Raw genomic sequence first — 57,671 nt, 5'->3', positions numbered from 1 at the left:
AGCTGAAAACATCTTTATCCAGCTAGCGTATTTAATATTTTACTGATTATCCCTATAGATTTAAGTGAATTTATAGGATAACAGTTAGCAGATTTTAAAATAAAAAAATATATGTACATATTTTCCAGTAGGGGTTAAACTATATTCAGAATATTTTAATCTTTCAATCAAATCACCGTTTCATATCTTTATCTATAAGAAAAATAGGGGGCATGTGTAATGAAAAAGAAGAAACTAGCTGGTATTATTCTTTCATTATCATTAGGTATGGGTGTTTTGGCCGGCTGCGGTGGAGAGAAATCAGGCGGCGGAGAAAAAGGAGATACGATTAAAATTGGAGCCAACCTTGAGTTAACTGGCGGTGGGGCATCCTATGGTCAATCCATTGTGGAAGGGATGGATCTGGCACTTGAAGAAATAAACAAAGAAGGTGTCGGTGGCAAAAAACTGAAAATAGTAAAATATGATAACAAGTCAGATGCAGCAGAAGCAACGACCGGAGCAATCAAGCTTGCCAGCCAGGATAAGGTGGATGTCATGATTGGTGCGGCGACAAGTACAAATACATTGGCGCAGGTCCAGGTTGCCAATGATAACAAAGTTCCATTAATTACACCTACAGGGACGAACGAAACGATTACTTCGAAGGATGGCAAGGTTAATGAATATGTTTTTAGAACGTGTTTCATTGATCCGTTCCAGGGAACAGTTGCAGCGAATTTTGCTCAGCAGGAATTAGATGCAAAAACAGCTGCTATCTATATTGATAGCTCCAGTGACTATTCCAAGGGGCTAGCTGCAGCATTTAAAGATGCATTTACAAAAGCAGGCGGTCAAATTGTAGCAGAAGAAGCATTCCTGCAAAAAGATACCGATTTCCAATCAACATTGACAAGAATCAAAAAAGCAAATCCGGACTTTGTTTTTGTTCCAGCATTCTATGAAGAAGTTGGATTAATTTTAAAACAAGCACGTGAGTCAGGAATTGAAGTTCCAGTTATGGGAGGAGACGGTTGGGATTCTCCTAAGTTACTAGAAATTGCCGGTAAGGAAGCACTGAATAATACCTTTATCACGAACCATTATTCTGCTGGAGATCCGGACAAAAAAATCCAGGATTTTGTATCGGCATTTAAAAAGAAATATAAAGATAAATCACCGGACGCCTTTGCAGCACTTGGTTATGACACAGCCTACTTCATTGCAGATTCGATAAAACGCGCAGGAGATGACGCAACACCGGAAAAAATTAAAGATGCACTTGCTGAAACAAAAGATTTACAGCTTGTATCGGGGAATTTAACGATGGATAAAAATCATAATCCGGTTAAATCTGCGGCCATTTTAAAATATGAAAATGGTAAGCAAGTTTTTGAAACAAAGGTAAATCCATAAGAATGAGGAATAGGAAGCTTTGTTAAAAAGCTTCCTATTTTTGAAATAATGACCGAGGGGAGTCTTAGGTTATGGAATTTATTCAGCAACTTGTAAATGGGATATCACTTGGCAGTATTTACGCGTTAATAGCGCTCGGTTATACGATGGTGTATGGAATTGTAAAATTGATTAATTTTGCACATGGCGATGTATTTATGGTTGGAGCCTTCATCGGCTTTTATGCGATTACGTTTATGGAATTATCTTTTTTTCCCGCACTGCTTCTTGCCATGGTTGCCTGTGCTATCTTTGGAGTTTTGATTGAACGGATTGCGTACAAGCCTCTGCGTAATGCGACTCGTATTGCGGCACTCATTACGGCCATTGGGGTTTCCTTATTAATCGAAAACGGGATGATCCAAATCAGGGGAGCGCAGCCTGAAGCATATCCAAATAATGTTCTGCCAGCAGATTCAATAGATATCTTTGGTGTTACGATAAAAAGTCAATCGCTGATGATTTTGGGTGTTTCACTCTTCTTGATGATCGTTCTGCAATTTGTTGTTCATAAAACTAAAATTGGCCGGGCGATGCGTGCAGTTTCATTTGATGCAGATGCTGCTAAATTAATGGGAATCAGCGTAAACAATACAATTTCTGCTACGTTCGCAATCGGATCAGCACTTGCGGGAGCAGCGGGTGTTATATTTGGGACCTACTATACAAAAATAGAGCCATTAATGGGAGTAATGCCGGGACTTAAGGCTTTCGTCGCCGCGGTCCTTGGAGGGATTGGCATTATTCCAGGTGCCATGGTAGGCGGTCTGTTGCTTGGTGTAGTAGAGGGGTTGGTAAGTGCCTCCGGTTTATCCTTATGGAGGGATGCAGCTGCATTTGTTGTCCTCATCTTGATATTAATTTTTATGCCGCAGGGCTTGTTCGGAAAAAACAGAAGAGAAAAAGTGTAAGGGAGACATGGCGATGGCAATTCTTAAGAAGGTTAAAGGTTTTTGGCTCTCTATTTTACTCTCATTCGTCTTGTTTATCGTGGTACAGGTTCTTATTTCAGGCGGATATTTAAATGCTTTTAATACTAATCTTATTGTGACAATTGGAATTAATATTATTCTGGCAGTTAGTTTGCATCTAATTATTGGAATTACGGGCCAGTTCTCGATTGGACATGCTGGCTTTCTGGCAATTGGGGCATATGCTTCTGCTGTCATGTCTATGATGCTAGAGGTCTCATTCTTATCTGCCTTATTAATGGGAGGGATTGCAGCGGCCTTGGTAGGCATGCTTATCGGGATCCCGAGCTTGCGTTTAAAGGGAGATTATTTGGCGATTGCCACTCTTGGGTTTGGAGAAATAGTTCGTATTGTTTTTCTTAATATGGACTCCGTTGGTGGGGCAAGAGGGATGATGGTCACGCAAATGACAACCTGGCCTTGGGTTTTTGCCTGCTTACTAGTGACCATTATCGTCATTCGGAATTTCACTAATTCTACTCACGGTCGTGCTTGTATATCTGTGAGGGAAGATGAAACAGCAGCTGATTCCATGGGTATTAACACAACCTATTATAAGGTGGCTGCCTTTGTCATTGGTGCCTTTTTTGCTGGGATTGCCGGTGGGTTATATGCTCATAACTTTTATATTATTAATCCGTCAACCTTTGGTTTCCTTCGGTCGTTTGATATTTTAATATTCGTCGTGCTTGGGGGATTGGGCAGTATGTCAGGTTCTGTGATTGCAGCAATTCTCCTTACATTAATTTCTTCCTTCCTATCAGATTATTCTGATACGCGGATGATTCTTTACAGTATTATCCTAATTGTGACAATGCTGTACAGACCGCAGGGATTGATGGGTACAAAAGAAATTACCTCATTTTTCAAAAGGAAGACAAAAGGAGGCATGAAGGATGCAAACCACCAAACCACTGCTTAAGGTTGACCAAATTGGAATTCATTTCGGAGGGTTAAAGGCTGTAGCAGATGTATCTATGGAGCTGTATCCCGGTGAACTGTGCGGCTTAATAGGACCGAATGGAGCAGGGAAAACCACCTTTTTCAACCTTTTAACTGGTGTGTACGTACCATCAGAAGGAACCATTCATTTAAACGACGATAAGCTTAACAAATTACCGCCTTATAAAATTACAAGAAAGGGAATTAGCAGGACATTCCAAAATATTCGCTTGTTTGGAGATTTATCTGTCATAGATAATGTCAAAGTTGCTTATCATTCACAGGCTAAACATTCTATGCTCAGTTCAATTATACGAATGCCTAATCATTTTTCGGGAGAATTGGAAATGGACCAAAAGGCTGTAGATTTCCTGAAAATATTTAATCTGGATTCTTATCGTGATGAAAAGGCCAAGAATCTTCCATATGGAATGCAACGCAGACTTGAAATAGCCAGAGCCCTAGCAACGGGTCCGCGGTTACTGCTGCTGGATGAACCGGCAGCGGGTATGAATCCGAAGGAAACAAGTCAGCTGATGGAGTTAATCAGCTTAATACGTGAAAAATTTGATTTAACTGTACTTTTGATTGAGCATGATATGCAGCTTGTGATGGGGGTATGTGAACGTATTTATGTACTTGATCATGGACAATTAATCGCACACGGTACACCGGATGAAGTCCGCAATAATCCTAAGGTTATAGAGGCTTATCTTGGCGAGGAGGTTTCCTGATGCTGAAGGTTGAAGATATTAACGTTTACTATGGAAATATTCAGGCATTAAAAGGTGTCTCTTTTCATATTGACGAAGGGGAAATTGTTACCTTAATCGGTGCAAATGGGGCTGGAAAAAGTACACTACTTAAAACTGTTTCAGGTTTACTTAAACCGAAGCAGGGTCAAATCATGTATCAGGGTAAATCCATAGGTGGAAAAGCAGCTCAAGTGATTGTAAAGCAGGGAATCTCACATGTACCAGAAGGACGGCGGGTTTTTGCCAATATGACAGTGGAAGAAAATTTACAGCTTGGTGCTTATTTACGTAGGGATCGAGCTGGGATTAAAGAGGATATGGAGAAGGTATTTGATCTTTTTCCAAGGATGAACGAACGTCTTAAACAGCCGGCAGGAACATTGTCAGGTGGAGAACAACAAATGCTCGCAATGGGAAGGGCATTAATGGCTAAGCCCAAATTGCTTTTACTCGATGAACCTTCCATGGGATTGGCTCCACTACTGGTTAAAACAATTTTCCGCATAATTGAAGAAATAAATAATGCGGGAACAACTATTCTTTTAGTTGAACAAAATGCTAATTTGGCACTATCGATTGCCAACCGTGCCTATGTAGTGGAGACCGGCAAAATCGTCCTCTCGGGTTCGGCAGATGAGTTAACCTCAAGTGAAAAAGTAAAGATGGCCTATCTTGGCGGACATTAAAGGTGAATCACTCCTCTGTAAACTTTTACAGGGGAGTTTTAGTTTTGTGTGGGTTACAGGAACGAGAGGATTGGATTAATTAGCCTAACATGTTATCGATCGGGTTACTCGTTAAGCAATTGAGTCAGGCTTCATCCTAATAATTAATCAGATAATTGTAAAAAAATACACATCTATTCCACATTGTGAACAGGAATGTAATCTGTTATATTAGAATAACAATTAGATAGTACCTTATCATTCCGATGGGGTAGAGGCGCAGGATTCAAGAGTAAGCTATGTGAGGATGACAACAGAGAGCATAGCCGAAAGGGGAAACTGCCGAAGCAAGTTGATTAGTCAGAAATGAATTTGCTGGGGTTGTTTTAAATAAAAGCAACACTGTCATTATAAGAGGTTCTTATAATGAGGAGCTACAGGTCGTGATGGAGAAAGAAAAGCTGATACAGGGCTGCGGTAGATATTTCTCTATTGCAGCCCTTCTTTATTTTCTTTTGCATAAAAGGTAAGAGCGCAAGGGTCAGCACTCACGACGAGTTCCCCTTATTTATTTGGAGGAGGAAAAAAGGAATGGAGTCGACAGTTTATACGCTTATTCCCCCACTATTGGCAATTCTAATGGTGGCTATAACAAGGAAGGTTTTGCTTTCACTTGGTGTGGGGATTGTAGCATCAGCTTTAATGCTTGCTGATTTTAATATTGGTGAGACATGTGTCCTTATATGGGAAGCAGTAAAAGGAATCTTTATATCAGATGGATCACTCAATGTATCCAATATATATATTATTTTATTTTTGCTCATCCTTGGCATCATTACGGCTTTCATTTCAATTTCCGGTGGGAGCCGTGCTTTTGGTGAATGGGCGATGAAGCATGTTAAAACAAGAGTTGGGGCTCAGCTGGTAGCTGCCTTGCTTGGAATACTCATCTTTATTGATGATTATTTTAATGCTCTGGCGGTTGGTCAAGTATCACGTCCGATTACAGATAGACATCAAATACCGAGAGCGAAGCTTGCCTATTTGATTGATTCTACCTCAGCTCCCATCTGTGTAATCATGCCAGTATCCAGTTGGGGGGCTTATATTATTGCACTGATTGGAGGAATTTTCATCACTCATGGGGTGACAGAATACAGTTCCTTATCAGCGTTCATTCAAATGATTCCAATGAATTTTTATGCGATTGCGGCGTTGGCAATGGTGTTCATTGTGATCTATCGAAATTGGAATATTGGTTCGATGAAAGTACATGAGGATAGAGCGGTAAAAGAAGGTATTCTTTATAATCCATCCAAGACAGTTCCAGGTGAATTAAAAGAAGATTTACCGAGAAGTACAACTGGAAGGGTTGGAGATTTGGTAATCCCCATTGTAACTCTTATTGTAGGTACAGTGGCTGCGATGCTTTGGACAGGTTATCAGGCAGTTTCTGGACATGCAACACTTCTCACCATTTTTGAAAATACTAATGTCACTAAATCATTGGTTCTGGGTGGTACAATCGGAATTATTGTAACGTTTATTATGTTTTTACGACAAGTTTTTATTTTGCATGGAATTTCTTTAAAGGTTTTCACAGTAGGAGTAAAACACGGAATCGGCTCCATGCTGCCAGCGGTTTATATTTTATTATTTGCCTGGACAATCGTTGATTTAATCGGCAGGCTTGGAACGGGCCAGTATTTGGCTGGACTTGTACAGGATTTAAACTTAAATGTATCCTTTCTGCCATTACTTTTATTTTTAATAGCCGGATTGATGACATTTGCTACGGGTACCTCATGGGGATCATTTGGTATACTGCTCCCGATTGCAGGAGAAATCACGGCAGCAACAGATATTTCGATGATATTGCCGGCAATGGCGGCTGTATTGGCTGGTGCGGTATTTGGTGACCATTGCTCACCGATTTCTGATACAACCATTCTTTCTTCTACTGGTGCCTGTGCGAATCATATTGATCACGTGATGACGCAAATCCCATATGCTTTAATCAGTGCGGGTATAGCTATGGTAGGGTATATTGTCCTTGGATTTACAGGAAGTACGCCGATGGGATTGATCACGGTCGTTATCTTGCTGGCATCTTTTGTATGGGTATCTAAGCCCAAAAAGCAGGAGCAATTAGAAAACAGTATTATTCATTAATAGATAGGATGGCTGGATACCGGCCATCCTTTTCTTTTTGTCTCTTTAACTAATAATGTGATGTTTGAACCATAAAATGCTCTACTTAAATTTTTGTTGAAAAGGGTTAAAATTGTATTTCTCCTGTTATAAGACCTATATAAATAATTGCAATAAAAATGGCTAATATGGAAAGGGATATTTTATAAAATAAAGAAATAGATTTCAGACGTTTTTTTAACTTATCAGAAAGATGTAAAGTAAGGATTAGTATAGAAATTCCAATTATTATTGCTAGTAAATCCGTGTAAGTAAATGGCTTACTAATATAACTGTCTAAATAAAAATTAGTCAGGATAATCATGCCAATTAGTAGACATTGTATACCTAAATATTTAATAAGGTTCATTTCTATACTCTCTTCTTTGTAAAAAATTAGCTAAGATAAAAAATTGAAAAAGCTCCCATGATAATTGTGGGTTTCCCCCTTTCACTATCATGTAAAGAATTGATTTATTTTATCCGCACAAATTTCCTAATAGTAGTAATGATTATTCCGCATATCAAGGCAACGGCGATGAAGGTAATTAGAAAAAACAAAGGAGAACCAACTGTTCCAAAAGCCACTTCACTTTGTAGCATTTTTACATTTTCCCATTCATCTTTAATATCGGGTTTATAAGTCTTTATAGTTATATAGCCTACGATTAGGGATCCACCAATATAGATTATATGAATCACAAATGAAACAACCAATGATTGAATAATAGTTTTCATTTAAACACACCCTTAAGCACCTTGTATTTCCATTATAATCCATGTTGGTTATTTCAGTAAATAGGACATGTATAAAGTCTGGATAGAGTCTGAAAAACCCATCTGAAGTGTTTAATACATGAATAAAACGGATAAATATTATTATATTTATATAATAATTTACTATTCGGAGAGTTTTATAACTTTTAGGATAAATTTTATCAGGAGGGTGAGGAATCGTGAGAAGCAGTATTCCATTTAGGTCATTGGTATCTATTATCATGCCAAGCTATAATTCAAAGGTTTTTATTCGTCAAACCATAGAATCAGTTAAAAAACAAACCTATGAAAACTGGGAATTAATTATTGTTGATGATGCTTCGACTGACAATAGCAAGGATATGATAAAAGAGTATCTAATGGATGATTCCAGAATTAAATTAATTACCCTGCAGGAAAATGTCGGTCCGGGCAAAGCCAGAAACATGGCTATTCAGGCAGCCAAAGGACATTATATTGCCTTTCTAAACAGCAAAGATTTATGGGCACCGAATAAATTGGAAAAGCAGCTTGAATTCATGGAAGCGCATAACTTGGCATTTAGTTACACTGATTATCAGTTTATTGATGAGGAGAACCAAGCATATGAACCTGTTATTGAGATGCCGGTTCATCTTACATATCAAGATTTGTTAAGAGATACAACAGCTATTGGCTGCTCGACTGTCATGATTGATAAATATAAGGTTGGGAAAATTCAATTAGTACATAACCGAGATATTCCTGAAGACTTCGCCCTTTGGCTTTCTATATTGAAAAGAGGATTTAAAGCGAAGAGACTAAAAAATGTCTATGTTTATCTTAGAAAAAGCAATGATGTTTTGGAAAAAAACAATTACCAAACGGCATCAAGAATCTGGTCGTTATATCGCCAAGTAGAGAAATTAGGTGTTTTTGAATCTGCTTTCTGTTTTGTAAATTATGCAAAACACGAGGCGAAAAGAAATCGAAGCTTAAAAGAATAAGGGAAAAGTGACGCCTACTAAATAAGGGCGTCACTTTTTAAGTAAATAAAAAAATGCGATTTTTGTCGAAAAAAGGTTGAAATCAGGTGAACTTTCTGCTAGTATAATATTTATCTTCTTTGCGGGTGTAGTTTAGTGGTAAAACCTCAGCCTTCCAAGCTGATGATGAGGGTTCGATTCCCTTCACCCGCTCTTGAATTGTTAACAACGCAGTGTTTCGTAACTTAGGAGTACGAAGCATTGCGTTTTTTATATTTTGATAGTATTGCATTCTTGGCTCAGTAGATGGATGGCAGATTCCCCTCCATGGACTTGAATGAACATCTTGGATATCGCGCCCATCATTTGCTGTGCTTGTTCAATGGTGATTTCGGGATAAAAATAAATGATATGCAGTGCATCTGAAGTATGGTCATCCACACTTGTGCGTACAGAATCAACATACGGGCTACCAAAAGGGCCTATTTGATCAAAAGAACCTATAATACCCTCCGATTTATTTACACGGCCATTTAATCCCTCATAGGTATCCTCAGCAACACCAATTCGAAATTCTACATCACCTTTCACAGCTGATAAATCATATATTCCTAATGGACAAGTATATTGCAGGGAGAAAAAATTATTGAGAGCAATCGCTGAGTTGCCTGACGGCGTGTATGCTTCTTTTTTGACGCGTCTAAGTAAGGATTCTACTGAGGGACGGTAACGAGATGGATCACTTCCAGTTTGTTTAAATACTTTCCTCCATGATACAATCCCTTCGTATGCATTCAAGGATTTACTCTCTAGTTCAGTATGTAAATGTTCAATATAGAGCTGAAGGCGTCCTACTAGCATCGGGGGAATGGCATCAGCAACAATTCCTTGATAGCGGATAATACCGATTTTTACATCGCCGGCCTTTGCGAATAGCTGGCGATCTACATGAATTTGCATAAATTTACACCTCCAAAATGATTGGATATAGTTTACCATACATATAAAAGTTATTCATTTTCCAGAGAAAGGAGAGGCTAAGATGGATTTTCAAATACTCAAAGATGAGCTTATCGAATATAGCAAGACAATAGGGATTGATCAAATTGGATTTACATCAGCTGATCCTTTCCAGGTTTTAAAGAAACGACTGATTGATCAACAGAACCTCAATTTTGCATCGGGTTTTGAAGAGCCAGATTTAGATAAGAGGACTAATCCAAGAAGGCTAATGCCAGAAGCACAATCTATTATAGCTATTGCTGTAGCTTATCCATCTAAACTCAAAGATGCACCTAAAAGTAAAGTGGGGGATAGACGTGGCATTTTTAGCCGCTCTTCTTGGGGGCAAGATTATCACTATGTGGTGAAAGATCGCCTGAAGAAGCTTGAAGCTTTTATTTTAGAGCGCATGCCGAATTCCTATTTATCCTCTATGGTAGATACAGGTGAGCTGGTTGATCGGGCCGTAGCAGAGCGGGCTGGTATAGGCTGGAGCGGCAAAAATTGTTCGATTTTAAACGAAGAATTTGGTTCATATATGTACCTTGGCGAAATGATTACAAGCATTCCATTTCCTCCGGATACTCCAATGGAGGATTTGTGCGGAACATGTACAAAATGTTTGGATGCCTGTCCAACCGGTGCGTTGGTTCAAGGAGGACAGATTAATGCAAAGAGATGTATATCCTTTCTGACTCAAACGAAGGATATGATTCCTTATGAATTCAGAGATAAAATGGGTAACAGAGTATATGGATGTGATTCCTGTCAGACATCATGTCCTTATAATCGCCGTATAGATTTTCATAATCACCCTGAATGTGAGTCTGATCCTGAGTTGGCAAAACCTCAGCTGGTCTCCCTTTTAAGCTTGAGCAACAGCCAGTTTAAAGAGAAGTTTGGCAGTGTTTCAGGTTCTTGGCGTGGGAAGATGCCCATTCAAAGAAATGCGATTATCGCATTGGCACATTTTAAGGATTCAGAAAGTGTTGCTTCAATTAAAGAATTGCTGCAAAAGGATCCTAGGCCTGTTATCAGAGGTACAGCAGCATGGGCGCTTGGAAAAATAGGTACCGAGGAAGCAATGGCTGTATTAAAGGATTGTTTAAAAGAAGAGACCGAACAGATGGTAGTGGCTGAAATAAATAATGCCTTAGAACGTCTTATGTTACCGGAGTAGCTTTTTACTCCGGTTTTTTGTATGTATTTTAGTCATTCATCATACTTTTTAGAGAAGGAGTGGATGAATGGATGAAAGAGAAACTGCAAAAACTGGTCGAGGAGAGGATACAAAAACTCAAAGAGAATACATCCTCAAATAAGACAGATAATATGGAAACCTTATTGAAGAAGCAGGAAGGCATGCGTAAACGCAATGGAGAAATAGTGAAGGTCATGGCAAAAGGGCATGTGAAAAAAATCAAGGAGCGGGAAGATGTCGTCGATGCTATATATGAGACTCATTGGAAGCTTGTAATGAAGCAAGGGACACAATTTTACATGGAAGAACATGTGGAGCTTCGTAAAGCTTCCTTTAAAGAAACTAAACTCTTGATAGATCAGAAATTAAATGTTAAGCCTCAAATAATGGAACAAGACCTCCTGAGGAGTTTAGATCTTACTTCCTCGCGTGCCAAGATTGCCTATAATCGGTTAAAGGCGGTTCAATACGCCGAGAGATGGTGGAATTCCTTTAATCCCACCTATCCACAATTCACCGATGATTGTACGAATTTTATATCTCAATGTTTATATGCCGGTGGTATACCGATGTGGGGTAAACCTAATCGTTCAAAGGGGTGGTGGATAGAAGGAAAAAGCAATTGGAGCTTTAGTTGGACAGTGGCACATGCTTTTATGCTCATGTTAAAGGCAGCTTCTTGGACGAAGGAAGTAAAGAATCCTTCCCAATTAATGATTGGAGATATTATTTGTTATGATTTTGAAGGGGATGGCAGGTTTAATCATAATACGATTGTGACCGGAAAGGATGAATATGGCTACCCTTTGGTGAATGCTCATACAACGAACAGCCGTATGAGATACTGGAATTATGAAGATTCTACTGCCTATACGCCTAATATCCAATATAAATATTTTCATATAATAACGAATTAGGTCTTCCATTTTTGGAAAAAGAGAAATAGTGTTATAATGAAGGCTGCTTATACTAACCAGAGGTGAGGAAAAGTGTCTTTACATATTGTTTTATACCAACCATTAATCCCGGCAAATACGGGGAATATTGCCCGTACATGTGCAGCTACAGATACAACCCTGCATTTAATCCGTCCTTTGGGCTTTTCCACTGACGATAAAGCTTTAAAGCGTGCCGGCCTTGATTATTGGGAGCATGTAACTATTATTTATTATGATTCAATTGAAGATTTTTTTGAAAAGAACAGTGGTGGGGAGTTCTTTTATATCACAAAATTCGCGAAGAATTATCATAGTGATATCTCATATGAAGATACCAATAAAGATTACTACTTTATCTTCGGCCGAGAAACGACAGGTCTGCCAAAGCATTTATTAGAGGAACATCCTGAAAGAGGATTGCGTTTACCTATGAATGATACTCATGTTCGTTCGCTTAATTTATCGAATACAGCAGCAATTGTTATCTATGAAGCTTTACGCCAACAAAATTATATTCATTTGACATAACTTCTCTTTCTAGAGAAGTTTTTGTTTTATAAAGAGTTAAACAAAATTTTAGATAACACTTCTATAATTTGTTATATTTGTACTACGTTATAAAGGAGCTGAGTCCAGTGAATGAAACGATTAACCTATTAAATAATCACCGATCGATTCGTAAATTTAAAGAAAAATCTCTCTCAAGGGAGCAGGTTGAAACAATTATAAGTGCAGCCCAGTCTGCATCCACATCGAGTTTTGTTCAAGCTTATTCAATCATTGGGGTCAGTGATCAAAGTAAGAAGACACAATTAGCGGAGCTGGCAGGTGGACAATCGTATGTTGAACACAATGGATATTTTCTAATGTTTTGCGCCGATTATCATCGCCATAAGTTGGCTGCTGATATGGAAGGTATGAATATGGATCACAATCTGGAAAGCATGGAAACATTCATGATTGCGTTAATTGATACAGCCTTGGCTGCACAAAATGCTGCTATTGCAGCTGAGTCTATGGATCTTGGTATTTGTTACATCGGTGGTATACGGAACAATATCGAAAAGGTATCTGAGCTTTTAAAATTGCCTGATCGTGTTATTCCACTCTTTGGAATGGCTATTGGCTATCCAGATCATGAATCTGATCTTAAACCGCGCTTACCGCTGAAAGCAGTCTTTCATGAGAATGAATACGAGGACAAGCAAGCAGAACTCGAAGAATACAACGAAATTATCTCTGCTTACTATAATGAGCGTACAAACGGATTGAGAAAAGATAGATGGACAGAGCAAGTCGTTGGTATGTTAACTAGTAAACAACGTGAATTTATGATGGATTTTGTTAAATCTAAACACTTTGCGCTCAAATAAATAAAAACACAAAATACCCCTCACTTTTATCTCAAAGTGAAGGGTATTTTGTGTTTTGTTGCTATGGGACGTGATTAGTTTAGTCTTTGTTCCTTAATGCAGTCGTTTCAGCTTTTTAGTTAATCTAGCTTCGACGGCTAGAAGCTCAGGACATAAGCATGGTCTCTGCAGGAGGAAGAACACCTCCTTCCGAGCCCCTGTCTTATGCTCCTCGCGGGCCTACACGATGTAGGTCATGAAGACGTTGCCACAGGACGTGGCGTATTTAGTCTTCGTTCCTTAATATAGCCGTCTTAGCTTTTTAGTTAATCTAGCTTCAACTCCTAGTCCCTCGAGTCATAAGGATAGCCACTGCGGGAGGGAAAACCGCCTCCCTACGTGCCTATCCTTATGCTTGTCAGGCCTGACCAGTCGTCTCAGCTTTTTAGTTAATCTAGCTTCAGGGCCTAGCCGCTCGAGACATAAGTGTGGCTGCTACGGGAGATAAAAGCGCTCTCCCTACGCACCTCATCTTATGCTTGTCGCGGCTGATCAAGGCCCTTCAGCTTTTTAGTTAGTTTTATCATTGTAGCCGCCGGTGAAGATGGCTGCGAGGAATGCTAGGGATACGGCAATAATAATGGCAAGTTTCATTGGATGATCCTCCTTGTATGAATGCTTTGGAAAAAGTATACCATATAAGTTAATTTTTTCTCCACTAAGAATATTTTAGAAAATTATAAAATGGTAATTCATTATGGATTCTTAAGGGGCTTACACATGTTTGCCTATATACGTGCATACAGTATTAGTAGCAGCTGAATCACAGCTAGGGGAGGATTAATACTGAATGGATATCATTAAAAAAATAGAACAATTTAGAGAAGAAGAGGAAAAGCTGAAGTGGGAAGGGACATTCGGTGATTATTTGCAATTATTAAAGAAAACACCCTTAGTAGCTCAATCAGCTCATTCCAGGGTTTACAACATGATTAAGGATGCAGGTGTAGAAATTGTTGATGGGAAGAAAAAATACAGCTTTTTTAAAGATGAATTATTTGGCCTCGAGGAGTCACTTGAGCGCCTTGTAGAGGAATATTTTCATCCAGCTGCTAAACGATTAGATGTGCGAAAACGTATTTTGCTACTAATGGGGCCTGTGAGTGGTGGTAAATCGACCTTAGTAACGCTTTTGAAACGCGGATTAGAACGATATTCACGGACGGATCGGGGAGCGATTTATGCGATAAAGGGTTGCCCGATGCATGAAGATCCATTGCATTTAATACCGGCACATTTACGTAATGATTTCTTTGAGGAGTATGGAATCAGGATTGAAGGTAATCTTTCACCTCTAAATTTGATGAGGTTGGAACAGGAATATGGTGGCCGTATTGAAGATATGCTGGTAGAAAGGATATTCCTCTCAGAAGATAAGCGGATTGGAGTAGGGACATTTAGTCCATCTGATCCGAAATCACAGGACATTGCAGATTTAACTGGAAGCATCGACTTTTCTACGATTGCTACGTATGGGTCTGAGTCCGATCCGCGCGCCTATCGATTTGATGGTGAATTAAACAAAGCGAACCGCGGGATGATGGAATTCCAGGAGATGCTGAAGTGTGATGAAAAATTCCTGTGGCACCTGCTTTCTTTGACTCAGGAGGGTAATTTTAAAGCTGGCCGATTTGCGTTGATTAGTGCCGATGAATTAATTATAGCGCACACGAATGAAACGGAATATCGCTCCTTTATTTCCAATAAAAAGAATGAAGCCCTGCATTCTAGGATTATCGTAATGCCAGTCCCTTATAACCTGAAAGTATCCGAGGAAGAAAAAATCTATGAAAAAATGATTCATGACAGTGATGTATCGAATGTTCATATTGCTCCGCATACTTTAAGGGTTGCAGCCATGTTTACTACTCTTAGCAGATTAAAAGATCCAAAAAAAGGCGATATTGATCTTGTTAAGAAAATGAGGCTATATGATGGAGAAAACGTGGAAGGCTTTAATTCTGCAGATGTAGAAGAATTGAAGAAGGAACATTCGGATGAAGGGATGGGCGGCATCGATCCGCGTTATGTCATTAACCGAATATCTTCAACTATTATTAGAAAAGAAACACCTTCCATTAATGCACTGGATGTATTGCGTTCCCTAAAAGAAGGATTGGATCAGCATGCTTCAATTACAGCCGAGTTGAAAGAACGGTATATGAATTATATCTCACTTGCACGAAAAGAATATGATGATATCGCGAAGAAGGAAGTACAGAAGGCATTCGTTTATTCCTATGAGGAATCAGCCAAAACCTTGATGAATAATTATTTGGATAATGTGGAGGCATTCTGCAATAAGTCAAAACTTCGTGATGTCCTAACAGGTGAGGAAATCAATCCTGATGAAAAATTAATGCGATCTATTGAAGAGCAAATCGGAATTTCTGAGAATGCTAAGAAAGCGTTTAGGGAAGAAATCTTAATTCGAATTTCTGCATATGCCCGTAAAGGAAAGCGATTCGATTATAATTCTCATGACCGTTTACGGGAAGCAATACAGAAGAAACTGTTCGCTGACTTGAAGGATGTCGTTAAAATTACAACCTCCTCTAAAACTCCAGATGAAAGTCAATTGAAGAAAGTAAACGAGGTAGTTGCCAGATTAATAGATGAACATGGATATAATTCTACCTCGGCAAATGAGCTTCTGCGTTATGTAGGCAGCTTGTTGAACAGATAAGTATTGACGAAGGAGAGCTATCTTACATGTCGAGGTATTCGACTTGTAGATAGTTCTTTTTAGGTTGCTTTCTGAAGATTAATGAGGGCACCTATCTTAGGTTAGCTGAAATATCGGGGGTATCGGCTGGATAAAAGACTAGTTTGGCCGGATTATGAGGAGAATCGGCTGGAAAAGGCTAAGATTGGCCGGATACAAAGTTAAAACGGCTGAACGAAGGCTCAGTCTAAGTATTCTCTATGGCTTTAAAATGGGAAAAAATGTTTATTGGGTTGATAGGATGGGAATAGGTCTTATGAGGTGATAGTGATGAAAAAAGACGAAAAGGCAGATACAATCGCTGAAAGTCTTGCTGAAAATGGCTCGATGGCACCGGATCTTGAAGAAATGAAGAACCTTGGAAAACAGATGGAGCACCTAAGGACAAATAAAGAATTATCCAAAGAATATAATAAGCAGCCTGATCCTGTTCAACATGAGGAAGAAGAGGCAGAAAATAAATAAATAGTAGTAGTTTTACAAAACGCTTGGTAAATGGCATCTCCCATTGTATGTTCTGTTTGACAGTAGGGGAGATCACTAAGCGTTTTTTCTTTTGAATAGATATATTGCTTAACACCAAATCGTTGATCAGTACATAAAGGTGAAGGGATTCTGGATACCTGGTCAATTTTTTAAGAAAAATTGCTCTCTGCGTTCAGCTTCTAAAATCCATATTTAGCAATTCTCCACCAAATAGTACTTTCACTCTTATAACTCCTCTCAATAGTTTTATCTTAACCTTAAACTCCAATCTATATTACTTTTATTAATACTTATCCTAAACTATTTTCAGTAATAAGGCTGGTTATAGATTCTATAATTCAAATGACAAGGGATAAGCAAAACTTTGTCTTATTTTAAGAATATTTTGGCAATAAATTGCAGTTTAAGCATAGGATAGAGTAATCAAACATTAAATTCTAAAAAAGACTATTTAACATCTAGAGTATTATGATAAATGTGTTATAGGAGGGGAAAAAACGATGTCGGATAAGAACAATAGCCATCAGTTCGCCATTTCAAAGGAAGATTGGGCCCTCCATCGAAAAGGTTTTGATGATCAGCAAAGACATCAGGAGAAAGTACAGGAAGCGATACGTAATAATCTACCTGATCTAATAACAGAGGAAAGCATTATTATGTCCAATGGAAAGAATGTTGTAAAAATCCCGATACGCTCTCTTGATGAATATAAGATTCGTTATAATTATGATAAAAACAAGCATGTTGGTCAGGGAGATGGAGATTCCCAGGTTGGAGATGTAGTAGCAAGAGATGGAAGTGGACAAAAGGCGCCAGGAAAAGGAGGAGAAGCTGGAGATCAGGCAGGAGAGGATTATGTTGAATCTGAAGTTTCTTTATTGGAAATAGAGGAAGCCTTATTTGCAAAATTGGAATTACCGAACTTAAAAGAAAAGGAACAGGGAGATCATACCATTGAGCATTACGAATTCAATGATATTCGTAAAACAGGTTTAATGGGAAATGTGGATAAGAAGCGAACGATGATTAGTGCATTTAAAAGAAATGCACTGGGTGGCAATCCTGGATTTACACCTATTTATCAAGATGATCTTAAGTTTAAAACATGGAATTCAGTTGTGAAGCCAGAATCTAAAGCAGTCGTTTTGGCTATGATGGATACTTCTGGAAGTATGGGGCTTTGGGAAAAATATATGGCACGTAGCTTTTTCTTTTGGATGACACGTTTCTTGAGAACGAAATATGAAACAGTTGACATCGAATTTATTGCTCATCATACAGAAGCAAAGGTGGTAGACGAAGAGGATTTCTTTTCTAAAGGTGAAAGCGGTGGGACGATTTGTTCATCAGCCTATCGGAAAGCATTAGAAATAATTGAACAAAAGTATCCGATGGAACGCTATAATATTTATCCTTTTCATTTTTCGGATGGTGATAACTTAACTTCAGATAATCCTCGTTGCATAAAACTTGTGGAAGAATTGATGGAAGTATCTAATATGTTTGGGTATGGTGAAGTTAATCAATACAATCGTAATTCCACATTAATGTCCGCATATAAAAATATTAAAGATGAAAAGTTTCAACACTATATATTGAAGCAAAAGGCAGATGTCTTTCATGCTTTGCAGTCATTCTTTAAACCAGAAAGTATGATTCATTAAAGTATGTTTCTCTTTAAGGAGTAAATAATTAAATTGCTTAGTATAAAGACGCTAGGGTATTTATCCTCTAGCGTCTTCAGATTTAACTGGACTTCTTGGTATTACTATTTTTTGTTTTATTATAAATTGCTATTGTCACATAAATAAGGATCAAAATGAGTTGACCGGCCATGGTTTCAACTGTTGGATAAAAACCAATTTGATTGAACATGGGTAATTGGTGAATGACGGTCGTCGGCAATATATTGGTGAGCTGTAATGTATGAATGCTTGAACCGATGATTTTAAATGCCAACACATAGATGAAAATGGTGGCTACAAAGAAAAATTTATGCACTTGGATTCGTACACTCATTTTGAATAATATAAAGGCAACAAGAGCCAGAATGGCTAATGCAATGATAATACCGAGGGTAAAATCAAACATCGGCATGTTGGGGGCAATACCCACGTAAAAAATAATAGTTTCCGCTCCTTCACGGAAAACAGATAAAAACGATACAGTAGCCATGGCAAACACAGATTGTTTTGAGATGGCCTGTCCCATTTGCTTCGATAAATAAGAGTTCCAGGATGCAACATTAGATTTGTTATGAAGCCATCCCCCGACCCCAATCATCATGGCAGCGGCAATTAGTCCGACATAGCCCTCCAAGATTTCGCGGCTCGTATTAACGGTCAATGAATTAAAGATGAACGATAATGCCACAGCGGCTACTGCAGATACAAGGACCCCTAAAAGAGCACCCATATAAATCCATCGAGCCATGTGCTCCTGATTCGATTTCTTCAGGAATGATACGAGTACCATAATAATAAGAAGTGCTTCCAAACCTTCACGTAATAAGATCAATGCAGAATCCCAAAAAGTATAATCGCTATCTTCCTGCAATAATTGGATTTCTGTTTTGAAATTAGATAATTGGGTAGTGATCGAATCTGTATCTATAGTATCCTTCGTTAATTCACTGACCAGAATTGGTAAATCACTTTCCAAGTTTGTATATAAGGAACTGTTGCGGGTAGAAACCTCCATTTCAATGTTCGGCCAAACAATAATGAATTCTGTCAAAGCATCACTGGCCTCGTCAAACTTTTCCATATCAATTGCCTGCAAGGCATCATCAATATGATTAATTAACGTTTGGAGTGAGTAACTTCCTTCTTCAACAGCAATATCTTCACCTGCCAAAAATTGTTCAATGGACGCTTTAAACGCTGCATATTGACTTGCTACAAGGGGTAAGTCTGGGTCTTCGCTTGCCAATGTGATGCGAATAAAAGCTAACTGTGTTTCAATTTGTCCATACATACCTACACTTTGATCACGTACAGGCTGTTCGTATTGATTCCATTTTCCATTAAGAACATTGTATGCTGGTAGAATCTTTTCATAGTCGTCCGTGGCTAATGCTTCTTCAAATTGCCTCATAAAAGGTGTATACTTCGTTTCAAACTCTTTCCGTTCTGCTTCCTCATCAACTGGATTTTCAAGTTTTTCTAATTGAGAAAGAGTTGTTGATAGTTGCATGATTGTCTTGACCCGTTCTTCTTGTGTTGAAGATTCAAGTACCGCGTTTAGTGCATCATCAACAGCTCTTTTTGCTTCCTTCTGTTCGGAAGTCACCGATGCCCAATTTTCTGCAAACTTATCTATAGCTTTTTGGGTTTGTTCGTCATTTCCTTGCTTTGCATTAATTAATGCATCACTAATTGATATGTAAAAAGAGCTGTAGGATGTTGCAGCTAAAGCTGGCAAAGCTACAAGCATACAAACTAGAAAACTACAAATTTGTAAAAAGCGCTTCACCTAAATAACTCCCTTTTTCAACACCAGGGAAGCAGGCAAAAATGGCGCTGCCTCGATGTGTAATATATTCATTTAATTTATCGTTACGGCCTAAACTATTTTGAATGTCGATAAATTGTTGCGGATGTTTTTGGAACGAGATAAACAGTAAGCCAGCATCATAAGCCCCGGTGTTTGACATAATGCCTGAAGAATAAGAAAAAGAACGGCGGAGAATCTTTTGCTTTGCTAATCGGGCAAGATGGACATGGGATGTTTCCGGAACGATGTAGTTGCCATTTGCATCTTTCTCTAATTCATTAAAATCGTCAAATTCATCTTTCTTACCGAATGCCGCTCCGCTTTCACGATAGCGGCCAAATGTTGCCTCCTGCTGATGTAAGCTGGTCCGATCCCATGTTTCCAAATGCATTTGAATGCGACGATAAACCAAATAGGTTCCATTTACCAGCCAATTTTTCGATTCACCGGATTGAATCCATACCGAATCATTATATTCACTGTTTGAGGCAGGATTTACAGTACCATCTTTAAATGCAAATAAGTTTCGCGGTGTGCCACCATCGCGAGGAATGGCATTAAATCCAGCTTGGGACCATTTGATTTTGACCTTTCCATTTGCCGCACGAACTAAATTCCGTACGGCGTGAAAGGCTATTTGAGGATCATTGGCACATGCTTGTATGCAAATATCTCCGCCATTGTATGCTTCATCTAATTGATCTTTTGGGAAATGCGGCAAATCCATCAATTCTTTCGGCCTTAAATGCTGAATGTTAAGATTTTTATTATCGAATAGAGAAGGACCAACCCCAAACGTTATAGTTAAGTTAGAAGCATCGATTCCCATCGCTTCACCAGTATCAGTGGGAGGGATGTGACCGTTAGTGGAAGGTTCGACGATTTGTTCACCATTCATTAACCGAACAGTAAGAGATGTCCACAATTTAAATAATTGGCGCAATTCCTCTTTTGATTCTACTAAAACGTCCAATGCGGCAAAGTATATATGGCCTTGTAAAGGGCTTGTGATACCGGATTGATGGCGTCCATAAAATGCAATTTTGTTTTTTACAGACTGGTTATCATCCAAGGAAGGTTGCAACTCATAGCCTAAAGCATTCATCGTGGAACCCAATCCGCTTGCACCGATAACCATTCCTGTTGCTCCGATGCTAGTTAATTTCAACATCTCGCGTCTTGTCATTTTGTTAGTAGACAACGATACTCACCCTTATTCTAAAATGATCCCCATTTGGCTCAATGGTTCACCTAGTTGATTGACGGCTGTAGCTAATGCATTTGTATCTTTTTCCGTCAATTCATTGTATGATACATAGCCGCCATCAGCTGTTTCATATTTTGATAATAATTCATCGAGCTTAGCGAATTTCTCTTCTAGTGTAGTGACCAAGGCTTCATCTTTTGCTTCGATTTTATCATGTAAAATCTCGAAGATTTTTTCTGCCCCTTCAATATTTGCTTTAAAGTCATAAAGGTCAGTATGCGAGTAAATTTCTTCTTCACCTGTAATTTTTGAGGTGGATACTTCGTTCAATAAATCAACAGCACCAGTGATCATTAAATCGGGTTCTACTTCGACTGTTTGTACTAATGCATGCAATTCCTTTGTATCAGCTAATAATTGATTAGCGACTTCTTCATAACCCTTAGTTGTGTTTTCAATCCATAATGCATACTCAAGTTTATGGTAGCCAGTCCATTCTTCTTCGCCTTTGCCTTCTTCCTGGATATCAGCCAGACGGCCATCAATGCGTGGATCTAAGTCACCGAAGCTTTCCGCGATTGGCTCAGAGCGTTCAAAAAACATGCGCGCTTCAGGATATAATGCTTTCGCGGTTTCGATATCTCCATCCAGGAACGTAGTAACAAATTTTTCAGTTTCGACTAGAAAAGAATCCATTTGTTCCAAAGCGAATGTTTTATAAGTATCCGTTTCGGTTTTCAAGTCGGCAACAGTTGTTTTAGTCGATGTTGTTTGGTCTGCCGGTGTTGCAGTGGAAGCTGTTTCTTCTTCTGTACCGCATCCAGCTAATAGTAGGGAGGCTGATAAAACAGCTGCTGACATCATATTGAATTTTATAGACTTAAATTTCATAATTTGTAACCTTCTCTCTAGAAATTATTATTGTAGAGATAATAAAATCCTTCTTAGTGTCCTACCCAGCCAATTTTTGAAGTAATGAATAATTGATATACATATTAGATTGATTAGACCGAGTTATTAATAATACTTTTTTATCTATTCAAAAATTAAATGTGATAGATAAGTAGGAGAATAAGGATGATTGTCATTATCTGCTAGTACATAAACTATATGATATTGATAATCATTATCAATTGTCAATTCAAAGTTTAAAAATAGGACTTTATACATGTCATAAAAATATTTTCGACAAACGTCATTAAAAAATATATTAGAAAATTATCGAACTGAGAATCATTATCATTGACAATGATTCTCAGTATTGCTAATATTTAAACCGCAAATGACTGATATATGGTTATTTATGTATTGAGTGATGTACATGTCATCAGGTTGGTTGGGAATTTTAGGGAGTAAGATCGAAGAAGTAAAAGGAGGAAGATATCTAGTTTCAAGAAAAATTTTCTGAAAATACTTAAAATTTTGTGACTTAAGATCTATTTACACGAAAAGAGGAGTTTAAAGATGGGGAAAAAGTTATTCAAAGGATTAACGGCAGCTACAGTGGCGTTCACATTTGCTATGCCGCTTGGGACAGTTTCAGCTAAAACAGTGCAAAAGACCCAAGTTGAGGTGCCTGCTATCGGCACTGCCAACAATGGCCAATTGATAGAATCAGAGGGGAATACAGCAACGAATGTATCTTATGGTGGGAAAGCTAGTGAAGAACAAATAATCGTGAAATATAAAGATGAAAAAAGTTCTGCCAAATCCGTGGAGAAAGTTGAACAATTGGGTGGAGAAGTGGTAGAGACTACGGATGAAATGGCTCTTTATAAAGTGCCGGAAGAAGATGTTGAAGCTTCCATTGAAGAACTGGAAGAAATGGACAATGTGGAATTTGTCGAAAAAAACACCATGTATTCAATTGAAGGTACAGTTAATGATACATACTTAGACAGTCAGTGGAACTTAGAAGCAATCAATGCTCCAAAAGCTTGGGAAGCAGTAGAGAACAAAGATAGAGATGATGTAGTAGTGGCTGTCTTGGATACAGGTGTCCAAAGCTCTCATGAAGACTTGGAAGGCCGTGTGTCGGAAGAAGCTGCCACCTTCGTTGAAGGATACGAAGAAACATTCGCTGGGGACGATAATGGGCATGGAACCTTTGTTTCCGGTATTGTTGCAGCAAAGGCCAATAATGAGAAGGGGATTGCTGGGGCAGCAGGCAACAACAACGTTAAAATTTTACCGGTTAAAGTCATGAGTAAATCAGGTGTAGGTGATGCTTATAATATTGCGAGAGGGATTCAGTATGCAATAGAGAAAAAAGTAGACGTCATCAACTTAAGTTTTAGTGGAGAATATAGCGAATCGGTTGATAAAGCTATACAGCAAGCCAATGAAGCGGGAATTGTTGTGGTAGCTGCTTCAGGTAATGGAGGCGGAAATGCAGATGTTTCGTATCCTGCAGCATTACCGAACGTTATTTCAGTTGGTGCCATTGCCGCCAAAGACCAAGTGTATGCGGGTTCTAACTATGGTAGTACATTGGATCTTGTGGCTCCTGGTGTAAGTGTTTTGAGTACATCGATTTCAGGGGATTTAGGCGATGAAAATGGTTATTACAAAACAGGTACCGGTACTTCTTATGCAGCGCCGCATGTAGCAGCAGTAGCGGCACTATATAAATTGGAAAATCCAGAAGCCACTGCAACGGCAGTAGAAGAAGCTTTAACAACGACAGCCGTTGATATGAATGTGGAAGGATTTGATGAAAAAACAGGCTATGGAAAAGTCGATGCACTAGCTGCTTTATCTGATGATGTAACGATCTCTCCCTTATCCTTTACCTTGCCAAAAGCGAATGCAATTGTTATTGGTAAAACAGCTATTCAAGCAGAATTAAATAATGTAACAGACGTTGTAAGTACAAGGTTTTATATCGATACAACGGATGAAACTAACTTGATCGGCACTGTCTCCGATACAGACTCAACTACTGTTTCTGTAGAATGGGATACAACGCAGGTTGCCGATGGTGAACATAAAATCATAGCTGTTACATATGATGCGAATGGAAATAAGATTACTCAAGCTGAGCGTTCTGTAAAGGTTCTTAACGAAGCGCAATCCGGTTATATGTTCAGTGTGAAAACACCGAATGATACTGTCGCGAAAGGCGCGGCCGTTCAGTTGTACGAAAAAGTGAAAGCGAAGGATGGCGAGTATTCTTATTCATCACTTTGGTCCGGTGCAACAGACTCTGAGGGAGTTGTTCGTGTACCTAGTCATGTCGGTACAGATTTAAAAAAACTTACAGTTGTCGTTCAAGGAAAATTTGATTCCGAAGAGGGTAATGCATGGTTCATGTATTCACGTGAAGTAAACAGCAGCGGCACAGTGGAATTGTCCAGTGATAAAACGCAAGCGGTATCATTGAGAACACTTGGTGTAAATGGTGAAAACGTTGAAGAGGCACAATACTTCATTAAGATGAAAGATGAAGAAGGATTGGATATTACTGCCGATACAGCAATCAATGAAGAAAAAGCAACAAAGTCCCCTGTTGTGTATTTGGATAAAGGTGCATACAGTCTTTACTCTTATTATAAACAAGATGGAGACACGTACTTTTTAACAAACTCTGATGCTTCGATTACGAGTAAAACATCGTCATTGGTCTTTGATAGTCGTGAAACCGGTGAAATCGCTATCGATAATTCAGACGGAAAGCTTGTAAATGCAGTACTTTACTTGGATAACGAAGATGTGTCTGAAATTTTTGGTACATCTGAAGTATTAACAGGCCAAAAATTTTTCGTAACAGCTGGTGAATATGATTATATTGTCGATGCAGAGGTCAAAGATCCTGATGGCGGTGAAAATTGGATTTATGTTTTAACGAATGATGACCAAACCGCTGTGGTTGAAAAAGGCGAAAAAACATCCATTAAAGCTGGTGGATCGCTTGAAATTAGTGAATTTCTTCCAGATCAAGAATCATTGAAACGTTATTATGCCCAACGCGGAATGACATATATTGAGCGTACAAGCCCGTATACGGCTTATAAGTTAGATGGCGCAATTTATACTAAGCAAGTATTCTCTGATGAATACGGAAACATGTTAGTCGGGATGTACCGTGGTTCGGTAGAACCGACAAACGCATTGTACAAGAAGAATGTAGAAACTGGTGAAACGGTCATTATGGATGAGGAAAATACCGTAGCTGCGATAAACTTTGGTGACCTTTATCCGGTTTATCAAGTGAAGAGGGTTTCGGATGGCGAAATCATGTTAAATAGTTATACGAAAAATCCTACAAACCCAGCTAATCGTAGTTATTATTTTTATTCCTTCTGGGTACCGAATAGTTCAAAAGTGACAAACGGTGAGTATGAGCTTTCATTAACATTGGATTCAAGCCCGCTTGCACCCTATGGTTTGAATAAGGCGATGACCATCGATATGCAAGATTCAGGTGTCAATGTAACATTAAAAGATGCTCAAAATCAAAATAAAGCAACGTATGTGACAATCAATCGAGTGGAAAAAGACGAACATGGCGAATATCAATGGGTACAGTCATTTGGACGAAATTCAGATTCTACAACGAAGGTATTATCCGTTCCTTCAAATCTTGAATTGAGTGAAGAGGAAAATGGAAACGTAGCAATCATCCGGTACACAACATCGACTGGTGAGTTTGCGTATTTGTTCCGTCAATTTACTGATCTTGAGGAACTTTCTGATCCGATAACCATCCCTGACAATATGCAAAAAGTCTCCATCTCTGCAATGGAGGGCAGTGAAAAACTGGATAATGTTTCTTCGAAGCTTTGGATGATCAAAAAGCCTGTTGAAGTCAATGGTGTAACCGTATATCCGACAGCAAATAACTTGCAAAGTTACAAAAAAGAAGCGGTTTACTTAGAGCCAGGTTCATTTGTCATCGAAGGCAGCTATGTTACCCTGCCAAATGCGGATGGTGAAAAATCAAACTATTATTTCTTAGAAAACGATGTAGAAATTAAAGCTGACGATGAAAATCAAGTTATCTTCAATACGGAAGAATTAGCGGAAATTAAAATCGATGCAAATACTGAAGACTTCAAAGATGTTCGTGGAGCTATATTGTATCCATACAATCAATATAGCTCGGCATTTACAAAAACATTGCGAGTTGGCCATAAATTCTATGTGCCAGCTGATATGGAAATGGACTTGCAGGTACAGCTTGGTTATGGAGATCCAGAATCAACTGATTATATCTGGAATTACTTCTTATATAAAGGTACACAAACATTCAGCGCTGATGAAAAGGTAAACTGGAAGGTAGGCGGCCAATTCAAGGCTTCCATTGCTTTAAAGGATAACAAACTTAAGCAAGGTGAACCTTTATCTGCCGATACATCCATTCAAGATGAATATGGAAATACCATTAGTTCGGTAATTGTGAATAAGACGTCTGATTATAGCATCGCGGAAAATCAGGAGATTGTTTATGAACGTTTGGCGAATGGGCAAATCGTCGAAAAAGTGGGGACAACAGACAGTGGGAAATACCAGATAACTCATAGGGGTGTAACTGAAGCCAGTTCGGAAAGTGTAAAACCATTACTGCGTATATATAATAAAAAAGGTGAAATAGTAGTGGAACAATCCAATCTGGATTTCTATCAATCTGTTGAAGACTTACCATTATCATTGAATACAGGCAGATATCGAGCTGAATTAGCGATGGCAGCAAGCCCCATGGGACCAATAACATCAAGTGAGAAGGAGGGATTATTTAAGGTTACAAAGAAAAAATATCCTCCAACCACTAAACCAAACGGGAACTGGTCAAGTGAAGATTTAACAGCCACTATGACTAAGAAGAAAAATGGTTTCTCGTTTACTTTTACAGAAGAGCAGTTGAATACAATCAAGGCATCGGATGTGGGAAAGGTAACATTAGTCACAAATACCGGTGTAAAGATTCAGGTTGATACAAGTGAGTTTAAAGAAAAATATGCAAATACTTTAACAATGAGTCTTTCATTGAAAAAAAACCGACTGATCTTTGGAGCTTCTACAAATGGTAAGAGCATTCACTTCTCGAACTATGTATTCATTAGTCTGCCTCAAGAAGAGCTTTCCGCTCCTCTTGAGAAAATAGTCATTTTACGTAAAGGACGAAAAGGAATTGAAGTGGTTCCTCACATTGTGACCGATGAAGGCATCGTGCTAAAAGTAAAACGAGGTGGACAATTCAAAATAAGCACAAACAAAAAACCTTTTCATAATAAACGTTCATAAAGAGTATATTGAAGGAAGCGATTGATCTTAGGTCAGTTTTAACATTTTTGTTTGAAACAAAAGGCTGAATTTCATGTAAAGAGAAGTTTCTTTAAAAAAGAGATGGAGAGTATAGGTTTGATATAATAAAAAAGACTGACGTTATGGCAGATGAAAAATTTCGTGCCTTGCGTCAGTCTTTTTTATAAGTTAATTATTTTATTTCCATCATTGCAACAAGTTTCTTGGATAGTGCTAAAAGAATTAGACCGAAGAAAATTGCTACACCGCCGATAAGGGCGAATACTTCAAAATATCCAAGTGATTGTGTTACAGCAGCTAATTGTCCAGCAATAATGTTAGCGACACCAGAAGAAGCTAACCATACACCCATTAGCAAGGACGCTAATTTAACTGGAGCAATTCTACTTACAAGGGAAAGTCCTACTGGAGATAAGAACAATTCACCCATTGTATGAAGGAAGTATGTTACCACGATGAACATGATACTTGCTTTTTGTTGAATGCTTGCAGCATCATTACCTGTTTTGAAAATTGCAAATAACAATACGATATAACCTAAACCTAGCGTAATCATACCCATTGCCATTTTAGTTGGAACTGGGATGTCACCACGTTTGGAACTTGCAAGTTTAACCCATAATGCAGATACAATTGGTGCCAAGAGTACGATGAATAATGGGTTAAGTGATTGGAACCAGGATACTGGCACTGTCCAACCGAATACTTCACGATCTACAAAGTCTTTTGTATATAGAGTTAACGAACTTCCAGCTTGTTCAAAACCAGCCCAGAAGAAAACAACAAAGCAAGTAATGATAATGATTACCCATGTACGTTGTTTCTCACTGCGTGTTAATGGAGCATTGGATTTTTCTTTAGATTCTTTTGTTGCAGAAACTGCTGGGCGTTTACCAGCATCACCTAAATATTTGTTAGCCAATAAGTTAAATAGTAATTGACCAATGATCATACCAATTGCTGAAATTAAGAAACCATATTTGTAGCCATAGGTCATAACACCGTCAATTGTCTTAGTAAATAAGTCTTCCGAAACAAAACCGATGACTAATGGAGCAAAGAAAGCACCAACATTTATACCCATATAGAAAATTGTATAACCTGCGTCACGGCGAGATTCATTGCCTTCATATAATTGGCCAAGCAATGTGGAAATATTTGGTTTGAAGAAACCATTACCAGCGATTAATAGAGCTAAGCCAATGTATAAGAATGTTTGGCTTTGATGGGCGAACAACGCGATATTACCTAAAGCCATCAAGACCCCACCAATCGTGATGGACAGACGGTGACCTAAATAGCGGTCTGCTAACCATCCACCGACAAGCGGCGTGAAGTAAACAGCACCAGTGTAGAATCCATAGATACTGAGAGCTGTTTTATTATCAATCCCTAATCCGCCACTGACTAATTCAGTAGTTAAATAGAGGATTAAAATGGCACGCATGCCGTAATAACTAAATCTTTCCCACATTTCTGTTAGGAATAAAAGATATAATCCAGGAGGATGCTTTTTCTTGCCAAGCTCCTGAGCTTGAGTGTTAACTGACATCTTTATTTCCTCTCCTTATTTCATTTCGCATAAACATTATTTTAAAAAAATTTTAACTAAATAACAATAGTTTTTTTAACGCTTTAGCGAAGTAAAAAGATTCATAAATATTCAATAATTATTAATTTTTAAATAATGTTTTTACACATAGTAAGCTGAAGATATGAATATGAGAATAACTTTTTTGTATATAAATACATTGGTTTGTAAATCTATATTAACATAAATAACTATATTAAAAAAGTGTTTAATCGGATTCAGGAAAATAAAACTATTGGAAATAAATTTACAAATAAAGTATTATTAGGGAAATGGATGTGTGATATAAATAATTTGGTGTAATAGGATTACGTTTTCCTATAAAAGGGGAAATATCTAGATAAAATATAATATGGTATTTCAAAGGGGATTGGTGGAGTGTTTAAAACAGAAAACAAATTACATATTTCATCTGAAATAGGCCAACTTAAAAAAGTACTATTACATAGGCCGGGTAAAGAAATTGAGCATGTAATTCCTTCAAATATGGAGAGATTGCTATTTGATGATATTCCCTTCCTTCCCAGGATGCAATTGGAGCATGATCAATTTGCAACTGAGCTGGAAAAACGAAATGTTGAGGTCATCTATTTGGAAAGTTTGGTTAAAGAGTCATTTACTTCTCCAGAAATCAAGTTGCAGTTAATAGATACTTTTTTACGCGAAAGTAAACATCATCTTGTTGGAAGCTATGAAATGGTTAAAGAATACCTTGAATCCTTAACAGATACAGAGTTAGTCAGAAAATTAATGGAGGGTGTATTAAAAAAAGAACTGGATGATCGTAAAAAAGTTCATCTGGATGATTTTCTATCAACCTATTATCCTTTTTATATTGATCCCCTTCCAAATCTGTACTTTACAAGAGACCCTGCAGCAATCATAGGGGATGGAATGACCATTCATAAAATGTCTACAGCGGCCAGGAAAAGGGAATCTCTATTTTGGGAATTTATTATGAAACATCATCCTGATTATCAAAAACAGGATTATAAACACTGGTCCGATCGTTCCGAGCCTTTTGCAATTGAAGGAGGGGACATTCTAGTATTAAGTGATGAGGTTGTGGCCATTGGTGTAAGTGAGCGCACATCAGCACGGGCAATTGAAAGGATGGCCTTTAATCTGCTTAGTAGTTCTATGACCTATAAAAAAGTACTGGCTGTTGAGATTCCAAAAAAACGTGCATTTATGCATTTAGATACAGTGTTTACTATGGTTGATTATGATAAGTTCACTATTCATCCGGAAATTGAAGGGACAAATGGGCAGATGAATATCTTCATTTTGGAGCTGGTAAATGAGTCTGGTATCCAAATATCAAGAAGATATAATTTAGTAGATACCTTGAAGGAAGTATTGAACTTATCGGAACTGGCCTTAATTCCATGTGGTGGGGGAGATGATATCGTTTCACCGAGAGAACAATGGAATGATGGATCCAATACACTGGCAATAGCGCCGGGAGTTGTAATTACGTATGATCGCAATCAAGTAACTAATAAGCTACTTCAAGATTTTGGAGTGGAAGTTATCGAAATCCCAAGTTCAGAGCTGTCACGTGGCAGGGGAGGTCCTCGTTGTATGAGTATGCCCCTTTTACGAACCTAACAAAAAAACAGATGTAACGGTTAAAACCGTTACATCTGTTTTTTATTATCCAGTTTCTTAGTTGAGGCTTTCTTCGGCTGTCAGATTCATAGCATCTTTAATCGCCTTATAAGTGTATCCAAGATCTGTGGCTACCGCTTCATAGGTAACATAACCGTTAAGCGTGTTAACCCCCTTAGCTAAGCCAGCATTATCCGTAATAGCTTGGATTGCTCCTTTATTTGCAATCTCAAGGGCATATGGAATAGTTACATTTGTTAAAGCTATCGTAGAGGTTCTTGGTACTGCACCTGGTATATTGGCTACGGCATAATGAATCACGCCATGTTTTGTATATGTTGGACAATCATGTGTGGTAATATGGTCGACTGTTTCAAAAATGCCGCCTTGATCGATTGCCACGTCTATAATCACTGAACCAGGAGTCATAGCTTGTACCATTGAATCTGTCACAAGCTTTGGCGCCTTAGCACCTGGTATAAGAACAGCACCAATTACCAAATCAGATTCAGCAACAGCATCAGCAATATTAAATGGATTAGAGATAATGGTAGTCACTTGGTTGCCGAAAATATCATCAAGCTCCCTTAAACGATCAGGGCTTAAATCGATAATGGTAACTTCTGCTCCTAAGCCGATGGCAATTTTGGCAGCATTCGTACCAACTACACCACCGCCAATAATGGTTACTTTTCCTCTTTTAACCCCTGGAACACCGCCTAATAAGATTCCTTTGCCGCCCTCTGGCTTTTCTAAATATTGCGCACCGAGCTGAACAGCCATCCTGCCGGCTACCTCACTCATTGGAGTTAATAAAGGTAATGATTTTCCAGATGAAACTGTTTCATAAGCGATGGAAAAAACCTCAGAATCAACTAATGCTTTTGTTAATTCTGGACAAGCAGCTAAGTGAAGGTAAGTGAATAAAATCAAACCAGGACGAAAATAAGTGTATTCCTCAGGTAGTGGTTCTTTAACTTTCATAATCATGTCTGCTTTTGTCCAAACCTCTGCTGCTGTTGGGTATATTATAGCTCCTGCAGACTCATAATCTGAATCTGTAAAGCCACTGCCCATTCCAGCTGAGGATTCAATCATGACTTTATGTCCGGCAGATACCAAAGTCAAAACGCCTGCTGGAGTTATGGCAACACGATTTTCGTTGTTTTTAATTTCTTTTGGGATTCCTATCAGCATGTTTTATCCTCCAGTCTTATCTAATGTACAATTATTATAATCCGTATTTTATCTGAATAGTATGTTAAAAACAGAAAATTTAAAAATAGCGTTTTGTGATAATTCACAAAACGTTCAAAAAATTTTTGGTTATGAACTTATATATATGATTAATATTTAGATAATTTCATTTCGATTAAGAGATGAGAGGTTATTTTATGATCCTTTAAATCATATTGGCTGATCTCTGTTATTCTTTTTAAACGGTAAGAAAGAGTATTAGGGTGTATATGCAGAGTGTTGGCAGTAAAAGCAGGATTAGAATTATTTGTTAAATAGATTTCTAACGTTTCATATAGCTGTGTTTGATGTTGTTCATCATATTTTTTTAGGATATTCAGACCGGTAGGGAGTTGTTTTGGTTGGCTGCTTCGTTTTTCACTGATTATATGGAGGTATTGATAAAGACCAAGTTCATCGTACCATTGAACATTAGTTAATTCAGCTGTATATCTTTTTTTTAAACTAATAACCTCAAGAGCTTCTAAATAGCTCTTACTGGTATCAATATAGTCAGAATATACATTTCCGCAGCCTTCCGAACAAATGGTAACGTTAAAACGTTCCTTCATATCAGCCTTAAAGGATCGAATAAAGAATGATATCAAATCCTTAGATTGATTCTTACTGGTATTCAGTAAAAGAATAAGTTTATTTTGATCTATCGTATGAAAGATAATAGATACTTTTTGTGTTGTACTGATTAAATAGACGATTTGTTTATCCAAGTCAATATCAATAGAGGATGTGAACTCAAATACAAGAATCGTATAATGTTTCGATAATGTAAATGGGAATTTATCCGAATCTGCGAGTATTTCCTTTTCAGTAGGATAATGTCCGGTTAAAAGTTTCCAAAAGAATTCCTGATAGTTGTCTTCCTGACTTTTTAAGCGCGACTGAAGAAGTAAGAGCTGATTTTTTGCTTCCTTTGCTGCAAATGCCAGTATGGATAGTTTTTCATCCGTGATGGCAGTATCCGATTCAAGAGCCCAAATAAACCCCAGAATCTCATCATTTTTACGTATTGAAACAGCAATTCTTTTACCAAGTCCCACATCATCAAGGGGGTCAACAATAATAGGCTGATCATTTTGAAGTAGGAAGGGAATTATTCCTTTTTTCCACAGAGCATTAATTACTTTTTCAGGTACACGTCTGCCCATAATGGTTAGAATACGGGCTTGATCGGTAACATTGGTATGAGCACTATATGCCAGCAATCGATGATTGGCATCCTCAATGGTGATTGGATAGTTGATTAAAGAACTGATTCGATCAGCAAATTCATGCAGGCTACCATATAATCCTTTAAAAAAATCCTTGGAATAGTACTGATTCTCCATTGAAAGACTCCTTACCGAAAATGGTTGTTGCTTCCATTATACAAGAAATATTCATATGATATGATGATTCAATACAAAACAAAAAAGAGATTGGAGGGGATTACGAACGTAATACTCTCCAATCTCTTTCTATATTAATAAATTTCTATTTAAAAAAAGAAATTTAAACTAAGATAAATCAAACCAGCTAATGCTGCCGAAATAGGCATCGTAATAACCCAGGTTATGACCATTTTCTTGGCTGTACTCCATTTAACACCTTTTACACGGTGGGAAGCACCTACACCCATAATAGATGATGAAATAACATGAGTGGTACTTACAGGAAGATGAATAAAGGTAGCTCCAAAGATAATAGCTGCAGAGGTTATGTCAGCTGCTACACCGTTAACAGGACGAATCTTCATAATGTTTCCGCCGACTGTTTTAATAATTCTCCAACCGCCTATAGACGTTCCAAGCCCCATTGCGGCAGCACAGGATATCTGTACCCATAAAGGAATGTCAGTAGATGACGTAAAGCCATTTGAGATTAAAGCAAGGGTGATAATCCCCATTGCCTTTTGGGCATCATTTGTTCCGTGAGAGTATGCCTGCAAAGCAGCAGTACCAATTTGAATGAAACGGAAATTCTTATTGGTCTTTGTTAAATTATTATTTTTAAAAATTACTTTAAAGATACTGTAAACAATATAACCAGCAACAAAGGCAATAACTGGCGAGAATAATAAAGCATAGATAATTTTTAGGAATCCGTCGAAGTGTATCGCACCAAATCCAGCTGCTGCAATTGCAGCCCCGGCAATAGAACCGATAATGGCATGTGATGAACTACTCGGAATACCGTAATACCAAGTGATTAAATTCCAGGCAATCGCTGAGATTAAAGCTGCCATAATAACAATTGAACCATTTTCCAGTGTAAACGGGTCAACAATATCCTTTGTGATTGTTTTTGCCACACCAGTAAAAGTCATGGCTCCGACAAAGTTCATAATGGCTGCCATTAAAATGGCATGTCTAGGTTTTAATGCTTTTGTTGACACAGCTGTTGCGATTGCATTGGCTGTGTCATGAAACCCATTGATGAAATCAAAGGATAAGGCCAATATTACAATCAATACTGTAATTAAAAGTAATGTATCCATAATTGTTTAAGAACCTTTCATCAAGCGTTTTTCATAACGATTGTTTCTAATGTATTCGCCACAGACTGACAATAATCCGCAATTTCTTCAAGGTTCTCGTAGATTTCTTTATACTGAATAATACGGATTGGGTCTTTTTCCACAAGGAAAAGATGTTTAACAGATTGACGATGCAGAGTATCACAATCAGATTCATGTTCTTTTATTTTAATTGCAATAGGACGAATGTCATTTAATTTTTTAGTCATTAGTAATTCTACAGCGCGGTCAATTTCATGAGCGGCATTGCGAATTTCATCGACAAATTTCAACATATATTCATTTGCATTGACAATAGAGTACATTTCAAAGAGCGCAGAACAATGCTCAAGACCATCGAGAACATCATCCATTGTCATGGCAAGCATCAATATATCTTCACGCTCAATCGGTGTGATAAAAGCATTATTAAGCTCTTTGATCACTTCATGTACATAATCATCTCCAGTTGTTTCATATTGCTTCATTGTGTCGGAGAAGATTTTTAAATCGCTGATATTTTTTAATTTATAATCTGCGAAGTAATCAGAGCTTTCTTTTAAATTCGACGAAATATTTAAAAGCATAACCGCAAATTTATCTTTCTTTGATTTGAATACCATAGTGACCTCCACTTTCGGAAAATAATAATAATAATTAAGATTAACAATGCAAAATTAATTCTAAACCTTTTATTTAGACATGAAAAGAAAAAACCTTTCTTTAGAGGTAATATTTACATAAAAGCGTATACAACTTATTTAATATTTACGTTATATTTACAAAGCTGTAATATTTAGAAATAGAATTTACAAAATAATAACATGCAGAATGATTTCAGTTCTGAATTACTTTTCGATTTAACTAACTCATTGTAGGGGGAAAAGGCTGGTATTATTGACAATTCAGTTGGAATAAAAGATAAGTTATATCAGCTTGGACTTTAAGGAGATATGAGTGTATAGTACCCAAATTAGGGACATTTAAGCTATTCAGATATGTAGTCTGTAAGCGTGGTCTGCGAAACAAGATATACATTGTAAGATTTAATTAAAAAAGAAAGCCCCCAATTCTTTAGGAATTGGAGGCTTTTAGCTTACTCTTCGCTCTTTGTTGATGTAGTTTCACCATCAGCAGCGTTAATATTATAGTTGTATTTTGATGGGTCTACAGGTTTGAAACCTTCTGGAGTATAGAATCTGAGTAAATCTCCGTAAATAATTTTATCGGACATAGCGAGCATGGTTGAGGCATATTCGCCCATTTGAGCATACTCTTCAGTTTCTTCAATAAGTGTTCCAGTGGAATCATAGTACTTGCCATCAATATATTTTACATTCGGACTCATAAAGTTACCATTTCTAAAAGGTACTATTTCAGTATGGTCTTCTGATAGTAAATCAGTTCCAAGTTGAATGTAATTCTTTGAATCAACACCTAGTAAGTGTAAAAGTGTAGGAAGTAAATCGATCTGCCCACCATACTGATGTTGGACGCCGCCTTCCATACTAGGAACTCGAATAATTAATGGTACTTCTTGAAGTTCGGCTGAGTCATACTTAGTAATTTCCTCTTTATTGAGTACTTGTGCCATCGCTTCATTATGGTTATCAGATATACCATAGTGATCGCCATAAAATACAAGGACAGAACGATCATAAAGACCTGTTTCTTTTAAATAATTCACAAATTCTTCCACTGATTCATCCAAATAACGAGCCGTTTGGAAATAACGGTCTACAGATCCATCACCTGTAGTTGCTGCTTCAATAGTAGCATCCTCTTCAGAAATTGGATAAGGGAAGTGGTGAGATACTGTTATGAACTTTGTATAGAACGGTTCTGGTAAGGATTCAAGTAAAGGCTTAGACTGCTCGAAGAACGGTTTGTCTTTTAAGCCATAGTTTAATACATCTTCATCCTTCATGTCATAATAGCTGGCGTCAAAGAAGTTTTGAACACCCCAATGTTTATAAACTTCATCACGGTTCCAGAATGATTTATAGTTACCGTGGAATACAGCAGAGGAATACCCTTTTTCTTGTTCAAGGATAGAAGCAGCTGACTGATACGTATTATTACCATTTGTAGTCATTGCTGAACCTTGAGATAGGCCAAACAAGGAGTTTTCTAGCAGCATCTCTGAGTCAGATGTTTTTCCTTGCCCTGTTTGGTGATAAAAATTATCAAAGTAAAGTGTATTCTTATCTTTTGTAAGCGAGTTGATAAAAGGTGTTACTTCTTCTCCATGCAGCTTGTAATCAATCAGGAAGTTTTGGAAGGATTCTAAATGAATATAAATCACATTCATTCCTTCAGCCGCTCCAAAGTACTTTTTATTTGGTTCTGCATAGTTTGCCTGTACAAAGTTTTGAACCTCTGTTAGGTCACTGGAATCAGCTGACGCTTTTTGGGCATTCACCTTCATCGTTTTTAATCCATCATAAATTGTGTAATTGTAGGTTCCCAGATATTTGACCAAGTAGTTACGGTCGAATGTTCTAGTTAATAACTGAGGACGGTCAATCTCGGCTAATACAACATTTAATACAAGCATTCCTACACCAAATGCGAAAACTGCCCCTGTTTTACGGAATTTCAAGCGGCCTTCACTTGGTTGGAATTTCTTATAAACGATGAATAAAATAAGAATGATTGTATCAAGGAAATACAGTGGATCATAAATGCGTAAAAGCTCCATTACACTTCCGAGCAATCCACCGCCATCGCCCACATTGAGATTTTCTGTCTGCTTTAATGTTTGCCATGTAATAAAGTCGTTAAAGAATCGATAATAAACGATATTGGCATACTGTACAAAGGATAGAATAATGTTTATAAAAACTAACCATTTAAATGCACGTTTGCCCTTTGCTAATAAAGCAAGACTGAAGAAAATAACGGCTGAACTGATTGGATTAATGAAAAGTAAAAATTCTTGCATCGTATTCGTGATACCAAGATCAAATTCTACTATATAACTTGTATAGATTTTAATCCAAAAGAGAACAACAGCGACTATAAGGAAACCAACAGGTCCACTTAAGCTCTTCTTCGCTTTGCTCGTAAATGCACTCATTGTTTCACCTCAATATTTGATTTTAGATTTATTAGTAGTTTCAAATTTTTATGCTTATTTTTTGTCTGACTCCAAAAGGGATAACAATATTGAATTATAAACTGAATCTGGAAAAAGTCAAATGGAATCCTTTCGACAAAATACCAATGAATCCCTGATATATAAGGATTTTATATTTTGATTCAGGCTAAGTTTTTATATGGTTTTATTGACAATTCGAGGTGAGCTTAATCAACTGTTTCTAGTCAGAGGTGTGTCTATATAAAAATGGAAAAGTATTCTATGATTTAGATATTTTCAAATGGCGGGTTAATAGCCAGTTCTGTATTGTATGCTCTAGGTCTGGAACGAGAACAAGCTATGCAAAACAAATTTATATAGACATTTTCTTTTAAAGATTGGAGTCATAAATAATTTGCAAAGTGGATTCTTTCATCTAAAGGTAATTACTCGGATTACTTAAATACAAAAGAAGTTTACATCCATTATATATCGAAAATATTATTAAAACCATTTGTATGATCCTCTTATCTATATAGTAAGGTTAACCATACTAAACCAAAAATATTATTACAGCAGATTTATCTATCTAAATTAAAAATTAAATCTCTATTGGAAGATAAACCCTATAATGATCCATTATATAGTATAAAAATCTTTATAAACAGATTCTTTGGACTTGTTTTCCTATCTTGTTAGCGGATTTAACTATGCTCATAATCAGACCCAATACAAGATTTAAACCGTTTAATCAACTTTTCTATAGTATTTGTTAGTTATTGATTAGTACTCAATAAAAAAGCAAGAATTATTATTACCCTTAGTAACGAACGTTTAATCGTCTATATTAAATTTAATATAAATAATGGACATAGATGTTTATTATAAAAATGAACGGGAATGTATAGAGTATTAACGGCGCCGTTGAATAAAACAAAACAGTCCATAATTGGTCTGAACAAGAAATTATTTGTGAGTAACCACAGATCTTGTTAAGTAAACATCTGAATAAACTTTTTTACAATCAGATTAGGGATAAACTTGAGTCTGTTGGCTACTCTATATATTGAAATATGTTTTGAAGTTATAACGCAATTATCCCTAATCAGGTAACTGACATAGTCAGGCCAATTGAACAAATAAAAGGAGGAAAATAACATGAGTTTTATTATATCATTAATCGTAGGTGGAATTTTAGGTTGGGTTGCAAGTTTAATCGTAGGTAAAGATGTACCAGGTGGTATTATCGGTAACATTATTGCAGGTATTATTGGTTCTTGGTTAGGTACAGCTATTTTTGGAGATATGGGACCAACAGTTGCAGGATATGCAATTATACCGGCATTAATCGGTGCGATTATTTTAATCTTTATCGTAAGCATGATTATGAAAGCTGTAAGAAAAACAGCCTAACTATCAATTGAAAATCTTACTATAGCTTAAAAAGTAAAAGACAAATCCTTTCTGCCATAGGTAGTAAAGGATTTGTCTTTTTTTGCATTATTATTTCGAAGGAAATCTTCTATATAAATGGAATTTCGCTTTCGACCGATAATTCTTCTCCTGTAAGCGGCTGTATAAACTCTAATTTGTATGCATGAAGGGCCTGTCTATTGAGAGAGGCACTTTTTGTTCCTCCGTATAAAGTATCACCAATAAGCGGATGGCCAATAGAGCTCATATGGACTCGTATTTGATGAGTACGGCCAGTTTCCAATTTACAGGCTACAAGAGATTGATTTTTAGATTTAAATCTTTGTAAAACTTTATATTTTGTTACTGCATGTTTACCGGAAGTGGATACTCGCATTCTCCCTGATGTATGCCGGTCTCTGGCAATCGGAGCATTTATGGTACCTTGCTCTTTTTTTACGATTCCCTGAACTAGGGCTGCATAAGTTCTTTTTATTTTCCCTTGACTCAAAGCCTGATCCAGTATCGCTCCTGCATAAGCATGCTTAGCAAAGAGAATGGCACCCGAAGTATCCTTATCTAAGCGATGGATATGGCGAGGCTTAATTTTATTATTATCAATATATGCGGTGACAGCATTCATTAAGGAATGTTTATCATTTTCTGAGATTGGATGTGTATTAAGAAATGGTGGTTTGTTCACGACCATAATATCATCATCCTCATAAAGGATATCTAATTTCATTTTTAATGGTACTAACACATTTAAATCTTCTGCATAAATGGGTATATACATAATAGAAGAAGATTCTATTTTAGTTGACCAGGAAATAACCTCACTATTTAATAAAACGATTTTTTCCATTCGCCATTGATGTAACATTTTCTTTGGTATATGCAGGTGATCTCTTAAAATGATTTCCACTGATTTTCCTATCCAGTCAGGAGGGCAGGTAATTAGAGCATATGGACCTGATTTAATTACGTTTAACATGTAAATACCTCGTTTTTAGTAAAGTTAATTAGTATTATCAATACAATATCATGTGCTATCCTATAAATGCCAACAGAGGAAGATTGAAGAAAGTGAGGGTGATCAATATGAAAATTGTAGAAGGCTCTCTTCATTTACAGGATATAGAAATAGATAAGACTGTAGAGAAATTTTATGTCGAACTGTTCCCAATGTACTTTACTAAAGAACAAATTGATTTGTTCACTTTAAATGAAGTACTGTATGTACCAGGTTCAAATTCTCATATCGGTACGTTAAAAGGTGCCTTTCAAGCATTATCCTGTATGCAAACCTTGATGATCATTCTAGAAAATCGAAGTGAAGATTCCAAGGCTGTTGAATTATTTAATCACAATGCACGACTCTTAAATGAACTTGGTATCTTTTTTCCTTTTGAGCATAAACACTTTTTTAGTGAGGATAGACAGATTGAGCTTCCATTGTACCAAACAAAAGCAGCCAACACCTATTTAATTTAAAGAAACACGCCGAGCAGTGCGCCCGGCGTGTTTCTTATAAATTGTCAAACCACTGTTTAAATTCTTCAGCGGAATGTTCTCCCGAAATACGGCTTGTTTCTTTACCATTTTTATAATGGATAAGAGTCGGTGTTCCTGATCCTTCGATTTCGTCCCAGCCTTGCTCAAACTCCAGCACATTATATTGATAAATATGCTCGTCCATTTCTTCTGCTACGGGCATTAGAATTGGAGTGGTTTTTACACAATGTGGACATTCAGGACTGAAATAATAAACAGTCATTGCTTCTTCTTTTTCAAGCTTTTCATCTAATTCATCCGGTGTAATGATGTTTTGATAAAGTGGATCATCCAACTGATCAACAGTTGCTGGACTTAAATTTTCTTTTCCATATGGATTGTCACTTGACGTTTTTTCTGTTTGCTGTTTATTAGATAAATACGCTATTGCGGCAAAAATTAAAACGACCGCTGCGACGAAAATAATGACTTTCTTCATTTTGTTTCCCCCTTTGTCACTTTAAATATATACAAGCTGCATACAAATATGATGATAAAAGCAATTAATGCAAGCATTGGTATAGTAATGAAGCCAAGCCAGTTAATATAGTCGCCTGTACACGGAATTCGGCCGCATGTAACAGCGCGATCCGTAAAAAACGGTACCTTCTGAATAAGCACGTGATAGGTTGAAATACACGCTCCGATGGCAGATAAAATCATAGTATAAAAAGCAATATGGTAATCCTTTTTCCAGATTGCCAGCACAAGGATTACAGTAAAAGGATACATCGCAATTCGCTGATACCAACATAAAACACATGGCTCATAGCCTTTTATTTCTGAAAAATACAGACTGCCAACCATCGCTATAAAGGCTGCAGCAAATGCCAGAAAAAGGGCGTTGTCACGATTTATAATTTTATGTTGCATGAAAATTCCCCCTTTTCATCATATTTCCTACATTAAAATTATAGTATGTTATCATAATATTGTAAAAAGAAATCGCTTACCAATACATAATTGGGGTATATTGGCTTTAAGGCTCAATATCTAGCGGTAGGGATTAGATTTTTAGTATTCATACCAATGTACACATCGTTAGGAAGGGGCTGAATAATGAAGAAACAGTGGTGGAAAGAAGCAGTTGTTTATCAAATTTACCCACGAAGCTTTATGGATTCCAACGGAGATGGAGTGGGTGATATTCAGGGAATCGTCTCACGCCTGGATTATTTAAAAGAGCTTGGTATAGATGTCGTCTGGCTTTCTCCGGTATATAAGTCACCAAATGATGATAACGGTTACGATATTAGTAATTATCACGATATTATGGATGAGTTTGGAACCATGCAGGATTGGGAAATAATGCTTGAGGAAATGCATAAAAGAGGCATAAGACTTGTGATGGACCTTGTCGTTAATCACTCATCTGATGAACATGCATGGTTTATGGAGTCGAAAAAATCTAAAGACAATCCTTATAGAGATTATTACATATGGCGTCCTAGTAAAGATGGAAAAGAGCCGAATAACTGGGAATCCTTTTTTAGTGGTTCAACTTGGCAATATAATGAAGCAACTGATGATTATTACTTACATTTATTCTCTAAAAAACAGCCGGATCTTAACTGGGAAAATGAAAAGGTTCGTAAAGAAGTATATGATCTCATGAAGTTTTGGCTTGATAAAGGGGTAGATGGATTCCGAATGGATGTAATCAATCTAATTTCCAAAGATCCTTCTCTTCCTGATGGTCCGGTTGTGGAAGGAAAAGATTATGCGTCTGGTGCGGATTATTATATGAACGGCCCTAAAATACATGAGTATTTACAGGAAATGAATAAAGAGGTGCTTTCGCATTACGATGTCATGTCTGTTGGGGAAACCCCTGGTGTAACACCAAATGAAGGTATTTTATATACGGGGGAAGATCGTCATGAGTTAGATATGATTTTTCAATTTGAACATATGGACGTAGATTCCGGTCCATCAGGAAAATGGGACGTTAAGCCCCTGGACTTGGTGAAATTAAAAAAAATCTTATCAAAATGGCAAACAGAACTCCATGGAAAAGGGTGGAATAGCCTTTATTGGAATAATCATGACCAGCCAAGAATCGTTTCCCGTTTTGGAGATGATGGCACATATCGTATAGAATCTGCCAAAATGTTGGGTACATGTTTGCATTTCCTGCAGGGTACTCCTTATATATATCAAGGTGAGGAAATCGGAATGACAAATGTACAATTTCCTGATATTGAGTATTACCGGGATATCGAGAGTATAAATATGTACAATGAAAAAATAGAAAAAGGCATGGAGCCAGAGCAGATCATGAAGGGTATTTTTGCAAAAGGCCGTGACAATGCACGTACCCCAATGCAGTGGGATAACTCTGAGCAAGCTGGTTTTTCAACCGGGAAACCGTGGATTAACGTAAATCCAAACTATGTGGATATAAACGCTAAGAATGCATTAAAGGATTCCGATTCGATTTTCTACTATTATAAGAAGCTAATCGCCCTGCGTAAGGAAATGCGGATTATAGTAGAAGGAAGTTTTGAATTGATTGAAGCAGAACACGAATATGTCTTTGCCTATATGAGACATCTTGATAATCAAACATTGCTTGTGTTAACCAACTTTACAGGTGGGGAACAATCAGTAGCTTGGCCGGATAGTGTAAAAGATTATCCAGGACAAAAGGTAATAAGTAATTACCCTGATCTTACTAAGCAAGAAGCTGCTGCTGAGACAATTTTGAGACCATGGGAAGCTATTGTTTATTTAATAGAAAGATAAAGCACTAATGAGCTGTTAGAGATAAAGCCAACAGCTTTTCTTTATGTGACGGCAGCTGTATCGAGTTTTCTTTCCATTTGGTCTTGGCTATTGTTTAAAAAAACAGATAAATGGGAAAAAACAGAGGATAGAGAGAATGGGTATGAAAAAGGAGTGTCGTGTCCGTGACAGAGGAATTGGATTTAACTAAATATGAACATAAAATGGAAATTAGGCGAATGGAGATCCGCGATATAGATGATATTATGGAGCTTCAAAAGCTTTGTTTTCCCGGGATGGATCCGTGGAAACGCGAGCATTTGGAAAGCCATTTATCCATTTTTCCGGAAGGACAATTTGTAGCAGAATTAAATGATGAAGTGATTGGTTCATGCTCTAGTTTAATCATTAATTTTGATGAATATGATGATCGTCATACTTGGTCTGAAATAACAGATGACGGATATATCACCAACCATAATCCTGATGGTTTAAATCTTTATGGTATAGAAGTTATGGTCCATCCTAAGTATAGAAAAATGAAGGTTGGGCATCGTTTGTATGAGGAACGTAAGGAATTAGCCCGTAAATTAAATCTAAAAAGTATTATTATCGGTGGAAGGATTCCAAACTACCATAAATATGCAGATCAAATGACTGCACGTGAATATGTGGAAGAAGTACGCTTACATAAAATATATGATCCGGTCTTATCCTTCCAATTTCTGAATGAATTTACGCTCACACGTATTAATCAAAACTATTTGGAGGATGACCGAGCATCAGGAAAATATGCAACACTGATGGAATGGAATAATGTAGATTATCGTCCTAAATCTAAACGGTATTATAAAACCGCATATCCTGTAAGAATATGTGTTGTGCAATATATGATGAGAAAGATCAACTCATTCGAGGATTTCGCGAATCAAGTTGAATACTTTGTTGATGTGGCAGCGGATGCAGATTCTGATTTTGTGGTATTTCCAGAAATTTTAACCTCTCAATTGATGTCCTTTTTAGATGAAAAGGTTCCAAGTAAGGCAGTGCGAAAAGTGACAGATTTTACAGAGCAATATATTGAGTTGTTTACAAACTTGGCGGTCCGCTATAATGTAAATATTATTGGCGGTTCCCATTTTGTGAAAGAAGAGGATGATAATATTTATAATATTGCTTATCTCTTTAGGAGAGATGGAACAATCGAGAAGCAATATAAACTCCATATTACACCGAATGAGAAAAAGTGGTGGGGGATTAATGAAGGTGATGAGGTAAATGTATTCGATACAGATTGCGGAAAAATCTCCATGCTGATTTGCTACGATATAGAGTTTCCTGAATTATCCAGGATCGCAACAGATAAAGGAGCAAATATTATTTTCACTCCATTCTGTACAGAAGATCGACAGGGATATTTAAGGGTTAGATACTGTGCTCAGGCACGTGCAGTCGAAAATCAGGTATACACCGTCATATCTGGAACAGTAGGCAATTTGCCGCAAACAGAAAATATGGACATTCAATATGCGCAATCGGCGATCTTTACCCCCTCTGATTTTGAATATCCGCGTGATGGCATTGTGGGAGAAACGAATGCTAATATAGAAATGGTGCTGATTGGAGATGTCGACCTTGAAATTTTGCGACGTCAAAGATTATCCGGGACCGTACGCCAACTAAAGGATCGGAGAAGGGATTTATATGAACTTCATTACAAAAAGTATTGATTGGTAAATATTTCTCTAAATGAAAATATTCAAGAAATATTAAATATTTAGTAAAATAAAGAAGATCTTATTTAGTTAGCAATTTATTTAGGAGGAATAAAATAAATGGATTGGAAAACAACTTTTAATAAATGGAATGATCACTTAACGCTTGAACCAGAGCTTCATGAGAAACTGACTTCTCTTGTGGATGATGAAGTTGCGTTAGAAGATTGTTTCTATAAGAATTTAGAATTCGGTACAGGCGGTATGCGTGGAGAAATTGGTGTAGGAACAAACCGCATGAATGTTTATACAATCCGTAAAGCAACACAAGGCTTTGCATCCTATATTGAGAAATTAGGAGAAGAAGCAAAACAGCGTGGAGTTGTTATTGCTTATGATTCCAGACATAAATCACCTGAGTTTGCGATGGAAGCAGCAAAAACACTGGCAACCAACGGAATTCAAGCTTATGTATTTGATAGCCTTCGTCCAACTCCGGAGCTTTCTTTTGCAGTTCGATACTTACGTGCAATCGGTGGTATTGTAATTACAGCAAGCCATAATCCTCCAGAATATAATGGATATAAAGTGTATAACGAAGATGGTGGACAACTGCCTCCTGCTGATGCAGATGTTCTGATTGAGATGGTTAATGCTATTGAAAATGAACTTGAAATTAAAGTGGAAGAAGAGTCTGTCTTACGTGATAAAGGATTAATTAAAATCATCGGTAAAGAAGTGGACGATGCATACAATGAAAAAGTCCTTACTATTTCTGAACAGCCTAATTTAGCAAAAGAAGTAGATGTAAAAGTCGTTTTCACGCCGCTTCATGGTACAGCTAATCTTTCTGTTCGCCGAGCATTGAAGGATTTAGGTTATGAACATGTAGAAGTTGTAAAAGAACAAGAATTACCTGATCCTGAATTCTCAACTGTAAAATCTCCTAACCCAGAAGAGCATGCTGCATTTGAATTGGCAATCGCTAAAGGCAAAGAAATCGGTGCGGATATTTTAATTGGTACAGATCCAGATGCTGACCGTGTTGGTATTGCTGTTAAGAATGCAGAGGGAGAATATGCGGTTTTAACAGGTAACCAAACAGGTGCGTTATTCTTAGACTATATTCTGTCTCAGAAGAAGGAAAAAGGAACAATGCCTGAAAATGGAATAATGTTCAAAACAATCGTAACATCAGAATTTGGACGTTCCATTGCCTCCAGCTATGGAGTAGAAACAGAAGATGTTCTGACTGGGTTTAAATTTATCGGGGAAAAAATCAAGCAGTATGAAGAGTCTGGAGAGTATTCTTTCCTATTTGGATATGAAGAAAGCTATGGTTCATTAATTAAAGATTTTGCCCGTGATAAAGATGCGGTTCAAGCTGCAGTAATGGCGGTAGAAATTTGTGCCCATTACAAACGCCTTGGAAAAACCTTATATCAGGCATTAGAGGATTTATATGAGAAGCATGGTTATTACTTAGAAGGAATGCGTTCCTTGACTCTAAAAGGAAAAGAAGGAGCTGCTCAAATCCAGCAAATTCTTGCTACATTCCGTAAGGAGCCGCTAGCCTCTCTTGCAGGTGTAAAAGTAGTGGCTGTTGAAGATTATAAAGAAAGCACACGAATGGATTTACTTACGAATGAAGAGGAAGCAATCCATTTACCAAAATCCAATGTTCTTAAATATTTCTTTGAAGATGAGTCTTGGGTTTGTTTAAGACCATCCGGAACTGAGCCTAAAATTAAGTTCTACTTTGCTGTTAAGGATAGCCAAAAACAAGCAAGTGAACAAAAGCTTCAGTCCTTTATGAACGAAATGATGCAAAAAGTATCTGAAATATAAAATACAAAACAGAGAGCTGACTTTTAGTCAGCTCTCTGTTTGTTTACACCCTTAGTTTCGCTGTTTGCATTTAGCCGTATATTTTTCCCACCACAGAAAAAAATAAAGATATTAAAAAGTCTGCATCGCCCATCCTTCTTCCTGATCATAAGGCAGGAATGTTGCATGGTCTATATATTGAAGAAGGGCATTTAGGGTCTTTTCAACGGACGCATTATCCTTAGAGAAATGATAGGCGTGCAGAAAATGTTCAATTTTTTTGGACAAAAAGTGGTCTTTTGTCCTTACCATCAGAAGTAGGAGGTTATCCCATTCTGAACGATGCGTGTAGTACAAAGCACGATCATAATCAACCTTATCCATTTGCTTCACTCTCCTTCTAGTGAGGAGTTAAAATTAGTTTGTTCAAAGTCATCATTTTATCACCCTGTAAAAGTTGGTCAGTTTGTAAATAGTAAAAATGAAACTTTCCATGGCTTAATTGTTAGAGGAACGGTTATCCTAATATCCGTATTTGACGTTTCTATTCTATATTTAATGTACTCAGTGACGAGTATGTGTAAGATATGGGCTAGATTTTAGGGGAGACTATTACATAAAGGCAGTTAAGGAAGTAAGTAAATATAAATCAAGGGCAGGTCGAATAATTATTCTGTTTCTAACCCATTTTTCAGGTTGTTTTTAGACTCATTTGAGGACTTTTATACATGATTTTCCTATCCCTTCATATTAATGAGGTAAGAGAATGAGGGGGTGAATGGGTGAGAGCAGACGAGCAAAAAGACTTGGAGTATGCCATTGATGAAATAACGGAAATCGCTGTTGGATTTGGGCTCGATTTTTACCCAATGAGATATGAGATCTGCCCAAGCGAAATAATATATACTTTTGGAGCATATGGAATGCCAACTCGATATTCTCATTGGAGTTTCGGAAAACAATTTCACAAGATGAAGCTTCAGTATGACGTTGGATTAAGCAAAATTTACGAGCTGGTTATTAATTCTGATCCTTGCTATGCTTTTTTATTAGATTCCAATTCCTTGATTCAAAACAAATTAATTGTGGCTCATGTACTGGCACATTGTGATTTCTTTAAGAATAATGTTCGTTTTAAAAATACGAAGCGAGATATGGTGGAAAGTATGTCTGCCACTGCGGAAAGAGTTAGGCAATACGAGATTGAGCATGGGAAGCTGGAGGTTGAGAAGTTTCTTGATTCGGTCTTGGCGATTGAGGAACATATTGACCCATCGCTTGTTCGTCCACAATTGAATTGGTCCATGGATGAAGAGGAGATAGAGGATGATTCTCCGCAATTTACTACACCGTACGATGATTTATGGAACTTGGAAAGCAAGGAAAAGGGGCAAAAGAAAAAAACAAAGGTCAAGAAATTTCCCCCTCGTCCAGAAAAGGATATTCTTTTATTCATTGAACAGTATAGCCGTAACCTAGAGGATTGGCAGCGAGACATACTGACGATGATGCGTGAAGAGATGCTCTACTTTTGGCCGCAGCTTGAAACTAAAATCATGAACGAAGGCTGGGCGAGTTACTGGCACCAACGCATCCTACGTGAACTTGATTTAACCAGCGGTGAGTCAATCGAATTTGCAAAACTAAATGCAGGAGTGGTGCAGCCGTCAAGAACAGGCATTAATCCATATTACTTAGGCATCAAGATGTTTGAGGATATCGAAGAAAGATATAACAATCCAGACGAAGAGATGAGAAGGCGCGGGGTTAAACCAAATTCAGGTCGTGAGAAAATGTTTGAGGTGCGGGAAATTGAATCAGATATCTCTTTCCTTCGCAATTATCTCACCAAAGATTTGGTCATGCGTGAAGACATGTATCTGTTCCAGAAGAAAGGCCGCGATTACAAAATCGTTGATAAGCAATGGGAAGCGGTACGTGATCAGCTCGTCGGTATGAGGGTAAATGGTGGTTTCCCTTACATTACGGTGAATGACGGAGACTATTTAAAGAATGGGGAACTTTATCTGAAACATTGGTATGAAGATATTGAGCTGGATGTGAAATACCTGGAGAAGGTTTTGCCGCATATGCATTATTTATGGGGGCGTACGGTTCATATTGAAACGGTGTTGGAAGGTAAGGGGATTTTGTTTAGCTATGATGGGAAGAGTGTGAGTCGGAAGTATGTATAAGGAGGAAAGGAGAGCCGAATGGATTGGCTCTCCTTTTCTTGTTATGATAGCATTATTTCAAGTATCAAAAATGAATAAAAAATATAGAAGTTATCAAGATCTCTGGGTTCTATCATGAAGACTTATGATTTGCTTTCATAAGACTCAAGGGCGGTGTATCCGCTTTTTTTGTTCTTCCACAATGGGACAGTTAGTGGAAGAAGGAGTTTGAATAAAGATGTTTAATTTATCCTGTGCAGAGTGTGTTACATGAAAATTTTATTGACGTATTTTGATAATTTATTATAGCTTGATAGTATTCTAAATGTTAGAAAGTATCTTTCCCACGGGGGGCCTTCGTTCTACCCCAGCTACCTCTAGTATTCTAGACCTCAAAGAAAAAGGTCAACCCATTAACTTGGTCAACCTTATAATACGAAGGGCAGGATAGTTGCATAAGGAGTTATAATATATTAGACCAATTCTTTATGTTATTAATAATTTGTATCTGACACAAAGTGGTAGTGTTTAATTTACAAATAAAAGAGGAAGCGATACATATGATTCATACTTTTGCCGTAACAAACGATTTAAAACTAATAACTGATATACCATTAAAACGTTTAGATGATTCTGATATTAAATGGTTTTGGGTAGATTTCGATACACCTAGTGATAGAGAAGCACTCCTTTTACAAACTCATTTTGATTTGCATCCACTTGCAATTGAAGACTGCTTACATTCTCTACAACGTCCAAAACTTGATTATTATGATGGGTATAATTTTTTTGTTCTACACACTTTAAACCAATACTCCCTTGTACCTGAAGAATTAGATATATTTGTCGGACACAATTTTATAGTTACTTTCCATTCATCACCTTTAAGTGAAATAGGAATGGTTCGAAAAAGGGTAATGGAGGATAAAAATACTATTAATAAAGGGGTTCTCCACATTTTTTATTCAATAATGGATAAAATTGTAGATGAGTATTTTCCAAGTATTTATAAATGTGAAGATAAATTGAATGAAATAGAAATGAATAAAACAAATCAAGATTTAATTGAAAATGTTTATGAAATAAGAAACCAGTTACTTAAGTTAAGACGCACAATTTTTCCGATGAGAGAATTGCTGTATAGAATTTTAAATTCGGAGAGAGTGATAGTCCCAAAAGATGATCGAGTCTATTTTATGGATATATACGACCATTTATTGAGACTTTCTGAAATGATCGAGTCTAATCGAGAAATGACGGCAGATATACGAGACAATTATATTTCACTAAATTCAAACCGAATGAACAGAATTATGAAAACACTAACTGTTATGACATCAGTTTTCATTCCCTTAACGTTTATTGCCAGTATATATGGGATGAATTTTAAATATATGCCAGAACTTACCTTGCAATGGGGATATTTTGGAGTGCTGGGAGTTATGGTATCAGTTGGCTCTGTAATGTTGTTATGGTTTTGGCGTAAGGGTTGGTTTAAATGATTAAAAATAAAAAGCCGATGCAAAAAACGGGCACGATTGTTTAAAAAGGTTCACTTTTCCTTATAGAAATAACGGGGGCGTTGATCTAAGAAGAAGGATTAATGCCTTTTATGTTGAATTTCTTATGCAGCTAACGGGGCAGGTTAGTTCAACAAGGATAAGTAAAAAGGAGCTAAAATTTTAGCTCCTTTTTATTTGCTTTGCTCCCTATGGTTTTCTCCGTAAAGCTCATCTAAATGTTTTAAATGTCCTAAGCCCCATTCATGCATTGACATCAATAGTGGCATTAATCCTTTTCCATATTCGGTTATTGAATATTCAACTTTTGGAGGAATTTGTGCGTATATCTTACGGTTTATTATATCGTGATATTCCAATTCCCTTAGTTGAGTAGTCAGCATTTTTTTCGTTATATCTGGAATAAAGCGTTGAAGTTCACTAAAGCGTAGTGTTCCATTAACAATAATATGATAAAGAATAACAGGCTTCCATTTTCCAACAAGAATATCAAGAGCTGTCTCAACTGTTCCAGTTCCATTTCCTTTACATTCGTCAGCCATTTTCCCTACTCCTTTTATGGTATCTTTTTGTATACTATGATACATTAATGTGCCTACTTCCAAAAGTTGGTTCTAGAGATTATTATAACCTTAGTGGTTGATTTAGAACAGAGTATTTATTTCATTGCTAAAAACATGATTTGTAAATAAGTCTGAATTGAGGTGATTACTGATGCTTTTTGATAAATTACTCAAATAAAATAGGAGGTAAAAAAATGAATAACTTTCATAGCAGACCTAATACTTTTGTAAATCACGTTCATTTAAAGGTTGAAAATTTTAAGAGATAAAACAGGGAAGTTAGATATTTCTAAACATAGTCCAATGGATTTAGAAAGCGTCATCGCTGCAGCGAACGGTGAAAGATGGAATAGCATTCCTGAAGGAACAATAATCGGTCATATTCATTTGCATGTATCTAATTTAGATAAAACAAAAGAATTTTATCATGATGGTCTAGGGTTTGATATAGAAATGGATATACCAGACCAAGCAGTATTCTTCTCAAGTGGCAAAATATAGAATGAATGGGTTATTTAATAAAGGAAGAAAAAGGGGAATTCTTTACCGAAGATCCTTCTGGGAATCGAATTCTTTTGTACTGTTAAAAATTGCAATATTCAGACTAGGGGATGAAAATCATGTGCTACATTCCTAGAAGAATTCAGAGAGATTAAATAAACTAAATTAAAAATAGGGAGAGATAATTACAATGAAGTGGACAGTTCGAATATTACAAGGATTATTAGCAGTAGGTTTCTTATTATTTGGGTTTATGAAGGTTAGTGCAAACCCTATGCAAGTACAGGCATTTACCAATGTTTATGGCTACGGTACTGGTTTCATGTATGTAGTAGGAGCTATTGAAATCATATCAGCGATTGGTTTGCTGATTGGGTATTGGAAGAACAGTTTAGTTCCTGTTTTCAGCGGTATATTAACGATCACTATGGCTGGGGCAGTATTCACACATTTAAATAGTGGTCAAGGGTTTGGAGTTACTTTGACACCGTTTATTTTGTTGGTTTTAGCAGTAGTAGTGTTTTTTAGTCAGCGAAAAATGATAAACAAGAACAGTTTAGAAGGGCTTAAATTATGAATATTGCGTTATGGGTTGTTCAAATTATTTTAGGATTAGCATTTATTATGTTTGGGGCTATGAAAGCATTTCAATATGAGAAAGCTAAAGCAAGTTTGCCTTGGGTAAAAGATTCTTCAAAAGGATTGGTCACATTTATAGGAATGGCGGAACTGCTAGGAGGACTGGGGTTAATTTTACCTTATGTCACCGGAATCGCACCTATATTAACACCAATTGCTGCTCTTGGACTTGGATTAGTCATGATTTTGGCTGCTGGGTTACACGTTAAGAGGAAAGAAAATCAGGCAATTAGCATGAATATCATTTTTTTAGTCCCTGCCATATTCGTAGCAATCGGACGTTTGTAGGAGGAGTAAATAAATATGTTTCTTGCAATGGGCAAGGGAGAAGAAAACAAGGAACCAGTAGTCATCAATGAAACGTATGAATTTGGTGAAATGTGTAATTTGTGTGTTAAATTTTAGAACTGGAGAGGAACTATATGAAAATATTAGTTACAGGAGCAACAGGGAAATTAGGTTCAAAGGTTGTAGAATCATTATTGAAATCTATACCTGCAAGTGAACTGGCAGTAAGTGTTCGAAACCCTGAGAAAGCAGAAGGACTTCGTGATAGTGGAGTAGAAGTTCGTTATGGCGATTTTGACCATCGAGAAACATTGGAAAATGCTTTTAGAGGGATTGACCGCTTATTAATTATTTCTGCGGATGGAGACAATGAAACAAGAATTCGTCAGCATACTAATGCCGTCCAAGCAGCTGAGCGTGCAGGAGTAAAATTTATTGCTTACACAAGTTTAGCAAATGCAACCGATAGTAAAATATTGATTGCCCCTCCTCATGTTGCGACAGAAGCAGCCATCATTAAAACGGGTATCTCATATTCTTTCTTACGAAACAATTGGTATTTGGAAAATGAACTGGGAAGCATTCAAGGTGCTATTGCAGGAGCCCCATGGATAACTTCTTCAGGAGAAGGTAAAGTAGGCTGGGCACTGCAACAAGATTATGCAGATGCAGCGGCAGCAGTTCTCGTAGGAAACGGTCATGAAAATACAGTGTATGAACTTTCAGGTCCTCTATTAACTCAAGAAGAATTGGCATCTTCTCTTGGTAATGTATTGGGTAAAGCAGTACCTGTACAACAAGTTAGTGATGAAAAATATGCAGAGATCATGAAAGGCTTAGGTGTACCTGATTTAATGATTCCGTTTGTAGCAGGGATTCAAGCTAGCATTCGGAACGGTTCGCTGGAAGTTGCAAGCAATGATTTTGAAAAAGTTCTTAGTCGTCCAGTTACTCCGATTAACGAAGCTCTGAACCAAATTGTTAATACAATATCATAAACAAAATAAAATCCTGAAAAAACCGACATAAAAGTCGGTTTTTTTTCAGGATTTATGCACTTGTAATATATACATATGTATAGTTTTTTTAAATCGTAATTGAGAAGAATTTATTATCCCTTATTCAACTAACTGGGGCGTTAACGGAATAATGAAGCTTAAAAGTAGCCTCTTTTTAGCAATACTGTTTATGAATAGCGCCATTAATAAAAGATCCTTAGGAGAAGGAAGGCTGGGCAAGCTATTGGCACCAACGAATCCTCCGCGAACTTGATTTAACGAGCGGGGAATCAATCGAATTTGCAAAACTTAATGCAGGTGTGGTGCAGCCGTCAAGAACAGGTATTAACCCTTATTACTTAGGCATCAAAATGTTTGAGGATATTGAAGAGCGGTATAACAACCCAGACGAAGAGATGAAAAGGCGCGGGGTTAAACCAAATTCAGGTCGTGAAAAAATGTTTGAAGTGCGGGAAATCGAATCGGATATCTCCTTCCTCCGCAATTACCTCACAAAGGATTTGGTCATGCGCGAGGATATGTATCTGTTCCAGAAAAAAGGGCGCGATTACAAAATTGTCGATAAGCAATGGGAAGCAGTACGCGATCAGCTCGTCGGCATGCGGGTCAATGGGGGGTTCCCGTATATTACGGTGAATGACGGGGACTATTTAAAAAATGGGGAACTTTACCTGAAGCATTGGTTTGAGGATATTGAGCTGGATGTAAAATACCTGGAGAAGGTTTTGCCGCATATGCATTATTTATGGGGGCGTACGGTTCATATTGAAACGGTGTTGGAAGGTAAGGGGATTTTGTTTAGCTATGATGGGAAGAGTGTGAGTCGGAAGTATGTATGAGTAATGTGAAGAAGCCAATCAGGGATTGGCTTCTTTTATTTGAGAAGTGTTACTTTTTGAATATAAGGTCGTGCTCGATAATTGAAGAACGGGAATATAATTTGGTTACCAATTTTCTAAATTCCTCTGTCCACAAACAAATGGAAGCAATAGCAGAAGATCAAGATTGTCAAATGGACGGTATCTTTTTATGCTGCTAAGGGGCAGCATTCCTGCAATAAATGAACAGTGTGGTTAAATATGTGAAACAACATCATTTAAACTATCAATGGCAATAGCAGAATCATCTATAAACACCTTGAGAGGCATCGCATAAGATAAAAAATACCGCCATTGACGGTATACAATCTTCTACTATTAAAATTGGGAGTGGAACAATGGTTGAAACTAATTGACACTATTATTTTTCCTAATTTCGTCACGAATGTCCTTTAGATAATCATTTTTTTGTTTCATTAACTTTATGATAGTACTTGCAACATAAGTAGCAAAAATGAGAATTCCTAAATATATTATGATGGGAATAATTCCCAAGAAATCCAACATTTCCATAAATTAACCCCTCTAAACTATATTTTATTATTATATTATCATATTTATCACAAATTAATCGTTAATAAACTTAAACTCTCAGGGTAGATACAAAATGAGGGCAATCGCTTTTTTATTAAAGGGGAAGGTTAACGAAAAGAGACAAACGGAATCGATGGTAATTTAATCAAACATCAACATTATTGTTTAAAAACCGTGAGCTAGCCTGACACGGTTTTTATCTTTCTAATTCCATTATTCTAGTTGTCTCTAAAGGTCAATAGGCTAACTTACCCCATTATTTTTTAGGATTCAACGGGTCAGGGACAACAAACTTCACATCATGTTCCTTGCATCTGGTGTTACTCAACACATTTTTTACCTTATCTGTGTACCGCTCCTCTAACCAATCTCTTGAGAAAGAATTCGTCGCTGAGACGAAGAGAGTATCTTCTGTTTCTTTGATTAGATACGTATCTCTTAACCAAGCATTGAAACTGGGTTCACTGATGACACCTGATAAGCTTTCTAAAGCTTCACTCCAGATTTCGTTTGTTACCGAATTTAAAGAAGTATCTGTTTTGATTTCTGGATTCACTTTCATATAAGCCGCTAACATCTTATCGAGCAGATATCCAAAATTCTCATAATAGCCAGAATCGATCTCAAACAAGATTTGTTCCTTTTGAGGAAAATCGATTTGCACCATGAATAGCTTGAAGACCGTTCGTACCTCAGCCACCTGGAGAAGTGATGCTAACACATCCTTGTTATTATATATGAGTTCCATCTCTTTCTTCGTAAGCATCCCTTTCCATCCCATCCTTAAGAAATTAATAAGTCAAGTATATCGGAACCAGTGTATAAACTCTTGACGGCTGTATTATTCCTGCATTAACCTTTGTAAATTAGATTGACTCGCCACTTGTAAAATCAAGCTCGCGGAGGATTCTCTAAACAGTATCACTAAGAAGAGGATATTTTTAAGCTTCTTTATTCTGTTAATGCCCCCGTTTGTTTAAGTACGTTTCATCACAAACTTGCTTTATACTCTTCATTCAAAAGCTATAATCACAGATCCTAATAGAAGTAATCTCCTTTGCAGCAGAGAAATAAAGGATAATATTATTAATACTTCTCTAGAAATAAACTTCATAAATATTTGTTTATTTAAAAAAGTTTTTTATCTATTTTAAAAGTTTTTTTACTAAATCTACTATTTCGTTGTAATCGTTATAACTGATTTGTTTATTTTTTGTTAAATCTGTTACTTCAAAATGCCCCAAAGTATGAAGGTAACGTACTCTTACTCTAGGTATATTATTTTTGGTAAATACTTCTTCAATTTCACAATCAGAAAATGTCTCCATAGTTTTCAGTATTTTTAATATGTGATTTGTTGTTGGCATTGCTTCACCTCTTTTATGGTAATGAATGGAAATCCGCTGATACCAAATTAAATGAAATAGTGTGTCTGATTATAATCTATCCAATGACCTATCGACCAAGGCCTTCAAACGGTGTAACAATCAAATAAAGACTACCCATTAATCCTTTTATTATTAGTAATAATTTGTTGCGTTTAAATATGAGTTCATTCAATAAAAAAGAGTTGAATTTTCTTCAGCTACCTCGTTACTACTCTTACTTCTGGAAAATAATCACAGCTTCATCGCCCGAATATTTAATTTTTAGAATGGTTTTCTCTGAATTGGCTTCCAACCATTCTGCAATACGTTTTGTTTTATTTGGTAAAACACCCCATTTAATAACTTCAATACTTATTAAATTTGCTTTTCCTAACATCTATAATGATCCTTTCTGTCATAATGTACTTCTTATATGAGGTATTACTCTTTAATAAATGTCTATTCCATTCCAGAGTTGAGGTAATTCAACAGTGTTTTGTTTAGGAAGTAGGAATCGAAAATTAAACATAATTGTTTCGATCACTTTCATATAATTGCAGTGGTAAATTTCTGTTTTTGTATTGTTTACCATATCGATAATTTTATAAGAACCAGATGAATAATAAATAATAATAGTTGGAGAGTCATTTTTGCAAAAAACTTCTACGATAGCGGTTTCGCGAAACATATACAAAGTTTTCAACCTAGTTATAAGATAGCAAGTCGAACGCATACGTATAAATCCCCTTCGTATTTTCGATGATAAGTCCCATATATAAATAAGATTGCAAACTATAAACAAAACTTTCTAACAGTTTTTATTTGAATTCTTCCCTTTTATCAATATAAAATGTTAACAGATCTAGTAAACAACACGTGTCGGTTAACATATCATTTATCAGCATTATTATTATTATTATAACTTGATAGTTTTTTTCTTCAATCCACAATAAAACAGATATGTATTAGTATTCAACATTCTGTATAAAAGTGTTGAAAAAAACACGTTAAAAAGATTAAAAAGTCGGGGTGCTTATGTTATGAAACATAAAAAAGAAGATCGGAGAGTAGTCAGAACTAAAAGGGATTTGAAAGATGCCTTTTTTACTTTATTAAACGAAAAGAATGATATCGAAAAGGTATCAATTGTTGATATAACGGAAAAAGCCAATTATAATCGAGCAACTTTTTATGTCCATTATCTGGATAAACAATCATTAATCGACGAAATTATTGATGAAACACTCGATGGTTTTCTTGCCGCCTTTAGAGAGCCTTATAAACAAATAAAAACTCTCGAATTAGATAAGGTTTCCATACAAGCAATTCAAATATTCAAATACATTGAAGGTAATTCGGAAATTTTCAGATTGTTATTTACTAATAAGGCATTTAAGGGGTTTAATAAAAAATTCAGTAGTGTACTGGAGGAATTATTCCTAACTGAAGTAAGCTACTTCGACAATCAATCCCAATATTTTGAAAAAATTAACAAGGAATTATTTGTTCGTGCACAGT

Annotated in this window: 47 protein-coding genes, 1 tRNA gene, 1 pseudogene and 1 riboswitch (1 of these 50 running past the window's edge); of the genes and pseudogenes, 30 read left to right on the top strand and 19 right to left on the bottom strand. The window is 36.9% G+C overall.

Annotated features, from left to right (window positions below; translation table 11 throughout):
- Positions 1-219: 219 nt before the first annotated feature.
- The 6 genes from AC4BHP_RS11210 (at position 220) to AC4BHP_RS11185 (ending at position 6,939) form a co-directional block, all read left to right on the top strand.
- Positions 220-1,395 (top strand): ABC transporter substrate-binding protein, encoded by a 1,176-nt coding sequence (locus tag AC4BHP_RS11210; protein WP_490552291.1) that lies wholly within the window; start codon positions 220-222, stop codon positions 1,393-1,395.
- A 71-nt stretch (positions 1,396-1,466) separates the two neighbouring features.
- Positions 1,467-2,345, top strand: a complete 879-nt coding sequence (locus AC4BHP_RS11205) for a branched-chain amino acid ABC transporter permease (protein WP_066102795.1) — start codon at positions 1,467-1,469, stop codon at positions 2,343-2,345.
- A gap of 13 nt (positions 2,346-2,358) precedes the next feature.
- Complete coding sequence (locus AC4BHP_RS11200) at positions 2,359-3,327, top strand: branched-chain amino acid ABC transporter permease (RefSeq protein WP_066102793.1); 969 nt, start codon at positions 2,359-2,361, stop codon at positions 3,325-3,327.
- Positions 3,302-4,081, top strand: coding sequence for an ABC transporter ATP-binding protein (locus AC4BHP_RS11195; protein WP_066102791.1), 780 nt, complete (start codon positions 3,302-3,304; stop codon positions 4,079-4,081). Before AC4BHP_RS11200 ends, AC4BHP_RS11195 begins: the two co-directional genes overlap by 26 nt.
- Positions 4,081-4,788, top strand: a complete 708-nt coding sequence (locus tag AC4BHP_RS11190) for an ABC transporter ATP-binding protein (protein ID WP_066102789.1) — start codon at positions 4,081-4,083, stop codon at positions 4,786-4,788. The genes AC4BHP_RS11195 and AC4BHP_RS11190 overlap by 1 nt, the downstream gene beginning before the upstream one ends.
- 243 nt (positions 4,789-5,031) lie before the next feature.
- Positions 5,032-5,212: riboswitch (Lysine riboswitch) on the top strand.
- 146 nt (positions 5,213-5,358) lie between these two features.
- Positions 5,359-6,939 carry a Na+/H+ antiporter NhaC family protein gene (locus AC4BHP_RS11185; protein WP_490552287.1) on the top strand — a complete coding sequence of 527 codons (1,581 nt, stop codon included), beginning with the start codon at positions 5,359-5,361 and terminating at the stop codon, positions 6,937-6,939.
- 492 nt (positions 6,940-7,431) lie between these two features.
- On the opposite strand, the gene AC4BHP_RS11180 is transcribed toward AC4BHP_RS11185, so the two are convergent.
- On the bottom strand, positions 7,432-7,695 hold the full coding sequence (locus AC4BHP_RS11180; protein ID WP_066102780.1) for a hypothetical protein: 264 nt from the start codon (positions 7,693-7,695) through the stop codon (positions 7,432-7,434).
- A gap of 218 nt (positions 7,696-7,913) precedes the next feature.
- Here AC4BHP_RS11180 and AC4BHP_RS11175 point away from each other — a divergent pair, with 218 nt between their 5' ends.
- Positions 7,914-8,699, top strand: coding sequence for a glycosyltransferase family 2 protein (locus AC4BHP_RS11175; protein ID WP_077247997.1), 786 nt, complete (start codon positions 7,914-7,916; stop codon positions 8,697-8,699).
- A 121-nt stretch (positions 8,700-8,820) separates the two neighbouring features.
- A tRNA-Gly gene (locus AC4BHP_RS11170) sits at positions 8,821-8,891 on the top strand.
- 57 nt (positions 8,892-8,948) lie between these two features.
- Here AC4BHP_RS11170 and AC4BHP_RS11165 read toward each other — a convergent pair.
- Positions 8,949-9,638: a B3/B4 domain-containing protein gene (locus tag AC4BHP_RS11165; RefSeq protein WP_140462311.1), complete on the bottom strand. Its 690-nt coding sequence runs from the start codon at positions 9,636-9,638 to the stop codon at positions 8,949-8,951.
- An 82-nt stretch (positions 9,639-9,720) separates the two neighbouring features.
- Between AC4BHP_RS11165 and queG the strand changes: the two genes are divergently transcribed.
- The 7 genes from queG to yhbH all read left to right on the top strand — a co-directional run bounded on the left by queG (position 9,721) and on the right by yhbH (position 18,106).
- Positions 9,721-10,860 (top strand): tRNA epoxyqueuosine(34) reductase QueG, encoded by a 1,140-nt coding sequence (gene queG / locus AC4BHP_RS11160; protein WP_490552282.1) that lies wholly within the window; start codon positions 9,721-9,723, stop codon positions 10,858-10,860.
- Between the two features lie 71 nt (positions 10,861-10,931).
- Positions 10,932-11,798, top strand: coding sequence for an amidase domain-containing protein (locus AC4BHP_RS11155; protein ID WP_066102773.1), 867 nt, complete (start codon positions 10,932-10,934; stop codon positions 11,796-11,798).
- A 72-nt stretch (positions 11,799-11,870) separates the two neighbouring features.
- Positions 11,871-12,347 (top strand): tRNA (uridine(34)/cytosine(34)/5-carboxymethylaminomethyluridine(34)-2'-O)-methyltransferase TrmL, encoded by a 477-nt coding sequence (gene trmL, locus AC4BHP_RS11150; protein ID WP_066102772.1) that lies wholly within the window; start codon positions 11,871-11,873, stop codon positions 12,345-12,347.
- A gap of 107 nt (positions 12,348-12,454) precedes the next feature.
- Positions 12,455-13,192: an oxygen-insensitive NADPH nitroreductase gene (nfsA, locus tag AC4BHP_RS11145; protein ID WP_066102767.1), complete on the top strand. Its 738-nt coding sequence runs from the start codon at positions 12,455-12,457 to the stop codon at positions 13,190-13,192.
- 829 nt (positions 13,193-14,021) lie between these two features.
- Complete coding sequence (locus AC4BHP_RS11140) at positions 14,022-15,917, top strand: PrkA family serine protein kinase (RefSeq protein WP_066102762.1); 1,896 nt, start codon at positions 14,022-14,024, stop codon at positions 15,915-15,917.
- Positions 15,918-16,226: 309 nt separating this feature from the next.
- On the top strand, positions 16,227-16,421 hold the full coding sequence (locus tag AC4BHP_RS11135) for a hypothetical protein (protein WP_066102759.1): 195 nt from the start codon (positions 16,227-16,229) through the stop codon (positions 16,419-16,421).
- A 521-nt stretch (positions 16,422-16,942) separates the two neighbouring features.
- Entirely contained in the window at positions 16,943-18,106 is a 1,164-nt protein-coding gene (gene yhbH / locus AC4BHP_RS11130; protein ID WP_066102758.1) for a sporulation protein YhbH, read from the top strand.
- Between the two features lie 82 nt (positions 18,107-18,188).
- Here the strand turns inward: yhbH and AC4BHP_RS11125 are convergent, their stop codons facing one another.
- The 3 genes from AC4BHP_RS11125 to efeO are packed head-to-tail and all read right to left on the bottom strand — an operon-like array spanning position 18,189 to position 22,035.
- Positions 18,189-19,916: an FTR1 family iron permease gene (locus tag AC4BHP_RS11125; protein WP_490552277.1), complete on the bottom strand. Its 1,728-nt coding sequence runs from the start codon at positions 19,914-19,916 to the stop codon at positions 18,189-18,191.
- Positions 19,891-21,123, bottom strand: a complete 1,233-nt coding sequence (gene efeB, locus AC4BHP_RS11120) for an iron uptake transporter deferrochelatase/peroxidase subunit (RefSeq protein ID WP_490552325.1) — start codon at positions 21,121-21,123, stop codon at positions 19,891-19,893. Before efeB ends, AC4BHP_RS11125 begins: the two co-directional genes overlap by 26 nt.
- Before the next feature lie 27 nt (positions 21,124-21,150).
- Complete coding sequence (gene efeO / locus AC4BHP_RS11115) at positions 21,151-22,035, bottom strand: iron uptake system protein EfeO (protein WP_490552276.1); 885 nt, start codon at positions 22,033-22,035, stop codon at positions 21,151-21,153.
- A gap of 573 nt (positions 22,036-22,608) precedes the next feature.
- Between efeO and AC4BHP_RS11110 the strand changes: the two genes are divergently transcribed.
- Entirely contained in the window at positions 22,609-27,387 is a 4,779-nt protein-coding gene (locus AC4BHP_RS11110; protein ID WP_490552274.1) for a S8 family peptidase, read from the top strand.
- 193 nt (positions 27,388-27,580) lie between these two features.
- Here AC4BHP_RS11110 and AC4BHP_RS11105 read toward each other — a convergent pair whose 3' ends face one another.
- Positions 27,581-28,960: a peptide MFS transporter gene (locus tag AC4BHP_RS11105; RefSeq protein WP_077247996.1), complete on the bottom strand. Its 1,380-nt coding sequence runs from the start codon at positions 28,958-28,960 to the stop codon at positions 27,581-27,583.
- A gap of 417 nt (positions 28,961-29,377) precedes the next feature.
- Between AC4BHP_RS11105 and arcA the strand changes: the two genes are divergently transcribed.
- Positions 29,378-30,610: an arginine deiminase gene (gene arcA / locus AC4BHP_RS11100; protein WP_066102748.1), complete on the top strand. Its 1,233-nt coding sequence runs from the start codon at positions 29,378-29,380 to the stop codon at positions 30,608-30,610.
- Between the two features lie 57 nt (positions 30,611-30,667).
- Here arcA and ald read toward each other — a convergent pair whose 3' ends face one another.
- The 5 genes from ald to ltaS form a co-directional block, all read right to left on the bottom strand.
- A complete protein-coding gene (gene ald / locus AC4BHP_RS11095) occupies positions 30,668-31,807 on the bottom strand; it encodes an alanine dehydrogenase (RefSeq protein ID WP_066102745.1) in 1,140 nt (379 codons plus the stop codon).
- A gap of 149 nt (positions 31,808-31,956) precedes the next feature.
- The gene (locus AC4BHP_RS11090) at positions 31,957-33,192 is read right to left on the bottom strand and encodes a PucR family transcriptional regulator (RefSeq protein WP_490552270.1); all 1,236 of its coding nucleotides are present in this window, start codon (positions 33,190-33,192) and stop codon (positions 31,957-31,959) included.
- A 149-nt stretch (positions 33,193-33,341) separates the two neighbouring features.
- The gene (locus tag AC4BHP_RS11085) at positions 33,342-34,340 is read right to left on the bottom strand and encodes an inorganic phosphate transporter (RefSeq protein WP_148631166.1); all 999 of its coding nucleotides are present in this window, start codon (positions 34,338-34,340) and stop codon (positions 33,342-33,344) included.
- Positions 34,341-34,360: 20 nt separating this feature from the next.
- On the bottom strand, positions 34,361-34,981 hold the full coding sequence (locus tag AC4BHP_RS11080) for a DUF47 domain-containing protein (protein WP_066102736.1): 621 nt from the start codon (positions 34,979-34,981) through the stop codon (positions 34,361-34,363).
- Between the two features lie 473 nt (positions 34,982-35,454).
- Positions 35,455-37,437, bottom strand: coding sequence for a lipoteichoic acid synthase (gene ltaS, locus AC4BHP_RS11075; protein ID WP_490552267.1), 1,983 nt, complete (start codon positions 37,435-37,437; stop codon positions 35,455-35,457).
- A gap of 1,158 nt (positions 37,438-38,595) precedes the next feature.
- Between ltaS and AC4BHP_RS11070 the strand changes: the two genes are divergently transcribed.
- On the top strand, positions 38,596-38,850 hold the full coding sequence (locus AC4BHP_RS11070; RefSeq protein WP_066102728.1) for a GlsB/YeaQ/YmgE family stress response membrane protein: 255 nt from the start codon (positions 38,596-38,598) through the stop codon (positions 38,848-38,850).
- A gap of 109 nt (positions 38,851-38,959) precedes the next feature.
- Here the strand turns inward: AC4BHP_RS11070 and AC4BHP_RS11065 are convergent, their stop codons facing one another.
- On the bottom strand, positions 38,960-39,844 hold the full coding sequence (locus AC4BHP_RS11065; RefSeq protein WP_490552264.1) for an RluA family pseudouridine synthase: 885 nt from the start codon (positions 39,842-39,844) through the stop codon (positions 38,960-38,962).
- A 107-nt stretch (positions 39,845-39,951) separates the two neighbouring features.
- On the opposite strand from AC4BHP_RS11065, the gene AC4BHP_RS11060 reads away from it, so the two are divergent.
- Positions 39,952-40,344, top strand: coding sequence for a DUF5365 family protein (locus tag AC4BHP_RS11060; RefSeq protein WP_490552262.1), 393 nt, complete (start codon positions 39,952-39,954; stop codon positions 40,342-40,344).
- Positions 40,345-40,378: 34 nt separating this feature from the next.
- On the opposite strand, the gene AC4BHP_RS11055 is transcribed toward AC4BHP_RS11060, so the two are convergent.
- Positions 40,379-40,843 carry a thioredoxin family protein gene (locus AC4BHP_RS11055; RefSeq protein ID WP_148631162.1) on the bottom strand — a complete coding sequence of 155 codons (465 nt, stop codon included), beginning with the start codon at positions 40,841-40,843 and terminating at the stop codon, positions 40,379-40,381.
- Positions 40,840-41,277: a disulfide oxidoreductase gene (locus AC4BHP_RS11050; RefSeq protein ID WP_148631160.1), complete on the bottom strand. Its 438-nt coding sequence runs from the start codon at positions 41,275-41,277 to the stop codon at positions 40,840-40,842. The genes AC4BHP_RS11055 and AC4BHP_RS11050 overlap by 4 nt, the downstream gene beginning before the upstream one ends.
- Positions 41,278-41,463: 186 nt before the next feature.
- Here AC4BHP_RS11050 and AC4BHP_RS11045 point away from each other — a divergent pair, with 186 nt between their 5' ends.
- The 3 genes from AC4BHP_RS11045 to AC4BHP_RS11035 all read left to right on the top strand — a co-directional run bounded on the left by AC4BHP_RS11045 (position 41,464) and on the right by AC4BHP_RS11035 (position 46,691).
- Positions 41,464-43,149 (top strand): glycoside hydrolase family 13 protein, encoded by a 1,686-nt coding sequence (locus AC4BHP_RS11045; protein ID WP_490552260.1) that lies wholly within the window; start codon positions 41,464-41,466, stop codon positions 43,147-43,149.
- A gap of 164 nt (positions 43,150-43,313) precedes the next feature.
- Positions 43,314-44,858 (top strand): bifunctional GNAT family N-acetyltransferase/carbon-nitrogen hydrolase family protein, encoded by a 1,545-nt coding sequence (locus AC4BHP_RS11040; RefSeq protein ID WP_140462317.1) that lies wholly within the window; start codon positions 43,314-43,316, stop codon positions 44,856-44,858.
- A 105-nt stretch (positions 44,859-44,963) separates the two neighbouring features.
- A complete protein-coding gene (locus tag AC4BHP_RS11035) occupies positions 44,964-46,691 on the top strand; it encodes a phospho-sugar mutase (RefSeq protein ID WP_490552257.1) in 1,728 nt (575 codons plus the stop codon).
- Positions 46,692-46,802: 111 nt separating this feature from the next.
- Here the strand turns inward: AC4BHP_RS11035 and AC4BHP_RS11030 are convergent, their stop codons facing one another.
- The gene (locus AC4BHP_RS11030; protein WP_066102706.1) at positions 46,803-47,054 is read right to left on the bottom strand and encodes a YhdB family protein; all 252 of its coding nucleotides are present in this window, start codon (positions 47,052-47,054) and stop codon (positions 46,803-46,805) included.
- Between the two features lie 398 nt (positions 47,055-47,452).
- Between AC4BHP_RS11030 and AC4BHP_RS11025 the strand changes: the two genes are divergently transcribed.
- Both AC4BHP_RS11025 and corA read left to right on the top strand, forming a co-directional pair.
- Positions 47,453-48,865, top strand: coding sequence for a SpoVR family protein (locus AC4BHP_RS11025; RefSeq protein ID WP_490552254.1), 1,413 nt, complete (start codon positions 47,453-47,455; stop codon positions 48,863-48,865).
- Between the two features lie 539 nt (positions 48,866-49,404).
- On the top strand, positions 49,405-50,346 hold the full coding sequence (gene corA, locus AC4BHP_RS11020) for a magnesium/cobalt transporter CorA (RefSeq protein ID WP_066102697.1): 942 nt from the start codon (positions 49,405-49,407) through the stop codon (positions 50,344-50,346).
- Between the two features lie 191 nt (positions 50,347-50,537).
- Here the strand turns inward: corA and AC4BHP_RS11015 are convergent, their stop codons facing one another.
- A complete protein-coding gene (locus tag AC4BHP_RS11015) occupies positions 50,538-50,906 on the bottom strand; it encodes a winged helix-turn-helix transcriptional regulator (protein WP_148631153.1) in 369 nt (122 codons plus the stop codon).
- A 270-nt stretch (positions 50,907-51,176) separates the two neighbouring features.
- On the opposite strand from AC4BHP_RS11015, the gene AC4BHP_RS11010 reads away from it, so the two are divergent.
- From AC4BHP_RS11010 to AC4BHP_RS10990, 5 genes and pseudogenes are all read left to right on the top strand, one after another.
- Positions 51,177-51,428 carry a VOC family protein gene (locus tag AC4BHP_RS11010; RefSeq protein ID WP_490552250.1) on the top strand — a complete coding sequence of 84 codons (252 nt, stop codon included), beginning with the start codon at positions 51,177-51,179 and terminating at the stop codon, positions 51,426-51,428.
- Positions 51,429-51,618: 190 nt separating this feature from the next.
- A complete protein-coding gene (locus AC4BHP_RS11005) occupies positions 51,619-52,005 on the top strand; it encodes a DoxX family protein (RefSeq protein WP_490552248.1) in 387 nt (128 codons plus the stop codon).
- Positions 52,002-52,355, top strand: coding sequence for a DoxX family protein (locus tag AC4BHP_RS11000; RefSeq protein WP_148631147.1), 354 nt, complete (start codon positions 52,002-52,004; stop codon positions 52,353-52,355). Before AC4BHP_RS11005 ends, AC4BHP_RS11000 begins: the two co-directional genes overlap by 4 nt.
- Before the next feature lie 134 nt (positions 52,356-52,489).
- Positions 52,490-53,353 (top strand): SDR family oxidoreductase, encoded by an 864-nt coding sequence (locus tag AC4BHP_RS10995; protein ID WP_148631145.1) that lies wholly within the window; start codon positions 52,490-52,492, stop codon positions 53,351-53,353.
- Positions 53,354-53,580: 227 nt separating this feature from the next.
- Positions 53,581-54,213: pseudogene (locus tag AC4BHP_RS10990) on the top strand (SpoVR family protein); the annotation flags it as partial.
- A gap of 829 nt (positions 54,214-55,042) precedes the next feature.
- Here the strand turns inward: AC4BHP_RS10990 and AC4BHP_RS10985 are convergent.
- The 3 genes from AC4BHP_RS10985 to AC4BHP_RS10975 all read right to left on the bottom strand — a co-directional run bounded on the left by AC4BHP_RS10985 (position 55,043) and on the right by AC4BHP_RS10975 (position 56,550).
- Positions 55,043-55,552 carry a DnaA N-terminal domain-containing protein gene (locus AC4BHP_RS10985; RefSeq protein WP_490552243.1) on the bottom strand — a complete coding sequence of 170 codons (510 nt, stop codon included), beginning with the start codon at positions 55,550-55,552 and terminating at the stop codon, positions 55,043-55,045.
- Positions 55,553-55,931: 379 nt separating this feature from the next.
- Positions 55,932-56,153, bottom strand: coding sequence for a hypothetical protein (locus AC4BHP_RS10980; RefSeq protein WP_490552241.1), 222 nt, complete (start codon positions 56,151-56,153; stop codon positions 55,932-55,934).
- Between the two features lie 235 nt (positions 56,154-56,388).
- On the bottom strand, positions 56,389-56,550 hold the full coding sequence (locus tag AC4BHP_RS10975) for a hypothetical protein (protein ID WP_490552239.1): 162 nt from the start codon (positions 56,548-56,550) through the stop codon (positions 56,389-56,391).
- Positions 56,551-57,193: 643 nt separating this feature from the next.
- Between AC4BHP_RS10975 and AC4BHP_RS10970 the strand changes: the two genes are divergently transcribed.
- Positions 57,194-57,671, top strand: partial view of a TetR/AcrR family transcriptional regulator gene (locus AC4BHP_RS10970; protein ID WP_490552236.1) — the 5' portion only. Its footprint extends 134 nt past the window's final position; the window shows 478 of its 612 coding nt (coding positions 1-478); its start codon is at positions 57,194-57,196; the stop codon falls past the right edge of the window.

The sequence above is a fragment of the Pradoshia sp. Z4_20 genome, from assembly GCF_058216035.1.
This window is presented reverse-complemented; position numbering and strand designations above follow the sequence as displayed.

Bases quoted from the DNA above. Each gene is read 5' to 3' on its own strand.
- AC4BHP_RS11210 (WP_490552291.1), top strand. From the start codon at position 220: ATGAAAAAGAAGAAACTAGCTGGTATTATTCTTTCATTATCATTAGGT.
- AC4BHP_RS11205 (WP_066102795.1), top strand. From the start codon at position 1,467: ATGGAATTTATTCAGCAACTTGTAAATGGGATATCACTTGGCAGTATT.
- AC4BHP_RS11200 (WP_066102793.1), top strand. From the start codon at position 2,359: ATGGCAATTCTTAAGAAGGTTAAAGGTTTTTGGCTCTCTATTTTACTC.
- AC4BHP_RS11195 (WP_066102791.1), top strand. From the start codon at position 3,302: ATGCAAACCACCAAACCACTGCTTAAGGTTGACCAAATTGGAATTCAT.
- AC4BHP_RS11190 (WP_066102789.1), top strand. From the start codon at position 4,081: ATGCTGAAGGTTGAAGATATTAACGTTTACTATGGAAATATTCAGGCA.
- AC4BHP_RS11185 (WP_490552287.1), top strand. From the start codon at position 5,359: ATGGAGTCGACAGTTTATACGCTTATTCCCCCACTATTGGCAATTCTA.
- AC4BHP_RS11180 (WP_066102780.1), bottom strand. From the start codon at position 7,695: ATGAAAACTATTATTCAATCATTGGTTGTTTCATTTGTGATTCATATA.
- AC4BHP_RS11165 (WP_140462311.1), bottom strand. From the start codon at position 9,638: ATGCAAATTCATGTAGATCGCCAGCTATTCGCAAAGGCCGGCGATGTA.
- queG (WP_490552282.1), top strand. From the start codon at position 9,721: ATGGATTTTCAAATACTCAAAGATGAGCTTATCGAATATAGCAAGACA.
- AC4BHP_RS11155 (WP_066102773.1), top strand. From the start codon at position 10,932: ATGAAAGAGAAACTGCAAAAACTGGTCGAGGAGAGGATACAAAAACTC.
- AC4BHP_RS11140 (WP_066102762.1), top strand. From the start codon at position 14,022: ATGGATATCATTAAAAAAATAGAACAATTTAGAGAAGAAGAGGAAAAG.
- AC4BHP_RS11135 (WP_066102759.1), top strand. From the start codon at position 16,227: ATGAAAAAAGACGAAAAGGCAGATACAATCGCTGAAAGTCTTGCTGAA.
- yhbH (WP_066102758.1), top strand. From the start codon at position 16,943: ATGTCGGATAAGAACAATAGCCATCAGTTCGCCATTTCAAAGGAAGAT.
- efeB (WP_490552325.1), bottom strand. From the start codon at position 21,123: ATGACAAGACGCGAGATGTTGAAATTAACTAGCATCGGAGCAACAGGA.
- efeO (WP_490552276.1), bottom strand. From the start codon at position 22,035: ATGAAATTTAAGTCTATAAAATTCAATATGATGTCAGCAGCTGTTTTA.
- AC4BHP_RS11110 (WP_490552274.1), top strand. From the start codon at position 22,609: ATGGGGAAAAAGTTATTCAAAGGATTAACGGCAGCTACAGTGGCGTTC.
- AC4BHP_RS11105 (WP_077247996.1), bottom strand. From the start codon at position 28,960: ATGTCAGTTAACACTCAAGCTCAGGAGCTTGGCAAGAAAAAGCATCCT.
- ald (WP_066102745.1), bottom strand. From the start codon at position 31,807: ATGCTGATAGGAATCCCAAAAGAAATTAAAAACAACGAAAATCGTGTT.
- AC4BHP_RS11090 (WP_490552270.1), bottom strand. From the start codon at position 33,192: ATGGAGAATCAGTACTATTCCAAGGATTTTTTTAAAGGATTATATGGT.
- AC4BHP_RS11085 (WP_148631166.1), bottom strand. From the start codon at position 34,340: ATGGATACATTACTTTTAATTACAGTATTGATTGTAATATTGGCCTTA.
- AC4BHP_RS11080 (WP_066102736.1), bottom strand. From the start codon at position 34,981: ATGGTATTCAAATCAAAGAAAGATAAATTTGCGGTTATGCTTTTAAAT.
- ltaS (WP_490552267.1), bottom strand. From the start codon at position 37,437: ATGAGTGCATTTACGAGCAAAGCGAAGAAGAGCTTAAGTGGACCTGTT.
- AC4BHP_RS11070 (WP_066102728.1), top strand. From the start codon at position 38,596: ATGAGTTTTATTATATCATTAATCGTAGGTGGAATTTTAGGTTGGGTT.
- AC4BHP_RS11065 (WP_490552264.1), bottom strand. From the start codon at position 39,844: ATGTTAAACGTAATTAAATCAGGTCCATATGCTCTAATTACCTGCCCT.
- AC4BHP_RS11060 (WP_490552262.1), top strand. From the start codon at position 39,952: ATGAAAATTGTAGAAGGCTCTCTTCATTTACAGGATATAGAAATAGAT.
- AC4BHP_RS11055 (WP_148631162.1), bottom strand. From the start codon at position 40,843: ATGAAGAAAGTCATTATTTTCGTCGCAGCGGTCGTTTTAATTTTTGCC.
- AC4BHP_RS11050 (WP_148631160.1), bottom strand. From the start codon at position 41,277: ATGCAACATAAAATTATAAATCGTGACAACGCCCTTTTTCTGGCATTT.
- AC4BHP_RS11045 (WP_490552260.1), top strand. From the start codon at position 41,464: ATGAAGAAACAGTGGTGGAAAGAAGCAGTTGTTTATCAAATTTACCCA.
- AC4BHP_RS11035 (WP_490552257.1), top strand. From the start codon at position 44,964: ATGGATTGGAAAACAACTTTTAATAAATGGAATGATCACTTAACGCTT.
- AC4BHP_RS11030 (WP_066102706.1), bottom strand. From the start codon at position 47,054: ATGGATAAGGTTGATTATGATCGTGCTTTGTACTACACGCATCGTTCA.
- corA (WP_066102697.1), top strand. From the start codon at position 49,405: ATGATTCATACTTTTGCCGTAACAAACGATTTAAAACTAATAACTGAT.
- AC4BHP_RS11015 (WP_148631153.1), bottom strand. From the start codon at position 50,906: ATGGCTGACGAATGTAAAGGAAATGGAACTGGAACAGTTGAGACAGCT.
- AC4BHP_RS11005 (WP_490552248.1), top strand. From the start codon at position 51,619: ATGAAGTGGACAGTTCGAATATTACAAGGATTATTAGCAGTAGGTTTC.
- AC4BHP_RS11000 (WP_148631147.1), top strand. From the start codon at position 52,002: ATGAATATTGCGTTATGGGTTGTTCAAATTATTTTAGGATTAGCATTT.
- AC4BHP_RS10995 (WP_148631145.1), top strand. From the start codon at position 52,490: ATGAAAATATTAGTTACAGGAGCAACAGGGAAATTAGGTTCAAAGGTT.
- AC4BHP_RS10985 (WP_490552243.1), bottom strand. From the start codon at position 55,552: ATGCTTACGAAGAAAGAGATGGAACTCATATATAATAACAAGGATGTG.
- AC4BHP_RS10980 (WP_490552241.1), bottom strand. From the start codon at position 56,153: ATGCCAACAACAAATCACATATTAAAAATACTGAAAACTATGGAGACA.
- AC4BHP_RS10975 (WP_490552239.1), bottom strand. From the start codon at position 56,550: ATGTTAGGAAAAGCAAATTTAATAAGTATTGAAGTTATTAAATGGGGT.